This is a genomic window from Amycolatopsis xylanica (genome assembly GCF_900107045.1).
In the GTDB taxonomy this organism is placed as follows: Bacteria; Actinomycetota; Actinomycetes; order Mycobacteriales; family Pseudonocardiaceae; genus Amycolatopsis; species Amycolatopsis xylanica.
The window spans coordinates 745,292-802,277 of sequence record NZ_FNON01000005.1 but is presented as its reverse complement, the minus strand read 5'-3'; the positions used below and the strand labels follow the sequence as shown (position 1 = coordinate 802,277).

54 protein-coding genes (2 of these 54 cut by a window edge) are annotated in these 56,986 nt (G+C 68.7%); 27 read left to right on the top strand and 27 right to left on the bottom strand.

Annotated elements, in window-relative coordinates:
* The 4 genes from BLV57_RS26485 to BLV57_RS26470 all read right to left on the bottom strand — a co-directional run.
* Positions 1-44 carry the beginning of a glycoside hydrolase family 3 N-terminal domain-containing protein gene (locus tag BLV57_RS26485; RefSeq protein WP_091293082.1) on the bottom strand. Its footprint begins 1,114 nt before the window's first position, so the window shows 44 of its 1,158 coding nt (coding positions 1-44); its start codon is at positions 42-44; its stop codon lies off the left edge, out of view.
* A gap of 71 nt (positions 45-115) precedes the next feature.
* Complete coding sequence (locus tag BLV57_RS26480) at positions 116-592, bottom strand: cupin domain-containing protein (protein WP_091293080.1); 477 nt, start codon at positions 590-592, stop codon at positions 116-118.
* On the bottom strand, positions 582-1,097 hold the full coding sequence (locus BLV57_RS26475) for a hypothetical protein (protein WP_091293078.1): 516 nt from the start codon (positions 1,095-1,097) through the stop codon (positions 582-584). The genes BLV57_RS26480 and BLV57_RS26475 overlap by 11 nt, the downstream gene beginning before the upstream one ends.
* Positions 1,069-3,414 (bottom strand): ATP-binding protein, encoded by a 2,346-nt coding sequence (locus BLV57_RS26470; protein WP_091293076.1) that lies wholly within the window; start codon positions 3,412-3,414, stop codon positions 1,069-1,071. The genes BLV57_RS26475 and BLV57_RS26470 overlap by 29 nt, the downstream gene beginning before the upstream one ends.
* Positions 3,415-3,571: 157 nt before the next feature.
* Between BLV57_RS26470 and BLV57_RS26465 the strand changes: the two genes are divergently transcribed.
* The 3 genes from BLV57_RS26465 (at position 3,572) to BLV57_RS26455 (ending at position 6,492) form a co-directional block, all read left to right on the top strand.
* Positions 3,572-4,048: a nitroreductase family deazaflavin-dependent oxidoreductase gene (locus tag BLV57_RS26465; RefSeq protein WP_091293075.1), complete on the top strand. Its 477-nt coding sequence runs from the start codon at positions 3,572-3,574 to the stop codon at positions 4,046-4,048.
* 113 nt (positions 4,049-4,161) lie between these two features.
* The gene (locus BLV57_RS26460) at positions 4,162-5,562 is read left to right on the top strand and encodes an alpha/beta fold hydrolase (RefSeq protein WP_245757523.1); all 1,401 of its coding nucleotides are present in this window, start codon (positions 4,162-4,164) and stop codon (positions 5,560-5,562) included.
* A gap of 462 nt (positions 5,563-6,024) precedes the next feature.
* Positions 6,025-6,492, top strand: coding sequence for a hypothetical protein (locus BLV57_RS26455; RefSeq protein ID WP_143047152.1), 468 nt, complete (start codon positions 6,025-6,027; stop codon positions 6,490-6,492).
* 158 nt (positions 6,493-6,650) lie between these two features.
* Here BLV57_RS26455 and BLV57_RS26450 read toward each other — a convergent pair whose 3' ends face one another.
* Positions 6,651-6,854: a hypothetical protein gene (locus BLV57_RS26450; protein WP_091293071.1), complete on the bottom strand. Its 204-nt coding sequence runs from the start codon at positions 6,852-6,854 to the stop codon at positions 6,651-6,653.
* Positions 6,855-7,060: 206 nt separating this feature from the next.
* Here BLV57_RS26450 and BLV57_RS26445 point away from each other — a divergent pair, with 206 nt between their 5' ends.
* From BLV57_RS26445 to BLV57_RS26380, 15 genes are all read left to right on the top strand, one after another.
* Positions 7,061-7,237: a transcriptional regulator gene (locus BLV57_RS26445; RefSeq protein WP_091293069.1), complete on the top strand. Its 177-nt coding sequence runs from the start codon at positions 7,061-7,063 to the stop codon at positions 7,235-7,237.
* 195 nt (positions 7,238-7,432) lie between these two features.
* Positions 7,433-9,343 (top strand): FAD/NAD(P)-binding protein, encoded by a 1,911-nt coding sequence (locus tag BLV57_RS26440; RefSeq protein ID WP_091293068.1) that lies wholly within the window; start codon positions 7,433-7,435, stop codon positions 9,341-9,343.
* 131 nt (positions 9,344-9,474) lie between these two features.
* On the top strand, positions 9,475-10,776 hold the full coding sequence (locus BLV57_RS26435; protein WP_091293067.1) for a lysine N(6)-hydroxylase/L-ornithine N(5)-oxygenase family protein: 1,302 nt from the start codon (positions 9,475-9,477) through the stop codon (positions 10,774-10,776).
* A 16-nt stretch (positions 10,777-10,792) separates the two neighbouring features.
* Complete coding sequence (locus BLV57_RS26430; RefSeq protein WP_091293066.1) at positions 10,793-11,146, top strand: cupin domain-containing protein; 354 nt, start codon at positions 10,793-10,795, stop codon at positions 11,144-11,146.
* Positions 11,143-12,714 carry a class I tRNA ligase family protein gene (locus BLV57_RS26425; RefSeq protein ID WP_091293064.1) on the top strand — a complete coding sequence of 524 codons (1,572 nt, stop codon included), beginning with the start codon at positions 11,143-11,145 and terminating at the stop codon, positions 12,712-12,714. Before BLV57_RS26430 ends, BLV57_RS26425 begins: the two co-directional genes overlap by 4 nt.
* Before the next feature lie 11 nt (positions 12,715-12,725).
* Positions 12,726-13,691, top strand: coding sequence for a TauD/TfdA family dioxygenase (locus BLV57_RS26420; protein ID WP_091293063.1), 966 nt, complete (start codon positions 12,726-12,728; stop codon positions 13,689-13,691).
* A gap of 76 nt (positions 13,692-13,767) precedes the next feature.
* Entirely contained in the window at positions 13,768-15,054 is a 1,287-nt protein-coding gene (locus tag BLV57_RS26415) for an ATP-grasp domain-containing protein (RefSeq protein WP_091293061.1), read from the top strand.
* Between the two features lie 4 nt (positions 15,055-15,058).
* Complete coding sequence (locus BLV57_RS26410; RefSeq protein WP_091293059.1) at positions 15,059-16,696, top strand: class I adenylate-forming enzyme family protein; 1,638 nt, start codon at positions 15,059-15,061, stop codon at positions 16,694-16,696.
* Positions 16,697-16,707: 11 nt separating this feature from the next.
* Positions 16,708-17,931 carry an ATP-grasp domain-containing protein gene (locus BLV57_RS26405; protein WP_091293058.1) on the top strand — a complete coding sequence of 408 codons (1,224 nt, stop codon included), beginning with the start codon at positions 16,708-16,710 and terminating at the stop codon, positions 17,929-17,931.
* Positions 17,928-19,136, top strand: coding sequence for an MFS transporter (locus BLV57_RS26400; RefSeq protein ID WP_091293056.1), 1,209 nt, complete (start codon positions 17,928-17,930; stop codon positions 19,134-19,136). The genes BLV57_RS26405 and BLV57_RS26400 overlap by 4 nt, the downstream gene beginning before the upstream one ends.
* A 459-nt stretch (positions 19,137-19,595) precedes the next feature.
* Positions 19,596-19,667: a tryptorubin family RiPP precursor gene (locus tag BLV57_RS44430; RefSeq protein ID WP_218134889.1), complete on the top strand. Its 72-nt coding sequence runs from the start codon at positions 19,596-19,598 to the stop codon at positions 19,665-19,667.
* Positions 19,668-19,771: 104 nt separating this feature from the next.
* On the top strand, positions 19,772-20,815 hold the full coding sequence (locus tag BLV57_RS26395; protein WP_091293054.1) for a cytochrome P450: 1,044 nt from the start codon (positions 19,772-19,774) through the stop codon (positions 20,813-20,815).
* A gap of 17 nt (positions 20,816-20,832) precedes the next feature.
* Complete coding sequence (locus BLV57_RS26390) at positions 20,833-21,783, top strand: pirin family protein (RefSeq protein WP_091293053.1); 951 nt, start codon at positions 20,833-20,835, stop codon at positions 21,781-21,783.
* A gap of 185 nt (positions 21,784-21,968) precedes the next feature.
* Positions 21,969-24,266: a cellulose binding domain-containing protein gene (locus BLV57_RS26385; protein ID WP_245757522.1), complete on the top strand. Its 2,298-nt coding sequence runs from the start codon at positions 21,969-21,971 to the stop codon at positions 24,264-24,266.
* Positions 24,263-25,714 (top strand): cellulose binding domain-containing protein, encoded by a 1,452-nt coding sequence (locus BLV57_RS26380; RefSeq protein ID WP_091293049.1) that lies wholly within the window; start codon positions 24,263-24,265, stop codon positions 25,712-25,714. The genes BLV57_RS26385 and BLV57_RS26380 overlap by 4 nt, the downstream gene beginning before the upstream one ends.
* Before the next feature lie 48 nt (positions 25,715-25,762).
* Here BLV57_RS26380 and BLV57_RS26375 read toward each other — a convergent pair whose 3' ends face one another.
* Positions 25,763-26,458, bottom strand: coding sequence for a hypothetical protein (locus BLV57_RS26375; protein ID WP_245757521.1), 696 nt, complete (start codon positions 26,456-26,458; stop codon positions 25,763-25,765).
* 153 nt (positions 26,459-26,611) lie between these two features.
* On the opposite strand from BLV57_RS26375, the gene BLV57_RS26370 reads away from it, so the two are divergent.
* The gene (locus BLV57_RS26370) at positions 26,612-27,490 is read left to right on the top strand and encodes an SPFH domain-containing protein (RefSeq protein ID WP_091293048.1); all 879 of its coding nucleotides are present in this window, start codon (positions 26,612-26,614) and stop codon (positions 27,488-27,490) included.
* Here the strand turns inward: BLV57_RS26370 and BLV57_RS26365 are convergent.
* Entirely contained in the window at positions 27,461-28,903 is a 1,443-nt protein-coding gene (locus tag BLV57_RS26365; protein WP_091293046.1) for a 1-deoxy-D-xylulose-5-phosphate synthase N-terminal domain-containing protein, read from the bottom strand. The genes BLV57_RS26370 and BLV57_RS26365 overlap by 30 nt on opposite strands.
* A 142-nt stretch (positions 28,904-29,045) precedes the next feature.
* Between BLV57_RS26365 and BLV57_RS26360 the strand changes: the two genes are divergently transcribed.
* The gene (locus BLV57_RS26360) at positions 29,046-30,326 is read left to right on the top strand and encodes a tetratricopeptide repeat protein (protein ID WP_091293045.1); all 1,281 of its coding nucleotides are present in this window, start codon (positions 29,046-29,048) and stop codon (positions 30,324-30,326) included.
* Here the strand turns inward: BLV57_RS26360 and BLV57_RS26355 are convergent.
* The 10 genes from BLV57_RS26355 to BLV57_RS26310 all read right to left on the bottom strand — a co-directional run bounded on the left by BLV57_RS26355 (position 30,304) and on the right by BLV57_RS26310 (position 39,483).
* Entirely contained in the window at positions 30,304-31,218 is a 915-nt protein-coding gene (locus tag BLV57_RS26355; protein ID WP_091293043.1) for a hypothetical protein, read from the bottom strand. The two genes, BLV57_RS26360 and BLV57_RS26355, sit on opposite strands and share 23 nt — an antisense overlap.
* Positions 31,219-31,305: 87 nt before the next feature.
* Complete coding sequence (locus tag BLV57_RS26350; protein ID WP_091293041.1) at positions 31,306-32,226, bottom strand: ribonuclease Z; 921 nt, start codon at positions 32,224-32,226, stop codon at positions 31,306-31,308.
* A 34-nt stretch (positions 32,227-32,260) separates the two neighbouring features.
* Positions 32,261-32,812, bottom strand: a complete 552-nt coding sequence (locus BLV57_RS26345) for a DUF7010 family protein (protein WP_091293039.1) — start codon at positions 32,810-32,812, stop codon at positions 32,261-32,263.
* A gap of 45 nt (positions 32,813-32,857) precedes the next feature.
* Positions 32,858-34,309: a metallophosphoesterase family protein gene (locus tag BLV57_RS26340; protein WP_091293038.1), complete on the bottom strand. Its 1,452-nt coding sequence runs from the start codon at positions 34,307-34,309 to the stop codon at positions 32,858-32,860.
* Positions 34,310-34,397: 88 nt separating this feature from the next.
* A complete protein-coding gene (locus BLV57_RS26335) occupies positions 34,398-34,868 on the bottom strand; it encodes a YbaB/EbfC family nucleoid-associated protein (protein WP_091293036.1) in 471 nt (156 codons plus the stop codon).
* The gene (locus BLV57_RS26330; protein ID WP_091293034.1) at positions 34,869-35,930 is read right to left on the bottom strand and encodes a hypothetical protein; all 1,062 of its coding nucleotides are present in this window, start codon (positions 35,928-35,930) and stop codon (positions 34,869-34,871) included.
* A gap of 10 nt (positions 35,931-35,940) precedes the next feature.
* On the bottom strand, positions 35,941-36,306 hold the full coding sequence (locus BLV57_RS26325; RefSeq protein WP_091293033.1) for a hypothetical protein: 366 nt from the start codon (positions 36,304-36,306) through the stop codon (positions 35,941-35,943).
* Between the two features lie 203 nt (positions 36,307-36,509).
* A complete protein-coding gene (locus BLV57_RS26320; RefSeq protein ID WP_091293031.1) occupies positions 36,510-36,926 on the bottom strand; it encodes a VOC family protein in 417 nt (138 codons plus the stop codon).
* Between the two features lie 166 nt (positions 36,927-37,092).
* Positions 37,093-37,659, bottom strand: coding sequence for a dihydrofolate reductase family protein (locus BLV57_RS26315; protein WP_091293029.1), 567 nt, complete (start codon positions 37,657-37,659; stop codon positions 37,093-37,095).
* A gap of 66 nt (positions 37,660-37,725) precedes the next feature.
* On the bottom strand, positions 37,726-39,483 hold the full coding sequence (locus BLV57_RS26310; protein ID WP_091293027.1) for a chitinase: 1,758 nt from the start codon (positions 39,481-39,483) through the stop codon (positions 37,726-37,728).
* Positions 39,484-39,665: 182 nt separating this feature from the next.
* Between BLV57_RS26310 and BLV57_RS26305 the strand changes: the two genes are divergently transcribed.
* Positions 39,666-40,022: a hypothetical protein gene (locus BLV57_RS26305; RefSeq protein WP_091293026.1), complete on the top strand. Its 357-nt coding sequence runs from the start codon at positions 39,666-39,668 to the stop codon at positions 40,020-40,022.
* Between the two features lie 62 nt (positions 40,023-40,084).
* Here the strand turns inward: BLV57_RS26305 and BLV57_RS26300 are convergent, their stop codons facing one another.
* The 5 genes from BLV57_RS26300 to BLV57_RS26280 form a co-directional block, all read right to left on the bottom strand.
* The gene (locus BLV57_RS26300) at positions 40,085-41,155 is read right to left on the bottom strand and encodes a polyprenyl synthetase family protein (RefSeq protein WP_091293024.1); all 1,071 of its coding nucleotides are present in this window, start codon (positions 41,153-41,155) and stop codon (positions 40,085-40,087) included.
* A gap of 204 nt (positions 41,156-41,359) precedes the next feature.
* Positions 41,360-41,584, bottom strand: coding sequence for a tautomerase family protein (locus BLV57_RS26295; protein ID WP_091293022.1), 225 nt, complete (start codon positions 41,582-41,584; stop codon positions 41,360-41,362).
* A gap of 31 nt (positions 41,585-41,615) precedes the next feature.
* Positions 41,616-45,392, bottom strand: a complete 3,777-nt coding sequence (locus BLV57_RS26290) for an amino acid adenylation domain-containing protein (protein WP_245757520.1) — start codon at positions 45,390-45,392, stop codon at positions 41,616-41,618.
* Between the two features lie 90 nt (positions 45,393-45,482).
* Positions 45,483-46,148: a response regulator transcription factor gene (locus tag BLV57_RS26285; RefSeq protein ID WP_091293021.1), complete on the bottom strand. Its 666-nt coding sequence runs from the start codon at positions 46,146-46,148 to the stop codon at positions 45,483-45,485.
* 91 nt (positions 46,149-46,239) lie between these two features.
* Positions 46,240-47,208 carry an ArsR/SmtB family transcription factor gene (locus BLV57_RS26280; RefSeq protein WP_091293019.1) on the bottom strand — a complete coding sequence of 323 codons (969 nt, stop codon included), beginning with the start codon at positions 47,206-47,208 and terminating at the stop codon, positions 46,240-46,242.
* Between the two features lie 143 nt (positions 47,209-47,351).
* Between BLV57_RS26280 and BLV57_RS26275 the strand changes: the two genes are divergently transcribed.
* Positions 47,352-47,849, top strand: coding sequence for an acyl-CoA thioesterase (locus tag BLV57_RS26275; RefSeq protein ID WP_245757519.1), 498 nt, complete (start codon positions 47,352-47,354; stop codon positions 47,847-47,849).
* 44 nt (positions 47,850-47,893) lie between these two features.
* The gene (locus BLV57_RS26270) at positions 47,894-48,841 is read left to right on the top strand and encodes a glycoside hydrolase family 6 protein (protein ID WP_091293017.1); all 948 of its coding nucleotides are present in this window, start codon (positions 47,894-47,896) and stop codon (positions 48,839-48,841) included.
* Positions 48,842-48,883: 42 nt separating this feature from the next.
* On the opposite strand, the gene BLV57_RS26265 is transcribed toward BLV57_RS26270, so the two are convergent.
* A complete protein-coding gene (locus BLV57_RS26265; protein ID WP_091293016.1) occupies positions 48,884-49,321 on the bottom strand; it encodes a YybH family protein in 438 nt (145 codons plus the stop codon).
* Between the two features lie 97 nt (positions 49,322-49,418).
* Between BLV57_RS26265 and BLV57_RS26260 the strand changes: the two genes are divergently transcribed.
* The 4 genes from BLV57_RS26260 to BLV57_RS26245 all read left to right on the top strand — a co-directional run bounded on the left by BLV57_RS26260 (position 49,419) and on the right by BLV57_RS26245 (position 52,796).
* Positions 49,419-49,799 (top strand): YciI family protein, encoded by a 381-nt coding sequence (locus BLV57_RS26260; protein ID WP_091293014.1) that lies wholly within the window; start codon positions 49,419-49,421, stop codon positions 49,797-49,799.
* Entirely contained in the window at positions 49,787-50,998 is a 1,212-nt protein-coding gene (locus tag BLV57_RS26255) for an RNA polymerase sigma factor (protein WP_091293012.1), read from the top strand. The genes BLV57_RS26260 and BLV57_RS26255 overlap by 13 nt, the downstream gene beginning before the upstream one ends.
* Positions 50,999-51,159: 161 nt before the next feature.
* Positions 51,160-52,254 (top strand): PheS-related mystery ligase SrmL, encoded by a 1,095-nt coding sequence (gene srmL / locus BLV57_RS26250; protein WP_091293010.1) that lies wholly within the window; start codon positions 51,160-51,162, stop codon positions 52,252-52,254.
* Positions 52,233-52,796, top strand: coding sequence for a class IV adenylate cyclase (locus BLV57_RS26245; RefSeq protein ID WP_091293008.1), 564 nt, complete (start codon positions 52,233-52,235; stop codon positions 52,794-52,796). The genes srmL and BLV57_RS26245 overlap by 22 nt, the downstream gene beginning before the upstream one ends.
* A 308-nt stretch (positions 52,797-53,104) precedes the next feature.
* Here the strand turns inward: BLV57_RS26245 and BLV57_RS26240 are convergent, their stop codons facing one another.
* From BLV57_RS26240 to BLV57_RS26225, 4 genes are all read right to left on the bottom strand, one after another.
* Positions 53,105-53,776 carry a response regulator gene (locus BLV57_RS26240; protein ID WP_091293006.1) on the bottom strand — a complete coding sequence of 224 codons (672 nt, stop codon included), beginning with the start codon at positions 53,774-53,776 and terminating at the stop codon, positions 53,105-53,107.
* 10 nt (positions 53,777-53,786) lie between these two features.
* Positions 53,787-56,327 (bottom strand): histidine kinase, encoded by a 2,541-nt coding sequence (locus BLV57_RS26235; protein WP_091293004.1) that lies wholly within the window; start codon positions 56,325-56,327, stop codon positions 53,787-53,789.
* Between the two features lie 4 nt (positions 56,328-56,331).
* A complete protein-coding gene (locus tag BLV57_RS26230) occupies positions 56,332-56,562 on the bottom strand; it encodes a hypothetical protein (RefSeq protein ID WP_218134882.1) in 231 nt (76 codons plus the stop codon).
* 358 nt (positions 56,563-56,920) lie between these two features.
* On the bottom strand, positions 56,921-56,986 hold the 3' portion of the coding sequence (locus BLV57_RS26225) for a cytochrome P450 (RefSeq protein ID WP_091293002.1). The gene runs 4,710 nt beyond the window's last position; the window shows 66 of its 4,776 coding nt (coding positions 4,711-4,776); the start codon falls outside the window, past its right edge — the gene reads right to left on this strand; its stop codon occupies positions 56,921-56,923.

The window sequence follows — 56,986 nt, the reverse complement described above, 5'->3', positions numbered from 1 at the left end:
ACCACGGCCAGCGTGACCAGGCCGAGCAGTCCCGTTCGCCTCATCTGAGCTTGGTGTTCCCTCGTCGCTGTCGTCTACGGACGACGCTCAGGGTGTCACACCGAGCCCACCGCGGTCATGCCCCTTCGACACTGCCCGGCGGCAGGAAGTCGACGCCGTGCGCCGCGGAGAGCCGCACGACCTCGTCCGGATCCTCCAGATCGTGCAGTTTCGAGAACAGCTGCGCGAGCTCGCCCGCCGGGCTCACCCAGAACAGCGCGCGGGTCGGCACCTCGCCGCGGTTGTAGTAGGCATGCGGCAGATTCCGGGGCATCAGCACGGTGTCACCCGGCCCCGCGGTCTCCCACTGGCCGTCGAGATACAGCGTGAACACGCCGTCGAGCACGTAGATGTGCTCGTCCTGTTCGGGATGCACATGCGGCGGCACCCCGGTGCCCGGCGGATCGAACGTCTCGAACGCGAAGCTCGACTCGCTGGCCGCCTTCATGTAGTAGGTGTGGCCGAGCACGTTCCACACCGTCTTGCGCATCCCCTCGTTCGCGAGGGTGATCCCCTTCGGCAACGCGCCCAGCACGATCTCATCACCGGTCATGGCACGACTCGATCACGCCTGCCGCGTCCCGCACAAGCGCGCTCGCCCGCGGATCGCCTTGGCGTGCGGCGTCCTCGGCCGCGGCGAGAAGCGTTTCGCGGTACGGAAATCCGCCACGCGCGAGCTGAATCGCCTGGCGGCAGCGGTTGCGCACCGCGTGAACGGCGAGCCCCGCCCGCGCCAGCCCGTCCGCCGCCTTGCCGTAAAGGGCGGCAGCGCGCCCGGCAAGTTCGCCCCTTCGGGCAGCGGCCGCCCCTTCGGCCTGGGTCTCGCATTGACGTGCCTGGCATTCCGCCATCCAGGCGACCGCTTCGGGATTGCTCCGCCACCACGGCGTCCGTTCCAGCTCCGCCATCCTGAGGGCGGCCGTGGTCTCGTCACCGTCGCAGAGGTGCAGACGCGCGATCCAGCCGAGCAGCGGCGCCTCGGCCTCACCGAGATCCAGCGAGCAGACAAGGCTTCGCGCGGCCTCGCCCTCACATCTGGCCCTGGTGACCTGGCCCATGCCCTCGTAGGTACGGCTGAGCCAAAGCCGCGCGCGATGCTCGCCCCAGCCGTCGCCGGACCGCCGGTAGTGGCCGATGCTTGTGGTCAGCGTGTCCACCGCCTGCTCGAACTCGCCCCGCATGGCGTGCCCGAGGCCCTTCACGTTGTGCCCGCAGGCCAGCAGCCACGCGTCGCCCAGGCTCGTGGCGAGTTCGATGGAGTGGGTGGGTGACCCACTTGTCGCCCTCGGTGTGGTCGTTGTCGCGGTAGCAGGCGAAAGCGCCGACGAACAGGCACACCGTGTACTCGGGCCCGTCGGTCAGCCCCAGCCGTTCCAAGATCTCCTTTGCCTGCTCGCCGTGCCCGCGTGCCTCGGGTTCGGTGACGCCGACCGCGCCGAGATGGCAGGTCCAGATGAGCGCGCGGGCCCGCAGCAGCGGCTCCTGCTGATCCGGCGTGATGTCGAGCGCGCGCAGCAGCCCTGGCCAGCCGAACACCCGCTCCCCGCGCATCCACAGGTACCAGCCGAGCGCGTCGACCATGCGCAGCGCGATCTCGTGTCGCCCGTTGCGGCAGGCGAACTCGAAGGCGGCGCGGAGGTTGTCGTCTTCCCGTTCGAGCGTGCTGATGGCCGCGCCCTGCGCGCCGGAATGCAGCGCCGTGCCGAGCCTGCGCGCCAGATCCTGATACAGCTCCGCGTGATGACCCGCGGTTTCGTGGGCCAGGCCGATCTTTTCGAGGCGCACCATGCCGTATTCGCGCAGCGTCTCGAGCATCCGGTAGCGCATCGCGCCCGCCTCGCCGGGAGTGGCCTGCAGCAACGACTTGTCCACCAGGCGCACGACGTGCTCGACCATCGCACCCGGCTCGATCCCCAGCCTGGACCCGAGTTCGGTGGCCTCGTCGAGCCGGAACCCGCCGCGGAACACCGCCAGCGCGACGAACGCGGCCCGCGCGGGCTCGTCCAGCAGGTGAAAGCTCCAGTCGACGACCGCCTCCAGCGTCCGGTGCCTCGGCGTGGTGCGCGAACCGCAAGCCAGCAGCCGGAACCGATCGGCCAGCAGTGCCGAGATCTGGGCGGGCGTGAGCGCGCGCACGCGGGCGGCGGCCAGTTCGATCGGGAGTGGCAACCCGTCGAGCCCACGGCAGATCCCCGCGATCTCGCGGCCGTTCGCGGCGGTCAGGGTGAACCCCGGATCCGCCGCGCGGGCCCGGTCGACGAACAGGCGCACCGCCGGATAGCCGAGCAGGTCGTCCTCGTGGTCGGGCGGGACGTCGAGCGGCCCGACCGGGAACGTCGTCTCGCCGTCAATGCCGAGCGCCTCGCGGCTCGTCGTCACCAGGACGGTGTCCGTGGTCCTGGTCAGCAGCGTCTCGGCGACCTGCGCGACGTCGTCGAGCAGTTGCTCGCAATTGTCGAGCAGCAGCAGGACCCGCTGTTTCACCAGGCTGGCGACCAGCGCGTCGGCCGCGGGTCCCGACGCGGGCGGCCCCGACGAGCTGCGTGTCGCCAGCTGAAGGCCGGTGAGCAACGCCCGGCACAGATCGTCCCCGGCCTGGTAGCCGGCGAGATCGATGAAATGCGCGCCGTCCGCGCACACGGGGTCGCCGCCGTCGATCAAGGCGTGCATCGTCTCGACCGCGAGGCGGGTCTTCCCGGTGCCGCCGGGTCCGATCAGGGTGACCAGCCGGGAACCGCGGACCAGCCCCTGCAGGTGTTCGACCTCGGCCTGCCTGCCGACGAACGAACTCGGCGGCCGCACCCGGCCGGTGCACGCGGGAGGCTGCTCACGCGGCGTCGGTTCACCCGGCAGCCGGATCCAGCCGGTCGTCGAAGTCTCTTTGACCTTGACCGGTATTTGCGCGAATTCGCGGGGATCAACGAGATCGGGAGCGTGTTTGAGCACATCTTGATAAACACGATCAGAGACAATCAACGCGACCAGCGCATCGGAATTGTCGAGCGCGGCGCGCAAAGGCGACGCCTCCAGCAACCGGAAGACATGATTGACCGCCGCGCCGACAATGCCGTGCTCGTCGCTGTGCACCTCACCCGAATGCAGCCCCACCCGCAGCCGGATACTCGCCACCTCACTGGACAGCTCGTTGTGCTTGCGCAGCCCCGCTCTCAGCCAGTCCACCAGCGAAGACGCCAGCAGGGACTCGGGCGTCCCGGCCGGTACCACCACGATGGCGCCGTCGCCGCGATCTTCGACATAACACTTTTCCAGCGGTATGCCACACCGCTGGAAACAATCCGAAAGCAAGCCGTAAAGCGCCTTGCGGACATACCGCAGAACATGGTCGCCGCGGCCGCCGAATGACGCGATGTCCACCGCCACCAGCGCGCAATGCCCAGCTGGCTCTGATCTTGACACAGAGCGACCGCCCTCCCGTTCGGTCCACACTCGGTAACAGTGTAACGACCCACTAGGCCGAACGCGCGCATACGGACACAAAGAGTCACTCATCGATCTTCGCTAGGGTCACGGCATGACAGGTTTGCGTGGTGTGTTCGCCGGTTTCGGCAAGAGCAAGGCGTTCGCCGTGCTCGGCAAGGCCCTGGTTCCCGCCGACCGGGTGCTGCTCCGGATCAGCGGCGGCCGGTTCGGCGTCGGCAGCGCGGTCGGCCTGCGCACCCTGCTGCTCACCACGATCGGCCGCAAGAGCGGCGAGCCACGCCAGGTCCCCCTGCTTTACGTCGAGCGCGACGGCGGCTATGTCGTGATCGGCTCCAACTGGGGTGGCGAGAACCACCCGGCCTGGTCGGCGAACCTGCTGGCCGAGCCGCGCGCGACCGCCTCGATCGCGGGCCGCGCCATCCCGGTCACCGGCCGCCTCCTCGAAGGCGACGAACGCGAACGCATGTGGAACGCGGTCGCCGAGTACTGGCCCGCGTACGACCGCTACGCCGACCGGGCCGCGCACCGCGAGATCCGGGTTTTCCTGCTCAGCGAACAGCCCGGCTGATCCGCCCGGGATTGCACGAATCCCCGCAATCCCAACGAAAATCGGCCGATCGGCATGCCACCCGGCCGATCGGCCGACTCTTCGCCGCGTGCTCCGCTGCCACAGTGACGATCATGATGATCAAGAAGTTCCTGGGCCTGGCGCTGTCCGGCCTGGTCCTCCTCCCGTTCGCGCCGGGCGTGGCGTCAGCGGAAACGTTGCGGTGGCGGCCATGCCGCGAAATCGCTCCCCAGTGGGCCTCCGACGACGACCTCAGCGAGTGCGTCATGGTGACCGTCCCGGTCGACTACGCCGAACCCGATGGCCGCACCTTCGAACTCGCGGTCAGCCGCATCAAGGCCACCGGCCGCCGCGACGGCGTCATCCTGCTCAACCCCGGCGGCCCCGGCGCGTCCGGATTGGACATGCCGCGGTCGATGCTGCGATCGAAAGCGGCCGGACTCGGCGTCCACCATGACCTGATCGGCTTCTCTCCGCGCGGCGTCGGCCACGGCGAATGCCCCGGTGACTACACGCCGCCGGATCCGGCGCTCAGCGAGAAGGAGAAGGCCCGCTTCGAAGCCGAGCGCGACGGCAGGAAGCAGGCCGAATGCGCCGCCGCCGACCCCGAGTTCGTCCGCAATCTCACCACCTCGAACATCGCCCGTGACATGGACCGGATCCGGCAGGCGCTGGGCGAGAAGAAGATCGGCTACTACGGCACTTCCTGGGGCACCGCGCTCGGCGCGCACTACCGCACGCTCTTCGACGGGAACGTCGACAAGATGCTGCTCGACTCCGTGATGGCGCCCGCCTTCGACCTCATGGCGATCGACCGCGGCCAGATGACCGCGAACGAGACCCACTTCCACGAGTTCTCGGCCTGGCTCGCCCGCAACGACGACGTCTACCACTTCGGCACGACCGCGCCGGACGTCACCAAGGCACTGCTCGACCTGCGCGCCAAGCAGACCATCGACCGCACCAGGCTCGACTACATACTCATTTCCTTGCGTGCCGACTGGCCCAAGGCGGCCGCCAAGCTCGTCAAGCTGCGTGACGGCATCCCACTCGAGCCGGATGACGACGACGGAGGCGTTCCGCTGAAAGACTGGGAATTCACCCGGTTCCAGGCAACGGCGGTGCAGTGCAACGAATCCACCGGCTCCCGCGACTTCGACACCATCTGGCGCGACCGGCTCGACCTGATCGCGAAACTGCCCGTCTCGGGGAGCCACGGGAAGTACGATCGCCGGTGCGTCGGCTGGCCGTTCCCCGCGACGCCGTGGCGGCTCACCGGCGGCGCCAGTCCCTTGCAACTGGTCGGGCACACCTACGAGGCCGTCACCCCGATCGGCTGGGCGCGGGACATGCGCAAGCAGATCGGCGGTGCTCTCCTGACGGTCGAGGACGACCAGCACCTCTCCCTGTCGAGAATCCCTTGCGCGGAGAAGGCCTTAGAGTTCTTCGACACCGGCAAGACCTCGAACGACTCCTGCCCGGGCATTCCCACTCCCCCGGCGCTCGCTACCTGAGCCCGCTCGTGGGGGTCGTGAGTGGTACGGCCGGTTCTAACCGGTCTAAACACTCACGACCCCCTTGCGCGGGGCGGGATAAAGCGGGCTTTATCCCGGATGCGGGCCGCGCGTGACGCTTGCTCGGCCACGGTTCGCAGGCCCTTGGGCGAAGTCAGGTCTTGATCGCACGAAAGTGGCGTATGTAACGGTCAGCGTCACAGACGCCACGTTCATGTGGCTTGGTCAAGTCGCTTGACTGAGTGGGAATCAGGTCGTTCAACGCCGCAAACCGCACTCACCGACCGCGCAGGCCTGACACGCGCGGGGGTCGTGAGTGGTATGGCCGGTTCTAACCGGTCTAAACACTCACGACCCAGAGTCGCGCGTGCAGGTCACGGCGGGGGTGTGGGCGCGGTAGGCGAGGTATCGGCGAGCGCGCGAGGCGGGACCGGTCCCGGGTGATCGACCTACGCTCGACGCATGAAACCGCCCCGTTTCCTGGTCGGACTTTTCGTGCTCGCGCTGGCGGGGTGCGGCTCCGTGCCGAAGCAGGCCAGCCCGGTACCGCTCACTACCGCCCCGACGCAGTCATCGAGTGCGGCAACTCAGCCGACCACGGTGGCTGAGCCGAGCAGGGCGCTGCCGACCATCGCGGACATGCCGGACGAAGGCCGGAACTTCGCCTCGTGCAAGGACGGGAAGTGCCGGGTGCACGTCAAGCCCGGTGACCGCGTCACGACCCCGGCCGAGGTGGGCGGCACGACACTGCGGATCAAGGCGATCGAGCCGGGTTCGGTCACTTTCGAGCAAACGGGTTTCGGTGGCGGGACATTCACCGCGACGGTTTACGACACCGGCTCCGGAACGGGGCTGGGCAGCGGCGAACGCTATACGATCGGGTTCTTCGAAATCGGCAAGGATCAGGCGATTCTGCAGATCGACGTCTGATTTCCGTACCGCGACTCGTGGCGGTAACGGCCCCAGTGGAAGGCAAGTGTTTCATTCGTCCGCGGCGGGCTGGGAATTCACCGCTCGGATCGGGGTGAACCGGCTCGTCGCCGCGGCGGGCGGACCTGAGAGCTTGGGGCTGGCAGGGGGGTGCGGGTTCACCAGTGGGTGTCGTCGGAGCCCCAGTGGGTGTCGGCGACGCACTCGGTGCCGTTCCAGTGGGTGTCGGCGGCGCAGACCGGGTCGCCGGCGGTGTTCCAGTGGGTGTCGGCCGAGGCGCTGGGGGCGAAGGCCGAGAAGAAGGCGAGGCCGGCGATGGCGGTGGCGGCTGCGGTGGCGGCGAGCTTGCGGGTGATGGTCATGATGTTCTCCCTGGTGTCTTGCCTGGTCCGGGGTGTTCCGGCCGGGCTGAAACCAGTTGACGCCCGCGCGGTATCGACGGGCTTCCGGTGCGCTTTCCCCGGACCGATAGACGGCCGATAGCGGGCCCAAAGCCGCGCTGGGGACAGTGGTCACATCGCGGAGGACGAAGCACTGGGGCCGCGAACGCCGTAACGAGGGAGACGTCATGAACACACGGAGGCGCACCGTCCCGACGGACCTGGCCGCACTGGCCGCGGGGGTCACCGAGAACACCATCCGGAAGTGGGCGAGCCGGGGGAAGCTCACCCGCTACGGCACCCCCGGCAGGGCCGAATACGACCTCGACGAACTGTTCGCGATCGTGGCGGCCAAAGCCGCCTAGAAAACCACCCGCAGCACCACACCAAAACGGCATGGGGACAGCGATTCTTTGCTGCCCTCATGCCTTTTTTCGCGCCCGCAGAACGGCGAAACAATCTTGACCGAAATGGTTGACAACTCCATTCACGTGGTGTCACGCTTTTCCCACGGCACAGCTGTGCTCAAATCCCGACGAAAACCAGACTGGGGAGAAGTCATGCCATCTGCAGATCCGCTGACGGTCGTCATCGTCGGCGCCGGGCCGCGTGGCACCGGCGTGCTCGAGCGGCTGCTGGTCAATGTCGGCGAGCTCTTGCCCGACCGAGAACTGCACATCCACCTGGTCGACCCGTACCCGCCCGGCGCGGGCCGGGTGTGGCGCGAGGACCAGTCGTCGCTGATGTGGATGAACGCCACCGCCGAGAACGTCACCATGTTCCCCGACGACACCTGCCTGCTCGACGGCCCGCTGCGGACCGGGCCGTCGCTCGCCGAGTGGGCGGCCGCGCACGACGGCGGCTGCGAGCCGTCGGCCTTCGCGAGCCGGAACACGCAGGGCCGGTATCTGGCCTGGGTGCTGGAAAAGATCGTCGCCGAGGCACCGGAGCGGGTCACGATCACCGTGCACCCGACGACCGCCGTCCGGCTCGAGCGGCTCGAGAACGGGCGTGAGCGGCTGCGGCTGGCCAAGGGCGGTGTCCTCTACCCGGACGCGGTCGTGCTGGCGCTCGGGCACCTCGAGGTCGAGCCGGACAAGCAGGAGCGCGCACTGTCCGATTTCGCCGCGCGGCACGGGTTGCACTACGTGCCGCCCGCGTACACGGTCGACGTCGACTGGTCGGCTCTCGCGCCGGGCGAGCCCGTGCTCGTGCGGGGGCTCGGGCTCGCGTTCATCGACCTGATGGCGTTGCTGACCGAAGGCCGCGGCGGCCGGTACGAATCCACCGAGGACGGTCTGCGGTATGTGAAATCCGGACAGGAGCCGGTGCTCTACGTCGGTTCGCGCCGCGGCGTGCCCTACCGCGCCAAGATGAGCTACCGGCTCAGCGGCGCGCCCGCTCCGCTGCCCTGGTTCTTCGACGGGAACACCGTCGACAACCGGTTCACCTTCCAGAAGGACCTCGACTTCTACGCCCACCTCTGGCCGTCGATGGCGAAGGAGGTCGGCTGGGGGCACTACCACGAGCTGTTCCGGTCGCACCCGGATCGCGTCACGGTCTCGTGGGCCGACTTCGCGGAGGTCTACACCGCACTCGACTGGGGCGGCCCCGAGATGCGGCGGCTGATCGAGACGAGCGTGCCCGACCCCGAGGACCGGCTCGACTTCGAGGGGCTCGACGGGCCGTTGAGCGGCCTGGAGTTCGAAGGTTTCGAGCAGCTGCAACAACACCTGGCCGAGCACATCGAAGCCGACGTCACGCGGCGCGGCGACTCCACGCACAGCGCGGATCTCGGCGCGTTCCAAGCACTGTGGTCGGTTCACGGTGAAATGTCCAGTGTGCTCGCCGGCGGCAAGCTCACCGCGCGCAGTCAGGTGGAGGACCTGAGCGGCTGGTGGTCCGGTTTCTTCGACTACGTCGGCAGCGGACCGCCCGGTGAACGACTGGAACAGTTGCTGGCACTCGCGAACGCCGGGATCGTCCGGTTCCTCGGCGCGGGCACCTGGGTGACGGCGGACGAGCGGCGCGGCGTTTTCCGTGGCGGCGGCTACAACTCCGAGCACACGGTCGAGGCGAAGACACTGGTCGAGGCCAGGCTGCCACGCTCGACACTGCGCGATTGCTCGGATCCGTTGCTGCGCGGGCTGTACGAGGACGGCGCCGCGATGGAGCACCAGGTGTCCGACGAGGACGGATTCGAGCACAGTTCGGGCGTGCTGCACGTTTCGCCCCACGACTTCCGGATTCTCGACCGGGCGGGCGAACCACAGGACGGGCGGTACGCGCTGGGCCCGTACACGAACGTCAGTCACTTCGCGACGTTCGCGCGGCCGAGGGTGAACGCGCTCTCGTTCCGGCAGAACGACACGCTCGCCCGCGGCCTGCTTCGCCACCTGCTGGGAATCGATCATGGAAAACAACAAGATCAAGAGAGAACTGAAACAATTCAGCCGCGCCTTGCGGCCTAACGAATTGGTGCGTTCGGCCCATTCTGCCCGCCCCAGAGATCAAGATGTACGCAGCCGCCGATTTCCTTGCTATCGTTCCTGCCCACTGGGACGAACACCGATTCGCGGAGCCATTTGAAACTGGGGAGCGGATGACTCATCGTGCACTCGAACTGCTCGCCATCGGCGGAGGGCCTGCCAACCTGGCCCTCGCCATAGCCATTGAGGAATTAGCACCGGATGACCTCTCCGAACGATCGCTGGTGATCGAGCGGAACGAGACGGTCGCCTGGCAGCGGGGAATGCTGCTGCCGGAGGCGCAGAGCCAGGTTTCCTTCCTGAAAGACCTGGTCACCCTGCGCAACCCGCGCAGCAAATTCTCGTTCGTCAACTATCTTCACTCGATCGGCAGACTCAACGAGTTCATCAACATGGGCAATTTCTGGCCCTATCGCGTGGAGATGTCCGATTATCACCAGTGGGTGGCGAATTCGCTGGAAAAAGTCCGGCTGGAATGTGCGCGGGAGTGTCAGGAGATCGAGCCTCGGCGCGACTCCGATGGCACGCTGACCGGCTGGGTCACCCACCTCGCGGACGGTTCGACGATCGGCAGCCGCTATTTGGTCGTCGGCGCCGGGCGGGACCCGTATATCCCGCCCGTCTTCGCCGGTCTGCCCGATGATCGGATCATTCACAGCACGCAGTACCTGCCGAGGATCGCCGGACTGCCCGGCGACGTGCCGTACCGGGTGGTGGTCATCGGCGGCGCGCAGAGCGCGGCGGAGATGTTCGACGCGGTCGGCAACGACCTGCCCGGCTGTCACCGGACGCTGGTGATGCGCTCGATCGGGTTGAAGACCTACGAGAACAGCAAGTTCACGAACGAGCTGTACTTCCCCTCCGCGGTCGACGACTTCTTCGACGCGCCACCGGACGCCCGCGAGCAGATCCTGCGCGAGATGCACATCAGCAACTACTCCGGCCTGGCCGCGTCCACCTTGGACGATCTGTACAAGCAGGTGTACCTCGACCGCATGACCGGCAAGGGCAAGCTGCGCATCGAGACGATGACCGACATCGCCTCGGCGCGCGAAGAGGGCGGCGAGGTCGTGCTCGAGCTGGCCGACCGCCGGACCGGCACGGTCGAGGAGCTCCGCTGTGACCTGGTGCTGCTCGGCACCGGGTTCGTCAGGGAGATGCCGACGATGGTGCGTGACCTGGCCGCCTCGCTGGGCCTGGAGAAGATCGAGGTCACCAGGGACTACCGGCTCAAGATCCCCGGTCAGGCGGACGCGGCCTGCTACCTGCAGGGCGTGAACGAGGCCACGCACGGCATCGGCGACTCGCTGCTGAGCATGCTCGCCGCGCGCGGATCCGATATCGCGCACGACATCCTCGCCGATCGCGCCGGCCGCGCGGTCACGCTGACTTCCACCTCGGTAACGGCCAACTAGAGGGAGAAAACGGACAGTGGAGATTCGCAAGCTCGACCGGGAACGGCTGGGGCCGGACAACAACCATTCCCAGCGCCTGGTCCCGTGGGACGCCCTCAACGCGCCGTTCGAAGGCGCCTGGAACGTGATCCGCCCCGGCACCTCGTCGGTCAAGCACGCCCACCACGAGTACGAGATCTTCATCGCGATCTCGGGCAAGGCGATCCTCGAATCGCAGGGTGAGCGCACCGAGTTCGTGCCGGGCGACGTGGTGCACTTCCCGCCGCACACCGATCACCAGGTGATCAACGACGGCGACGAGGACTTCCAGATGTACTCGGTCTGGTGGGACAAAGACATGACCGAGCGGTTCGCCGAGCGTGACAAGTGAGCCAGCGCACAGCGATCGTCATCGACACCCCGCCGACGTCGAACGGCGATCTGCACGTCGGGCACCTGGCTGGCCCGTTCATGGCGGCCGACGTGCACGCGCGCTATCTGCGGGCGCTGGGCCGTCCGGTGGTGTTCTCGAGTGGAACCGATGACAGCCAAACGTACGTACTGGCGAGTGCTCGGCGCAAAGGCCGTACCCCCGAAGACCTTTGTGGACAGTCCTGGCACGACATCAAGCAGACCCTCGTCGACATGGGGATCTCGCTCGACGGGTTCGCGCCGTACGACGACCGCTACCGCGCCTCGTCGCTGGACTTCGTCACCGCGCTGCACGCGGCAGGGAAGTTCCGGCTCAAGAAGGTGCTGCTGCCCTACTCGGAGCGCGACGGCGAGTTCCTCGTCGAGGGCCTGGTCTGCGGATATTGCCCGGTCTGCCTGGTGGAGAGCCGGGGCGGGCTGTGCGAGAGCTGCGGGCACCCGAACAACTTCGACGAGCTGCTGCAGCCTCGGTCCACTGTGGACCCCGAGGACGTGGTCACGCACCGGGAAGCCGAGATACTGGTGCTGCCGATGGAGGAGTACCGCGAGCGGCTGATCGCGTACTACGCCGAGAAGCGCGAGCGGCTGCGCCCGCACACCATCGGGCTCGTCGACGAGCTGCTCGCGAAGCCGTTGCCGGACTTCCCGATCACGTACCCGATCTCGTGGGGCATCCCGGCGCCGTTCCCGGAGACCGAAGGCCAGGTGCTCAACGCCTGGGTCGAGGGGATCCCGGCGGTGATGTACTGCACCGCGTACGCCGCCGAGCAGCTCGGCGAGAAGCACGAAGACGATCACGAGCTGTGGCGCGCGGAGCACGACGCCGAGGTCATCTACTTCATCGGCTTCGACAACGTGTACTTCTGGGGCCTCACGCACCTGGCGCTGATCCTGGCGCACGAGGGCAAGTACGTGGTGCCGGACACGATCATCTCCAACGAGTTCTACGAGCTGGAGAACGACAAGTTCTCGACCAGCCTCGGGCACGTGCTGTACACGAAGGACCTGCTCCGAGAGGTGCCGAGGGACCTGATCCGGTTCTATCTCGCGGTCAGCTGCCCGGAGCACCAGCGCACCAACTTCAGCCGCGAGGGCCTCGACAAGGTCGCCGGGCGGCGGCTCGCCGAGCCGTGGAACCGGCTGGCGAACCAGCTCGCCAAGGCGGTCGCTGATTTAGGCATACAGTCGGGTGTCGAGGGACGTGAACTGCCGGTCTCCGCCGACGCCCGGCAACGCGCGGAAGCGGTGCTCTCGCGATTCCGGATCTGCTACGAGCTTTCCGGCTACAGCCTGACCAGGGCGGCGGACCTGATCGTCGCGCAGCTCGACCGGCTCAACCGCGAGGCACTGCGGCCGGACCAGCTCGGTGACCTGTTCTACGAGGTCCGCGCGCTGATCAGCGGCGCATCGCCGATCCTGATCGACCTCGCCGCCGCCGTGGCCGAGGCGGGTGGCTTCGCTCTCCAGATGGAAGCGCCCGTGCTGTACGCGGTGGCCCCGTTCGACGTTCCACTCATAGGTGACTAGGGGATTCACAGATGTCAGTGGTCACACACGCGCCCACGTCCGAGGTCATCCTCAGACCGGGCGACACGGCCGAGTTCGAGCAGGTGACCCGCGCGCTGAGTTCGGGCGAGGTCGACGACCCCGGCTGGGTCGCGCAGGCCAGGAGCGGCTGGGATCTGCTGCCGCTGGCGCTGCGCCGGTCGCTGCGGGAGTTCCGCAGGCATTCCGGGCCGCGCGGCGCGCTGCTCGTGCGCGGGGTGCCGATCGGTGAGCCTGGCGTGACGCCGTCGGTGCTCGGCTCGGTCGAGCGCTCGGCGACGGTCTCGGCGGCTTCGCTGGTGCTGGTCGCCTGCGGGCTCGGCGACCCGGCCGCGTTCAAGGCCGAGAAGTCGGGCGCGCTGGTGCAGAACGTGGTGCCGGTGCCAGGGCAGGAGGAGATGCAGGGCAACTCGGGCTCGGTGCTGCTCTCGTTCCACAACGAGAACGCGTTCCACGAGCACCGGCCGGACTTCGTGATGCTGCTGTGCCTGCGCGCCGACCCCGACCGGGTCGCCGGGCTGCGCACAGCGTGCATCCGCGAGGTCCTGCCGCTGCTCAGCACGGAAACGCGGGAAGCCTTGTTCCACGAGGAGTTCGTGACGGAGCCACCGCCGTCGTTCGGGGGAAGTGACGGCGCGACCGCGCCGCACGCGGTGCTCTTCGGCGCGGAGGACGACCCGGACATGCGGGTCGACCTCGCGGCGACGACCCCGCTGACCCCGCGCGCCGCCGCGGCGCTCGCCGAGCTCGGCGAGGCGTTCGCGTCCGGCGCCTCGGTCACCAAGCTGGAGCCGGGTGATCTGGCCATTGTGGACAACCGGGTGACGGTGCACGGGCGCACCGCCTTCCGGCCACGCTACGACGGCACGGATCGCTGGCTGCAACGCACGTTCGTGGCCGCCGACGTCCGGCGGTCGCGGGATCACCGGCCCGGTGACGGGTACGTCCTCATTCGCTGACACAACCGCATACAACCAAGAACGCCCCATCCGGGAATCCCGGGTGGGGCGTTCGTCGTTTCTGGAGGGATTTCCCATGCGCGCACCCGCTTTCCTGTTCCTCGGCGACCTCGTGATCGTCGCGCGGCAGGCCAGGCTCATCACCGAGGCACGGCGCCGTGGCTACGCGCCGCTGCTCGTGGTCACCCCGCACACCGACCCCGCGCGGCTCGCCGAGTTACGCGCGGATCCGAGCCATCCACTGTCCCAGCTGGCCGACGTCGTCGAGGTCCCGGACGCGACCGTCGACGCGGTCATGCCGGGTATCCAGCCGCTGCTGCGGCGCTACGACGTCCAGGGCACCATGTGCATCGGCGACCTGTTCGTCGAGCCGACCGGGGTGGTCGCGGACGTGCTCGGGCTGCCGGGCGCGGGCTCGGGCGCGAGCCGGATCTCGCGGAACAAGCTGTTGCAGCGCACGGCTTTACCCGAGTACTCGCCGGACTGGCGGGTGGTCACGCCCGCCGAGCGCGCGGACGTCGACCCGGCGGAGATCAGCTTCCCGGTGGTGGTCAAGCCGATCGGCCGGTTCTCCAGCCTGGGCGTCTACCAGGTCGACGACGGCGAGCGGCTCGCCGAGGTTCTCGCAGGCTATCCGGCCGACGAGATCGTGCTGATCGAGAGCCGGGTCGTCGGCCCGGAGTTCTCGGTCGAATCGCTGGTGCAGCACGGCAAGGTGTTCTGGAACGCGGTCACGGCCAAGGAGACCAACGAGTCCTCGGGGTCGTTCTTCACCGAGATGGGCCACACCTGCCCGGCCGAGCTGGCCGTGAGCGACGAGGACCTGCTGTTCGCCGCGAACGCGGAAGTGTTGCGGCGCTTGGACTTCCGCGACGGGATCGCGCACGCGGAGTTCCGCATCTCCGAGGGCCGCGCGGTGCTGATGGAGGTCGCGGTCCGGGTGCCCGGCGGCGGGATCACGTTCCTGTGGCACCTGGCGACGGGCGAGCCGCTGGAGCCGGTGATGCTGGACCTCGCGCTCGGCCAGCCCGCCGACTACCCCGCGCCGCGCCGTCGCGCCCGGCAGGTCTATCTGGATCACCCGCACGGTGTGCTGGTCGACGTGACCAGCACCAGCGCCCCGGTTTCCTGGGTGGAGCGGGACGACCGGTACCCCGCGATGGCGCCCGTGGCCGCGAACGCACCCGCCGGAGCCCGTGCCGTGTTCGTCACCCAGCAGCCCGGAGCCGTGCTGGGGGCGCAGACCGACGGCGAGCAGCGCTCCGGTTCGGTGCTGTTCGACGTCCCGTTCGGCAGCCCGGCCGAGCCGCTCGCCGAGTGGTTCGCCGGTGAGGTCACCGTCCACGTCGTGTCGGAAAGGTAGTCCGATGGCACTCTCGAGTGAGACCACCCTGTCGCCGCGGCGGCGGGCCGAACTCGCCGCCGACCCGGCCGTCGGCGGCGGCAACCTGCTGCGGTCGGCGATCGCCTACAGCCCGCATCCGGAGCTGCCGTTCCTGCGCACGGAACGCCCGATCCCGCTCAGCCCCGGCTGGGAGACCTGCGAGTTCAGCCTGCTCAAGCTCGACTGGCTGGTGCAGAACTGGTCGGCCTGGTACCTCGCACAGGGCGTGGTGCCGCGCGATCGCGTCGCCGTCTACCTCGACGACTCGTTCGCGTACTCGGTGCACTTCTACGCGCTCGCGCAGATCGGCGCGATCGCGGTGCTGATCAACAGCAACGCGCCGGCGGACATCGCGCGGTCGCTGATCGAGCAGACCACGCCGGTCGGGCTGTACACGACCGAGTCGCGGCTCGTCGATCTGCCGGAGCTGAACTGGATCGTCACGGCCGAGGCGCTGCCCGCTCCCCCGGCCGCCGATCTGCCGTCCGAGGCCAGGTTCCAACACAAGAACGAGGATCCGGTGGTCATCCTGCACTCGTCGGGCACGACCGGCGAGCCGAAGCCGACCGTCCACACGCATCAGTCCATTGTGGCTGGTCCGAAGTTCCGGCTGGTCGACCACAAGGAGTTCCCGGGTGCGGTCACCATGACCTCGCTCCCCCAGTCACATCTCGGCTGTATCGCGTACACGGCGTACGCGGTGCTGGCGGGCGCCAACACGGTGGCCGCGTTCGACCGCTGCGCCGCGGAACTCGTCGACTGCGTCGTCCAGCAGAAGCCGAGCGCGGTGATGTCGTTCGCGCACGCCTACGCCGAGATTCCCGGGCTGGAGATCAAACCGGGTTCGGTCGACTCAGTGAACGTCTGGGTGTCCATTGGGGACGCCGTGCACGAGACGCATATCAAGCACATCCTCGGTTTGCGCAGTCCACACAAGCCGCCGTCGGTGTTTCTCGACCGGCTGGGCACCACCGAGCTCGGCTGGGGCGTACTGCTCAAGATCCGCAACCTGAGCACCGCACGCAACGACCGCTGCGCGGGCAAACCGGTCGGTGTCGCCGAGGTGGTCGTGCTGCGCGCCGACGGCACGATCGCGGCCGACAACGAGATCGGCCTGCTCGGCGCACGCGGCCCGGCGATCACCCCGGGCTACTGGGCCAACGCCGACATCACCTACAGCAGCCGCCTCGCCGGGTACTGGCTCACCGGCGACAACGCCTACCGCGACGAGAACGGCGACCACTTCCTGGTCGACCGCTCCGCCGACGTGATCGAGACGCCACACGGTGTCGGCTACTCGGTGTCGATGGAGGAGGCCATCCTCTCCGGCGTGCCCGAGGTCGTGGACGCCTCGGTCGTGGCGGGCAAGCACGACGGCGCCGTCACCCCGGTGGCGCTGGTGAGCATCGGCGATGACGTGGTCGTCGAAGCCGAGAAGCTGCTCCTGCTCGCGAACGAGGCACTCGACGCCGCGGGGCATCCGCGGCTCGGCGTGCTGGAGATCAGCGACGCAGGCGTGCCGGTCGGTGTCACCGGGAAAGTCCTCAAGCGACAGCTCCGCCAGAAGTACGACGCACTCGAAACCTATTCCGCCGACCCACGCCGCTTCGCTACCGTCTAAAGGAGACGATCATGGTCACCCCACTTGTGATGGTGATGCCCTACAAGGCTTTCGTGAAGAAGGCCACGCAAGAGGGGTTCGCCGTCAGTGCCATCTGGGACCCCTCGCTGGCCTCGGTCATGCCGACCGGGCCTGCCGGTTTCCCCGCCTACCTCAAAGAAGTCGAAGGCCTCGCCGAAGACTTCATCCTCGCCGACTTCACGGACGCGGAGGAGTTCGCCGAGACCATCGAGAAGGCCGCGGCGAACTCCGGCGCCCAGCAGATCTACCACGTCGGCCAGGAGACCAGCATGCTCGCCGCGTACGAGATCGCGGACGAGCTGGGCAAGGCGGTCAACCCGCCGCGCTCGATCCGCCTGCTCAACGACAAGGCCGAGATGCGGAAACTCCTTACCGCGCATGGACTTTCCAGCGTCCAGTACGCCTACGCCCAGCGCTGGCAGGACGTCGAGTCGATGATCGGCGACTTCCGCCTGCCCGCCATCGTCAAGCCGACGGACCTGGCGGGCAGCCGGGGCGTGCTCAAGCTGACCGACCGCGCGCAGCTCGCGGACTGGGGCAGGCTGCTGGAGTCCTACGACTACACCGGCCCGGTGCTGATCGAGGAGTTCCTCGACGGACCCGAGTTCAGCGTCGAGAGCATCTCGGTGCGCGGTGAGCACCACATCATCGGCATCACCCGCAAGATACTCGGCCCGCCGCCGTCGGTGGTCGAGGCTGGTCACGTCCACCCGGTCGCCGAGTCGTCCCAGACCAAGGCGATCGCCACGCTGACCAGGCACCTGCTGCGCGTCACCGGCTACCAGAACGGCCCCGCCCACACCGAGGTCATCTGGACCAAGCGCGGCCCGAAAATCGTCGAATCGCAGGCGCGGCTCGGCGGTGACCGCATTCCCCAGCTCGTGGAGATGGCCACCGGCTTCGACATCGAGCGCGCCATCTTCAGGGCGTTGAAGGGCGAGGCACTGGACCCGAAGACCCGGTCGGACGTGGCCCGCGTGCACTACTTCTCCTTCAAGCCCGGCGTTCTGCGGTCGGTCGACGGTCTCGACGCGGTCCGCGACCTGGATTTCGTGGCCGAACTGAGCTTCCCGTTCTCGCCGGGCGACGTCATCCCGGAGACGGTCGACTCGAAGACGCGCCACGGCTACGTCACGTTGTCCGGAAAGGACGAAGCCGAGACCGAGACGCGACTCGAACTGATCAAGTCACTCGTGACGGTGGTGACGGAATGAACTTCCTGAGCCTGCATCCGACGTTGCGGATCCGCATCGGCGTCGGGTTCGTCAACCGGCTGCTCGACTCGATGATCACCTCGTTCATGGCGATCTATCTGGCGTTCCGCTTCGGCATCGCGGTGGCGGGCGTGCTGATGTTCGCGGTCGTCTCGCTCGGCGTGATCGGCATGCTCGTCGGCGGCCACATCTCCGACACCCGTGGCCGCCGCAACACCTTGCTGCTGGCCGAATTCGGCGGCTTCGCCAGCTTCGCGGTGATGGCCGTCGCCGACGCGTCGAACGTGACCCTGCTGGTGTACGCGGGCTATTTGGTCAACAAGTTCGCGGCCAGCCTCGCGCTGCCCGCGAACGACGCGATGATCGTCGACGTCACCACGCCGGAGGACCGCAAGCAGGTCTACACGATGAACTACTGGGCGACGAACCTCGCGCTCGCCATCGGCGGCCTGCTCGGCGGATTCCTCTACAATGGACACTTCACGCTGCTGCTCGGCGGCGCGGCCGCGTGCACGGCGGGCGTGTTCGCGGTGACGTACTTCCTCATCGCGGAGTCCAAACCGGACGGTGACCCGGCCGCGCCGCGCGCTTCGGTCCTGCGTGAGTTCTCGGCAGGCTATCGGCTCGTGCTGCGTGACGGGATGTTCATCCGGTTCATGGTCGCGGCGACGCTGATCATGGCGATCGAGTTCCAGCTGGTCAACTACGTCGGTGTCCGGCTGGCGCACGACATGCCCAATGGCGTCGAGATCTTGGGCGTCCTGCGCGCGGAGAACACGGCCTTGGTCGTGGTGCTCGCGCTGTTCTCGCACCTGCTGTTCCGGCGGCTCTCGGACAGGTTCCGGCTGTTCGCGGGCGTCGGGCTGTTCACGGCCGGGTACATGGTGCTGGCGGTGTCGAACACGGGCTGGGTGCTGCTGATCGCGGGCGCGGTGTTCACGGTCGGCGAGCTGATGAACGTCCCGGTCAAGCAGGCGATGCTGGCGAACATGGTCCCGGACCAGGCCCGTACCCGCTATATGGCGGTGTACAACCTGAACATCCGGGTCGCCCAGATGCTCGCGGCCGGCTGCATCACCCTGGGCGCCCTGGTCCCGCCGTGGGGCATCGCGCTCCTGTACGGCGTGGCCGGGCTCGTGGTGATCGCCCAGTTCCGGGTGCTGCTCAACCGGACCCCGGTCACCCCCGAGCCCGTACCCGCCTAGCCGTTGGGGTCGTGAGTGTTTAGGCCGGTTAGAACCGGCCGGAACACTCACGACCACCCGTAACGGACGTCGGAGCGCGACGGGCAGGTCGAATAACGCAGCTCGAATCAGGAGACCGTGCCCGCGCGAGTGGGAACTCCGCTGCATCTAACGGAGCAGAGGTACCACTCGCGCAAGCATCTTGACAAATCATCACCCGGTGGAAATTCAGTAAGGAATATGTCAGGAAGTTGTCAGCAATCTCTTTCAGCGGAACATCGGGTGAGTTCGCCAAATACATGGAATCTATTTTATTGATAAGTGAGCTACGTCACATTGACGTTCAACTCGGGCTGGGATTGACTTTTTTCAAGGCGCAAATTCGGGGGGAATGCAATTGCTTCACTCGCATTGGTGTGATCCACCGTCCCGGAGTCGCCTGACCTTGAAAAACATCCAGATACACCCGGAGGTATTGCTATGAAGGCACTCATGCGGAAGTTCAAGCCCGAGAAGAGCCTCAAGGCCTACGCTTGGTACATCTGGTGGTGAACAGGCGCTGACCTGGTAATTCCTTAAGAAACCCCAGGTCGGCGGCGACCTCCCGCGAGGCCGCCGCCGACCTGGGGTCCGGTCACGGCTGGGAGTGCCCTGAAATGCAGGTTTCCACCACGGGCGGCATCGCCCGCACCATCGTCTTCGCACCGAGAATTGACGAATTGCTGCGAAAACATCGCGGCGATGGTCTTTTCCGGCTGGATCACGACACGGTGGGGATCGGCGATCCGCACCTGATCGACGCGATCATGGCCAGCAGGCCTGCCAATGATTTCGAGCGGCCGACGTTCAAGCCGCTGCAGGGCAAATCGATCAGCCGGCCGGAATCGACCGGGCTCATGCGGGCGGTCGGGCAGGATGTGCGGATCGCCTTGAAGAAAACCGACGAACGGCCGGTCGACCTGTCCGGGGAATGGCCGCATGTCGGACATGTCTATTTACGTGATCTCATCTTTCCCGGCGATCCGATGCGACTGCTCGCGCTGATGGATCGGCGGCTGGAATGGACCACCGCGCTGACCAGGGCCGTCGTGACCGCGGGCTCGGCACTGCCCGGATGGCCCTCGCCGGACGCGCCGATCTCGAACCTGGGGAAGATCGCCGCCGAGGCGCGGGGCTACCACGCCAAGTTTCGCGCCATGGGGCTCTATCGGCGCGCTTCCGCTCCCGTGTGCTTCACGGTTTCGCAGCTGGTCGCGAGCGCGATCTGGCTCGGCGCCCCCTTCGACGACCAGTGGTCGAACCGCGACATCATCCACGAGACGCTGCGGCTGCTGCCCGTCTCGTGGAACCTGCTGCGGGTCGCGTCACCGGAATTCCCCGCGCTCGACGCCCGGATCGGGCCGAAGGACGACGTCCTGATGTTCCCGTTGCTCAGCCACCGCGACCCCGCGCTCTGGGACGACCCCGACGAGTTCCGGCCGGAGCGCTGGGCCACGCTCGACCCCGACCACCAGCTCGGCTACTTGCCGTTCGGCCACCTCAGCGAACGCTGCTGGGGCCGCCACATGGTGCTGCCGCTGGCCGAGCGCCTGCTCGACCTGGTCCGCGAGGGCGGCTACCGCGTCGACCCGGCGCAAGCCGAAGCGAAGGTCCCGCTCGCGGGGCTGTTCGGTGTCACCAAAGTGAAAGTGACCAGGTAGGGCCTTATGATCGGCGGGTGAGCAACGTCGAAACCAGCCCCGCCGAGTTGACCTGCCGCAGCGAGCCGGGGCGGGCCGTCGAGGTGCTCACCCCGCGCGACGTGCCGCTCGGGGGCCCGCGGGCGATGCAGGTCCGGCGGACGCTGCCGCAGCGCGACCGGTCGCTCATCGGCGCGTGGTGCTTCGCCGACCATTACGGGCCCGAGGACGCGCGGATGGATGTCGCGCCGCATCCGCATACCGGGTTGCAGACGGTGAGCTGGCTGTTCACCGGCGAGATCGAGCATCGCGACAGCCTGGGTGTGCACGCGATGGTGCGGCCGGGTGAGCTGAACCTGATGACCGGCGGGCACGGGATCTGCCACTCCGAGGTGTCGACCGACGCGAGCACGACGTTGCACGGCGTGCAACTGTGGGTCGCGCTGCCGGACGCGCACCGGGACGCGCCTCGCGACTTTCAGCATTTCGTCCCTGAACCGGTCGAGTTGGCGGGGGCGACCGCGCGCGTTTTTCTCGGATCGCTTGCCGGGGCCACTTCTCCCGTGCCGACCTTCACGCCGTTGCTGGGCGCGGAACTCGTGCTGGAGCCAGGCGCGAAGCTGGCGCTCGAGGTCGACCCGGCGTTCGAACACGGTGTTCTCGTTGACGCCGGCGCCGTCGAACTCGAAGGCACACCGCTCGCGCACGCCGAACTCGGCTACGCGGGCATCGGGGCGAATTCCCTTTACCTTGCCAATCCTGGCGACGAAACGAGCCGGGTGATCGTGCTCGGCGGTGAGCCGTTCGCCGAAGAGCTGGTCATGTGGTGGAACTTCGTCGGCCGCGATCATGACGAGATCGCGCGGTTCCGCGAGGAATGGGAAGCCGGGTCAGCTCGTTTCGGCCGTGTCGACGGCTATCCGGGTGATCGTTTGCCCGCCCCGAAGTTGCCGGGCGGACGGCTCAAACCGAGGCGTAATCCCGCCTAGGTTTGTTCACATATATGGACGCCATTCACATTCGTTGACGCACGCCAGCATGGTGACCTATAAAGACAGGGTCCAGGTGTACACGCCGCAACACCTTTCCGCCATTGCTGTACCGGAGGTTTCGGGTGTCCCGGAAAACCCCTCGTCATGCCCTTTTGTTGGTATCGCTCACGATTCTGGCCGCGGTGGCCGCCGTCGAAGTGGTCAAGGAACCAGCCGAGGCGGCGCCAGGACCAGGCGCGCTCACCGGCCTGGACCTCGGTTCCGCCAATCGCCGCGCGCCGGTCGCCGGGCTCTACGACTGGAGTAAAGCCGGTTTCCGCGGGGGTTCCGCGCTACCCGGCGCCAACGAGGTCAACCCCAGCGCTGCCTGTCAGATCACCCCGGCCGAGCTGGCGGGCCAGTACAACGTCAGACCAGATGACGGTGTCGACGACACCAACGGCATCCAGGCCGCGATCGACGCGATCAAGTCGGCCTGCTCCCCCAGCGCGAGCTACTCGAAGCTCAGCCTGATCAACTTCCCGGCCGGCAGGCTGGACGTGTCCCACGAGTTGCATGTGGACGCCGACTATCTGATCCTGCGCGGCGCGGGCAAGGACGCGACCAAGTTCGTCTACAAGCCCGACGCGAACACGCTCTACGACGCGCTCACCCCCGACGGGTCCGACTGGGACGAGGACGGGATGACCTCGGGCGCCGGCAAGGGCGGCTGGCTGTGGCCGGGCCGCGGCCTGTTCCGGGTGCAGTCACGGGGCGTCGACCCGTCCTACGCGAGCGACTACGCCGCGGCGCCCGCCAACCGCAAGGACATCTTCGAGGGCACGGTCAACGTGCACTGGAAGGCGGGCCTCAAGCTGCGCGGCAAGCCGGGTGACACCGCCTACGCCGCCAAGACCGGCGACAAGGTCGTCTATCTGGCGAGCAGCGGCGCGCTGACCAACCTCGCCGCGGGCAACCTGGTGAACATCCGCGCGGCCAACAGCACCAAGTTCTACCAGCAGCAGAACGCGACCGGAACGGCGTATCCGCTGCTGAACATGCACATGCGCCAGCAGATCTTCACCATCGCCGCGCTCGACACCTCGGCGCGCACGATCACCTTGGACAAGCCGCTGGAGTACGACGTCCCCGTGACGTCCATTTCGGACGGTTCGGCCCCGATCGACGGCGCTGCCTACGACTCCAAGGCCGCCCCGCTGGTCGACCCGGTGCTCGGCGTCGGCTTCGAGGATCTCGGCTTCACCCAGGAGATGCCGGGCCTGGACCCCGCCGAGGCCACGCACAACTACGGCAACATGGCGCCCGCCGCCGAGATGCACGGCATCGTGTTCAAGTGGGCGGCCAATTCCTGGGTCCGCGGCGTACGCACGGACATGACCGGCTCGCACCCGATCGTCACCGAAGAGGCCAAGAACCTGCAGATCGTGAACAACGAGCTCAACGGTTCGTGGAACAAGGGCAAGGGCGGCAACGGCTACTTCCGCGGCTCGCGGGTGTGGGACTCGCTCTACGCGGGCAACACCTCGACCCTGTTGCGGCACTTCACCTTCCAGTGGGGCGCCTCGGGCAACGTGGTGATCGGCAACTCCTTCGACTCCGACCTCAACCTGCACGGCGGCTACGAACGCAACAACCTGTTCGAGCTCAACACCGTCAAGGTCCCCTACGCGCACCGGTCCGGCAACTGCCGGGCGAACTGCGGTGAAGAGGGCGGCGGCGGGCCCGACGACTCCAACTGGTTCCCGATCTGGTGGGCCGCCGGGCAGAAGGCGATCAAGTGGTCGGGGTCGTCCGGCCCGCGCAACGTCTTCTTCAACAACACCATGACCAAGCAGCTCGCCGAGGGCGGCGCGTTCGGCGACTTCTACGCCGATCACCACCGCGTGTACCAGTTCGGCTGGGACGGCGCCGCGTTCAAGCACCTCGACATCGGCGGCACCCCGATCGCCGACTGGGCGAAGAACGAGCAGAAGGACTACACCGGCGGCCACGGCGTCGACGCCACCAAGACCGACGCGGCGGCCTCGCTGTTCCTGAAGTCTGTCGACGGCACCCAGCCACCGACCAGCACGACCCCGACCAGCACCACGACAACCCCGACGAGCACCACCACGACACCCACGACCCCGACGAGTCCGACCACGACGACCAGCCAGCCGCCATCGGGCTGTGTGAAGGCGACGTTCACCCAGAAGTCGGTGTGGGACAGCGGGTACGGCGGCTCCTTCACCATCGCCAACACCTGCGCCACCGCGACCACGTCCTGGGCGGTCGAGTTCGACCTGCCTTCGGGCACCACGGTCAGCAACTCGTGGAGCTCGGTGCTGACCAAGACCGGGCAGCACTACAAGTTCACGAACACCTCGACCAACGGCAAGATCAAACCCGGTGGCACCACCACGTTCGGCTTCAACGCCGCCGGGCGCGGCCTGCCGTCCAACTGCGCGCTCGCCGGAACCCCCTGCGGAGGCACCTCATGAGGAAGCGGCTATGGGCGGTGAGCGCGGCCGCGGTCACCGCGGCGGGCCTCGGCGTCGTGGTGACGGCCGAAGCGGCGCCGAGCGTGTCGGCGACGTTCACCCAGAGTTCGGTGTGGGACAGCGGATACGGCGGCCGGTTCGCGCTGGCCAACACCGGTGACACGGCGAGCACCTCGTGGACGGTCGAGTTCGACCTGCCGTCCGGCACCACGGTCAGCAACTCGTGGAGCTCGGTCATGACCAAGACCGGGCAGCACTACAAGTTCACGAACACCTCGACCAACGGGAAGATCAAACCCGGTGGCACCACCGGGTTCGGCTTCAACGCCGCCGGGCTCGGCCTGCCGAGCGGCTGCTCGGTCAACGGCGCGCCGTGCGGCGGCGGCACGCCGACGACGACACCCACCACCCCGACCAGCACGACGACAACGAGCACGACGACGACCACCCCGACGACCACCAGCAGCCCCAGTCCCGGCGACACGATCAACGTCTCCACGACGGCGCAGCTGCAAGCGGCGCTCGCGGCGGTGAACCCGGGGCAGACGATCAAGCTCGCGGCGGGCACCTATCACGGTTCCTTCCAGACCAGCCGGGCTGGCACCGCGGCGAAGCCGATCTCCCTGACCGGCTCCGGCGCGATCCTGATCAACGACGGCCCGGCTGGCGACCCACCCGAGTGCCCGGCGCCGACGGCGGGCTGGGACTCCGGGTACGGGCTCTGGCTGTACAACGCCCCGTACTGGAACCTCAGCGGCTTCACCGTGCGAGAGTCCAAAAAGGGCATCGTCGCCGACAACTCGCCGCACACCGTGATCGACGGCGTGACGGTCGACCACGTCGACGAGGAGGCCGTGCACTTCCGCAAGTCCTCTTCGGACAGCCTGATCCGCAACTCCAAGATCAGCTACACCGGTCTGGTGCAGCCGGGCTACGGCGAGGGTGTGTACCTCGGCTCGGCGGGCTCGAACTGGGGCTGCCACGGCAACTCCGGCGGCGTCGACAAGGGCGACCGGATCCAGGTGATCGGCAACCACTTCGGCCCGTACATCGCGGCCGAGGCGATCGACGTCAAGGAAGGCACATTCAACGGCCTCATCCGGGGCAACACCTTCGACGGCCAGGGCGTCACCGGCGAGAACTCGGCCGATTCCTGGGTCGACGTCAAGGGCATCGGGTACACGATCGAAGGCAACACCGGCACGTTCACCACGCCGGGCAAGTTCGCCAACGGCTACGAGACGCACAACCCGGGCACCACTCCCGCCTACCCCAACGGCTGCGGGAACGTCTGGCGCGACAACAAGTCCGACCTCGGCGGCGTCGGCGAGTACGCCATCAAGATCACTTCGGTGTCACAGTGCAAGGAGCAGCCGAACGTCGTGTACGCGTCGAACACCGTCACCCGTGCGGTGAAAGGCCTGACCAACGCGCCGGTCACGCCGTAGCCGTCCGTCCTTTGAGGTCACTCCGGCCGGGGTGACCTCAAAGGACGGTCACTTCTTCCAGGTGACGGCCTTCGTGGCGCCCGTGTCGTACGGCGCCTTGGTGTAGGCGACCGAGGCGATCGGGTCGGACGACACTCCGAAGTAGAGCTTGCAGGCCTCGAACTTCGCGCCCTTGGCGGTGAAGTCCTTCGGCAGCGACGTGACGTCCTCGCAGCCGGTGACGCTCGTGTTCCCCATCCCGAACAGCTGGCCTGGCCAGCCGCCGCTCCTGGTCGTCGGGGTGAACGTGGGCACGTAGAGCTCCGAGAGGTTCGCACCGTCCACATTGACCAGTGTCTGCTTCACGAAGAAGAAGAACTTCCCGCGCAGCTTGGTCTTGTCCTCGTCCTTGAGCGGCAGGCCTTCGACGTCCTCATCGGACGCCTTGACCGTCTCGACGGTGAGCGTGACGCCGAGCTGGCCCTTGGCGTAGTAGCTGTAGACCGGCAGCACAGCCTGCTCGCCGAACTTCACCTTGGTGCCGGGCTTCGCCGCCTCACCGGTGATCTCCAGCGTCGGCGTGACCGTCATGTACGGCCGCTCGGTGGTCGTCGGCGCGGTGCTGGTGGCCGAGGCGGCGTTCGGCCCGGTGGTCGTGACGCCGCCTTCCCTGCTCCCGTGGCCGGTGACGGCCGTGCAGCCCGCGACGGCGAAGGCGAGCACGGCCAGCACGAGGACGTGCGGTCTCTTCAGGTGTGCAGGCATGACGAATCCCCCTGGAAATGATGTGAAACCCCTGGCCATGACTTTAAGGCACGAGGTGCTGACCTTCGGCGGTACCCCTGCTCACCTGGTGTGCTGCAATCGTGGCAGTGGGGCGCGACGGTGCCGCCTCCGCGTCATCCAGGGGGAACAACGATGAAGATCCGCCAGCTCGTCCTGCCGTTCTTCGCGCTTTCGCTCGCCGGGTGCTCGATCGGGAATCCCAATTCGAGCGAGGTCTCGCTGCAGTACGGCGGCGGGCCGTTCGACTCGCGCAATTTCGTCGAATGCGAGACCGACCGCGACGTGAGCGACGTCAACGACGACCACTACTACTACCCGACCGGCCAGCGTGACTTCTCGTTCGGCGACGGTGACGGAATGGACTCGGCCGCGCTGACCTCCACCACCCAGGACTCCCAGGAGGTGAAGGTGACCGGCACGGTGAAGTTCACCCTCAACACCGACTGCCACGAGTTCACCGACCCGAGCGGCAAGAAATGGCCAGGCGGCAAGCTGCAGATGTTCCACGAGCTCATCGCCTACAAGTACGACGCGGCGCCGACCGACGGCGGCCAGCCCATGAAGGAGGGCTGGAAATCGCTGCTGCGCAATTACGTCGGTGCGGCGCTGGACCGGGCGACCGACAACGAGGCGCTCAAGTACCCCTGGCAGAAGCTGTACACCGACGCCGCCGCGAAAGCCCAGTGGGAACACGACGTCCTCGAGCAGCTGCCCGCCGTGCTCAAGTCGCTGACCCAGGGTGTCGACCTGATCACCATCAACTCGGTTCTGCTGCAGAAGCCCGGCATCCAGCCCGCACTGGTGCAGGGCCTCACCGACAAGCAGGCCGCCGAACTGCGGCAGCAGGCGGCCGAGGTCGACAAGCAGGCGGCGGCGAGCTTCCCGGGCGGCATTCCCGGCTACCAGTCCTACCAGCAGCAGCAGGCGGTCAACGAAGCGATCAAGGCGGGCAAGGTGCAGGTGCTCCCGGTGCCGCAGGGCTCACCCGTGATCGTCTCCCCCGGCAAGTGAGCCGAGCACGGCGGCGGTGATCCCGGCGGCGCCGGTGACGACGGCGTTCGGATGCGCGAGCGACGCCGCCAGCGAACCGGCCTCCACCGGCTGGCCCGTCACGACCACGAGGTCGTGCGCGCCCGCCAGCGTGAGCAGCGCCGGATCGGGCGGGGAGACCCAGCGCGGATCGGCGACGGTGACCCGCACGCCGCGCCCGGCGAGGTCGTCGGCGGCGGCGAGGCAGGCCGGGGCGGCGGTGCCGATCGGCAGCAGGAGCACGCGCGCACCGAGGTCCGAGCGGAGGAGGTCGCAGCGGCCGAGCGAACGCACCGCGGGCACGTCGGCGGTCGTGTCGGGGCAGCGGAGTACCGTCGGCCCGCTGCTGACCGCGATGGCCTCGCGCAGCAGGGACCGCAGGCGGGCGCGGTCGCGCGGCACGGCGAGGCCGAGTGAGGGCACCATCGGCAGTATCGCCGTGTCGGCCGCGCCGTCGAGCACGAAGGTCACGGCGAGCCCGCGCTGCGCGACGTCGGTGACGACCTGGTCGAACGCCCGGCCGAGCAGGGACGCGGGCACGGTCACCACCGGCCGCAGGCCACCGAGCGCGAGCCCGGCGGCGGAGGTGACGGCGTGCTGCTCGGCCATCCCGGCGCCGAAGACCCGGGCCGGGAAGCGATGCGTGAAGCGGGTGAGTGAGTCGACCGGGCCGGTGGTCACGCAGACGACCTCGCGGCGCTCGGCGCCGATCTCGGTCAGCTCCTCGTCGAACGCCGACGCCCACGGGCGTACGGGCCGCTCGGCGCCGTCGGGGGTCTTGAAGTGCACGACCACCGGGCGGCACGAGCGTTTCGCGCGCTCGAGGCAGTGTTCGACCGCGCCGAGGTCGTGGCCGTCGACCGGGCCGATGTAGGCGAGCCCGAGCTGGGCGAAGACGTTGCGCCCGCGCAGCCGCCGCAGCCGGGCGAGGTGGTGCACGATGCCGCCGTCGGTCGGGTCGTAGCTCGTGCCGCTGTCGTTGAGCACGATGATCACGCGGCGGTCAGGGGCACCGCCGATGTTGTTGAGCGCCTCCCAGCACATGCCGCCGGTCAGCGAGGCGTCGCTGACGACCGCGACCACGCGCCGGTCGCGGTGGCCGCGCAGTGCGAACGCCTTGGCGAGGCCGTCCGCGTACGAGAGCGCGGTGGAATGCCCCGGCAGGCCGTCGCGCGAGTCGATGAGCATCCGGTGGACGGACGCCTGCTCGGCCGTGTCGAAGAGCAGTACGTCACGGCTGGAGTCGAAAACCCGGTGCAGCGCGAGGGTGAGCTCGACCATCGTCGAATCCACCCGTTCGCCACGCAAGTCCGCGGCGAGGCGTCTCAAGGCCGATCTGGACAGTCCTCGCAGGCCGGTCGCGTGCCGTTCGTCGAGTACTTCGCTGAGTGCCATTTTCTACCACCCGATCGGGTAATGCTCGTCGCACCAACGGTCCGTCATCCTTCTAGTTAGCCCGCCGGAACCCGCCGGTGGTCTGGTCCATCGGCCCGGATGTGTTGAACATCGGCACACTGTTGAATCCGAAAGGGAATGGATGACGGGGCGCCGGCCCAATGACCCGCTGCGCACATTGCTCACCGAGGCGGGGTGGACCGGTGGGGCGCTGGCGGCCGCGGTCAACGCGATCGGCGGCGAAGCGGGCCTGCGCCTGAGTTACGACCGCACCTCGGTCGCGCACTGGCTCTCGGGGTCACGGCCGCGCTCCCCCGTGCCGGACCTGGTCGCGGAGGCGTTCACCCGCAGGCTGGGGCGCGAGATCCCGGTCGCGCTGACCGGGATGACCGGCAACGGAGCGGCCGCCACCCCGTCGCTGCTGGTCGAACCGGACCGGATCTACCGCCTGGCCGAGCTCGACGTGCCCTCGCTGGCCGAGCTCGCGGTCCCCGCTCAGCGGGACGGGATCGGGCGCGTCGGCCGGACCGAGGCGGCCTCCGCCGCGTCGATGATCGAGGTGTTCTCCGACGCCGATGTCACCTTCGGCGGCGGCCGCGGCCGGACCGCGCTGGCCGGCTATCTCGCGTACACGATCGCGCCGTGGCTGCGCGCCGACGCCGCACCGGCCGTCCGGCACGAACTGCTGCGTTCCGCGTCCCTGCTCACGTATCTCAACGGCTTCATGTGTTTCGACGACGAGCTGCACGGCGCGGCTCAGAGCTATTACCTGGCCAGCGCCCGGCTCGCCGCACAGGCCGCCGACGCCACGGGGTACGCCGTCGCGTTGCGCGCGCTGAGCGTGCAGGCCCGGGCGCTCGGGCACCACCGGAACGCCGTGCACCTCGCCGAAGCGGCCGTGGCGGCGGCCGCGCCGACGGCGTCTCCGCGCACCCGCGCGTTCCTGCACGGGCAGCTCGCGGTCGCCTGCGCCGCCGCAGGCGACCGGCAGGCCGCCATCACCCAGCTCGGCGTCGCCGAAAACCGGCTCGCCGCGGCGCAGTCCGCCGACCTCGCGATCGGCGGCTACCACGAGGCTTCGCTGGCGCACCAGCACGCGGCGGTGGCCGCGTCGCTCGGCGACCGGCAGGCCGCGATCAGGGCGTTGAAGTCGTCGATCTTCCACCGCCCGGCCGCTGAGCGGCGCTCGCGCGCGATCACCCTCGCCAGGCTGGCCGAACTCCAGCTCGCCGCCGGTCAGCTCGACCAGGCCTGCGACACCTGGCACCGGTTCCTCGACGATTACCCGCACCTGCGCTCACGCCGCGCCGACACCGCGCTCGCCACGCTGCGCGCCCAGGTCCGCCCGCACCAGAAGAACCCGTCCGCGCGGCTGCTCGGCCAGCGCGCGGCGCTCGTGCTCAACGCACGGCGAACGCCCTGATCTCCGTGGTCACCTTGCGCCGGGCGACGCTGAGCGGCCCGAGCCCGGACAACGCCCGGAGCACCGCGTCCACCAGCGCGGACGGCCCGCCCGCGATCCCGACGGTCGCGGCGCGCGCGAGCCAGTCCGGCCGGATCTCCCCGACCTCGGTGAGGATCCGCCCCCGCACGTCGTGCACGGGCCCGCAGAGCAGCAGCAGGTCACTCGCCGCCGCGACCGAGCGCACGGTTTCGCGTTGATCGGACGCGGCGTAACACCATTCGTCCGGGTGATGCCCGCGCAGCCGGGGGAACCGGGCCCGCAGCGCGGCGAGCACCCGCGCGGCGTCTTCGATCGGCATCCCGGGCGCGACCAGGAACGAGACCCGCTCGGGATCGAACGCGGGCAGCGTCCTCACGTCTTCAGGTCTTTCGACGAGGTGCGTCCCGGCGGCGAGCGTGGCGGCGACGGCGTGCCCGCGTCTCGCGATCAGCACCACGTCGTCGCCCCGGTCGATGAACTCGCGCAGGCGCGACCGCATCCGGTCGACCAGCGGGCACTCGGCGCCGCACCCTGGCTGGTAGTCGGCCAGCAGCACGCGGCGGGTCCGCAGCACGGCGGCCCAGCGGGACACGACCTCGTCCGCGATGATCCCCGCGGCCGGATCCCTGGTGGCTATCCCGAATCCGGTCGCGCCTTCAGCGTCCACATAGGACACCGCGGTCAAGGTCGCGTCGCCGGGCGTGTCCGGGACCGTGCCGACGCGTGCTCCGTCCACTCCGGACGCGAGCAGCGGCGCGGCGGGACAGCGGACGCGTCCCCTGACGGGATGGGTGAACTCCGTGACGACGACCAGCTCGCCGGGCGCGACCCCGGATGTGCTCAGCCTGATCCGCTCGACCGACCGTTTCATGACCGCCTCCGGCTCCGATTGTCGCCAAGAGCCGATCAAGCCGCCGCGCGGTGCCACGTTCGTGTGATCAGTACACCGTGGGGTCGTTCATGCGGACGGGCGCTTCGGGACGGCGATGCGCATCAGGTCTTCGGCGACCACGATCTCGCCGTCGAATTCCGCCCGAGCCTCCTCGTAGAACCGCGAAGCGTCCGGGTATCGCTGCGAGAAGTGCGTGAGCACCAGCAGCCGGACCCCGCTCTCGGCCGCGACCCGGCCCGCCTGCGCCGCGGTGAGATGCCCGACCTGCTCGGCCAGCGCGGTGTCCTCGCTGAGAAAGGTCGACTCGATCACGAGCATGTCGGCGCCCTCGGCGAGCGCGAAGACGCCGTCGCACAGGCGGGTGTCCATCACGAACGCGAACCGCTGTCCCTTGCGCGGCAGGCTGACTTCCTCCAGCCGGACGGTGCGCCCGCCGGTCGTGATCGCGCCGGTCCGCTGCAGCTCGCCGACGGCGGGCCCGGCCACGCCCAGCTCGCGGAGCCGTTCCGGCAGCATCTGCCTGCCGTCGGGTTCGACCAGCCGGTACCCGAACGCCTCCACGCCATGGCTGAGCGAGCGCGCCTCGAGCACCCCGAAAGCACCGTTCGCGATCGGCCCGTCCCCGGTCACCGGTTCCTCGCGCAGCTCCGCGACCTCGTAGAACGTGGTCGCGTGCCGCAGCCGCTCGAAGAAGTGCCGTCCCGAAGCCGGGAAGTGCGCGTGCACCGGATGGCGGACCCCGTCGAGCGAGAGGCGCTGGATGATGCCCGGCACGCCCAGGCAATGGTCGCCGTGGAAGTGCGTCAGGCAGATCCGGGTGAGGTCGGTCGCGGCGACGCCCGCCAGCAGCATCTGCCGCTGTGTGCCCTCGCCGGGGTCGAAGAGGATGCCTTCGGCGCCCCAGCGCAGGAGGTAGCCGTTGTGGTTGCGCCGCCTCGTCGGCACCTGACTCGCGGTTCCCAGCACCACCAGCTCGCGAATGGACACCCCGAAACCGTACCGGCGCGCGGCAAGCGGGTTTTCAGCGCGAGCGCAGCCCCGCGACGGCCGTCCCCCACAGCACGACCGCGCCCCCGAAGCCCGGCACCGTCCGCCAAGCCCATTCCTGACCGGCGGCACCCAGCACGGCGGCGGCCACCGCGACCACGCACAGCAGGATCGCGAGCACGAGGAACCGGCGGGTGCCGAAGAGCCGCGAGAACGGCAGGAAGTGCAGGCCGACGAGCAGCAGCACCCAGGCGGGGACGGCTTGCGGCAGGTCGAACACCCCGCTGAGCACCCGCGCGCCCGCGAAGATCCCGACGACCATCAGCAGCACCGAGATGCCGTACTGCTTGCCGAACGGGCTGTCACCGCGCCCGCCGCCGGCGGGCAGATCGGCGCCCCGGCGGCCCAAGGCCACGATCCACGCCACCAGTGCCACGACGACCACGATGCCGAGCACCACGAGGACGGTCTTCGGGCCGTTCACGGCGGCGGTGCCGGAAAACCACCAGCCCGCACCGAAACCGGTGGCGATCAGCGAGCTGATCATCAGCGTGACCAAGTGCCCCTTGGTGAACTGCTCTTCCATGCGAGCAGTCTTCCCTACGCCGATCCGGGCAACGTGGCCGCGTTGTCAGCCGCGCCAAGCGACATACGGAACTTCGATCTTGTCTTCGACGCTCGGCGTGCCCTCGGTGTCGGCGCTGCCGGTCACGCCGACGCAGGTCATGGTCAGGCCGTCCGCGCGGATGTCCAGCCTCAGGAAGTGCTTGAACATCGGCGGGTCGTTGAAGTCGAAAAGCTCGGAACCGTAGCGATGGAACAGGTGCCCGAACCGGATCCGGCCGAGCGCCTGTGCCTTCAGCCGCTGCGAACGGCGGAGTTTGGCGTCGCTTTTCCGGTTCGACTGGGCGTTGATGCCACGGTGGCGCTCGAAGTACGCGGCCGCCTGGCCTGGCTTGACGACCGCGAGGCCGAGCCCGAACAGCAGCTTGCTGTCGATGATCTGCGAGAACCGGGCGAGCGAGTCGCGGCGCAGCGGGTAGCACTTGAACTGCTCCTCGGTCACGCCCGCGACGTCCACCTCGGGGATCCAGTGGGTGGCGTGCAGGTACGCGCCCCCGCCGCCGCTGACCACGTACTGGATCACGCGGTCGCCGACCCGCACCGGATACCGCTGGTAGTTGTGGGTGTCACCGCCGATGGCGAGCACGTAGTTCGCCTTCGGGTTCCGCACGATGTCGTCGACGCCGCCGGGCCGGTACCGGCCGTTGACGTAGATCGGCTTGCCGGTGAGCAGGATCTTCGGGCGGTCGTTCTCCAGCGAGACCCGCTCCAGCCAGGCGCGCTGCTCGTCGTCGACCAGGCCGCCGATGCCGGTGTCGATGCAGACGAACCGGACCGGGCCCTTGTCGATCGCGAAGTACGGCGCGGGCTGCCTGCTCGTCTGGCTCGGCTTCGACCGCAGTCGCTTGGCCTCGTCGAGCTGCTCGGCGGTCACCTTGCCGTTGCGCCGCCACAGCTTCCTGGCGAACCACGCGCGCGGGCCCGAGCCGAAGTCGAGCCGCTGGCCGTCGTCTTCGAGCCCGCAGAAGATCCGCATGAACCCGCGCAGCCCGTCGTACCAGTCGTGGTTGCCGGGAATGGCGTAAAACGGCCAGTCCAGCTCACGGTACGGGTGGAAGAACTTGTAGTGGTAGTCACCGAGGTCGCCGGTCGGATAGATGACATCGCTGCAGATCACGGCGAAGTCGACACCGGTCTGGGCACGCAGCGCTGGCACGACCGCGTACTGCGAATCGTCGCCCTCGCCGGTGTCGCCGACGACCAGCATCGAGTACTCGGCGTCCGTGCCGCGGTCGACGACGAAGTCACCGCCGGTCGGCTTGGCGAGCTCGACCCAGCGCTTGCGCGCCGCGTCGACCGGGTCGATCCACTTGGCGATGATGTCGTTGCGGGACTGCCACAACGTCTTGGGCCGCAGCCACGAATTCGGCCGCGCGCCGGGCGGGACGTCGAGCTTCCACTTGCCCGGCGCCGTGCTGTACCACCCGGCGCCCTCGTCCGAATCCCGTGAAGAGTTCATCGGCTCCACCCTTTCACACCCACCTGTGAAGGAGTCGCGGGAACGCCTCGGGTGGTTACCCTCGGATATCGAATCGGCACCAACCGCCTCACCACGCCGGGTCGAACCGCACGCCCTTGTCGTACCACTCGTCGTCCGTCTCGGGCGCCTTGTTCGACGGCCGCGGCGGGCCGTCCGCCGACCGGTCCCGGAGTATCGCCTTCTCAGCGGGCGCAGGGCGCTCGACGGCCTGCGTGGACGGCTCGAACTGCAGACGCCAGCGCAGGCGGTCGGCCAGGTAGCCCGCGTTGCCGAGCGGGCGCATCAGCTCGGCGCTGCGTTCGGCCGACTTCCGTTGCGCGTCAACGTAGGTGCGCACCACGAGGTCCGCGATCTCGTCGGGCGACATGCGCCGGATGGCGTCCGAAAGCCGCAGGCTGGTCATCACCCCGTCGGTGTTGACCGAGACGGCGACCGCGCCGTCCGGGGACGCCGAGTCCACCGAAAGCGCGGAAAGCGCGGCCACCATGGCCGCGCGATCCGGCTTCGCCGACGGCGCGGGGTTCCGCTTCTCCGTCATCTAGTCCAGCGTCCCCAGTTCCATCGGGCCGCTGTGGGTCCTGCCGTCCGGCGAGATGTCGGTGTTGGAGTCGCGGACCCGCTTCTCGGTCTCCTTGGACGTGCGGTCGGTCTCGAACTTCGACGGGTCGAAGGTGTCGCCGGGGCTGACGTCCGGCGGCGGCGGGATCCTCGGCAGGTCCTTCATGTCGTTGCCGATGCGGTCGGCGAGGGTGCTCGCCGCCTCGGCCGCGGCCTCGCGGATCTTGCCGACGCTCTTCATGAAGTTCGAATGCAGCTCCATGCCGCTCTTGCCGCTCGGCTCGCCGATGAGCCCGACGGCCGCGCCGATCGCCGACCCGGCGGCGTTGCCCGCGACCAGCGCGCCGTTGGCCGCGGTGAAGATCGCGGCGCCCGCGGGCGCCGCGACGCCCGCGGTGGCGACGGTGAGCAGACCCGCGATGGCGCCGGCGAACGCACCCGCGAACACCTTGTACAGCTTGGCGTCATGGGCCTCTTCGGCGTCCTTGACGAACTGCTCGGCCTGCTCGTCGTAAGCCTTGGCAAGCGTGCAGAGGTCTTCACGCGCGGACGCGATGGCCTCGCGTGCGGCGACCACGTCGGCCTCGAGCACGGTGATCTTCGATTCGACCCGCGTGTACGCGTCGGCGAGGCCCTTGATGTAGGCCTTCACCGTGTTGGCCGCCTCGCCGCGCCAGTACTCCATGCGCTTCTCGGCCTGGTCGAGCTCGGCCCTGGAGTCGTCCTGCAGCGTGCGCCAGACCTTGTCGAGGTCGTTGATCATGCCCTGCAGGCTGTCCTTGGCGTCGTTCTCGATCTCGGCGTCGTCGAACTCGTGGAAGACATTCGCGATGTCCTTCTGCGCCTTGTCGTACCACTCGTCGACGCCGAACATGATGTCGGAGAACCGCAGGCGCTCCAACGCGTTGAGCGCCGTTTCGCAGCCCTCGCGCATGTCGCCTTCGAGGCCTTCCATGAGCTTGACCCGGTCCTTGCGGGAGTCCGCGCCCCAGCCCTTGGTCTCGACGTCTTCGTCGAGCGCGCCGAAATAGTCGTCGTCCATGATCGTCCCCCTAGCCCTGCGCGGCCCGGTGCAGGCTCGCCTGCGCGTCGGCCTCGGCCTTCGCGTACATGTCGGCGACCGTGAGCAGCGCGTGGCTGGTGTCGCGGGTGCTCCGCTGCAGCTGCCCGATCAGGTCGAGGATCTGCTCGCGGTGCTTCTCGAAGGCCTGGGAAACCGCGGGCATGCCCAGCGTGCGCCCGAAGACGTTGTACACCGGCATCATGGCGCCGATGTCGAAGATCCCGCCGCCCTCCGGCGCGGTCGGGACGTCGAGCTTGCGCACCCCGGCGTGGGCCTGCTCGGCGGCGTCGGCCGCGGCCCCGAGATGCCCGCTGGCGTCCCTGAGGTCCTGCAGGTCTGTTTCGAATCCGATCATGTGTCACCTTCGTCGTCCGGCGGGGGTGGTCATGTAAACACCGCCGAACGAGTGACACGGGTGCTTCGCACACATGTCCGCGCCACTGTGGCCAGGTTCACCTGGTGCGCCTACACCAAAGGTGGAGCGGCTCCTTCTATCGCTGAAAAAAGGCCTGATCCCGTTGGCGTCCAACGAGATCAGGCCTCCGGGCGGTCAGCGGGTCACGCCTGCTGCGCGGCCACGATGTTGACCATCCAGGTGATCCCGAACCTGTCGGCGCACATGCCGAACTCGTCGCCCCACATCTGCTTCTCCAGCGGCACGGCGACCGTTCCGCCCGAGGAGAGCTTTTCCCAATACCCACGCAGCTCGTCCGCGTCGTCGCCGCTGAGGCTGACCGAGATCGTGTCGCTCGGCTTGTACTCTTCGGCGGGCCCGGAGTCCGCGCCCATGATCGTGTAGCCGCTGTCGGTCTCGAGCTGGCCGTGCATGATGTTGTTCGCGTTCGGCGCCTCCTTGTCACCGAAGTCGCCGAAGGTGTTCAGCACCAGGGTGCCGCCGAAGACCTCCTTGTAGAACTCCATCGCCTCCCGCGCGTTTCCGCCGAAGCCGATGTACGGGTTGAGCCGTGAAGCCATGACAGTGCTCCTTAGTCGCGACAGGGGAAGCATCGTCGCAGAGCCGCATGGCCTCGACAACCCGAGTCAGGTGACGTCGCGGCGAATCGTGACCGGTCGGGTGACACCTGCTGTGACCAGCGCATAGGCCAGAAATAACGCCCCGCCGGGCCGGGCCGGGAGCGGTTCACGCGGGCCGCTTCTCATACCTGGTCATGACGACCCCGCCCGGAAAACCCCGCGTCTCGACCAGGTCCAGGTTCACCCAGCCGTCCAGCGTGGTGAAGAACGGTTTGCCCCCGCCCACGAGCACCGGGTGGGTGACGATCTCGTACTCGTCGACCAGCCCGGCCCGCATGGCCGCCGCGCCCAGCGCCGCACCGCCGACCCGCAGCGGGCCGCCGTCCCCGGCCTTGAGGCGGGTGATCTCGGCGACCGCGTCGCCGGTCACCACCCGGGTGTTCCAGTCGACCTCGCTCGCGGTGGACGAGAACACCACCTTCGGCGTGTCCCGCCAGTTCCGCGCGAACGCGATCTCGGCCTCGGTGGCGCCCGGCTGCTCATCGCCGGTCGGCCAGTAGGAGCTCATCGTCTCCCACAGCCCGCGCCCGTACAGGAACGTGCCGATCGCCTGCTCCCGCTCGAGCCACCACTCGAACAGCTCGTCGCTCGGCTCGCTCCAGCCGATGTCGTCGCCGGGCGCGGCGATGTAGCCGTCCAGGCTCAGGTTCATGCCGTAGATCAGTTTTCGCATGACGCCATCTTCCCTGTCGTGAGTGTTCCGGCCGGTTCTAACCGGTCGGAACACTCACGACCCGGCTTACGGGAGCCCGTTCAGGAACGGCTCGTGCGAGTTCTGGAACTCCCAGTTGTAGTAGCGGTCCCAGTTGATCGACCACGTCATCAGCCCGCGCAGCGCCGGGGAAGCGCCGCCGCGCAGCGTGTACGACCCACAGCCCGAGTTCTTGACGAGGCAGGTCAGCGCCGACTGCACCGCGGCGGGCGCCGTGTAGCCGTTGCCAGCGCTGACCGCGGCCGGGAGGCCGATCGCGATCTGGTCGGGGCGCAGGCCGGGGAAGAAGTTGCCCGTGGTCGACACGCTGAAACCGGCCTTGAGCATGTCGGTCATCGCGATGTGGAAGTCCGCGCCGCCCATGAAGTGGTACTGCTGGTCCAGGCCCATCACCGGACCGGAGTTGTAGTCCTGGACGTGCAGCACGGTCAGCGCGTCACGCAGCGCGTGGATGACCGGCAGGTACGCGCCGGTGCGGGTGTCGCCGCCGCCGACCCCGCCGTAGAACTGGTAGCCGACCTGGACGAAGAACGTCTCCGGCGCCATCGTCAGCACGAAACCGCTGCCGTACTTGGCTTTCAGCGACTTCAGCGCCGAGATCAGGTTGACGATCACCGGGGTGGTGGGGTTGCGGAAGTCGGTGTCGCCGGAGTTCAGCGCGAGAGAGTGGCCCTCGAAGTCGACGTCGAGGCCGTTGAGACCGTACTTGTCGATGATCGCCGAGACCGAGCTGACGAACTTGTCCCGCGCGGCCGTCGACGAGAGCTGGACCTGGCCGTTCTGGCCGCCGATCGAGATCAGCACCTTCTTGCCCTGCGCCTGTTTGGCGCGGATGGCGGCGATGAAGTCGGCGTCGCTCTCCACGGCCGGGCATTCCGCGACCGGGCAGCGGGTGAACCGGATGTCGCCCGAGGTCACCGAGGTCGGCTCGCCGAACGCGAGGTTGATGATGTCCCACGCGGCCGGGACGTCCGCCATCTTCGTGTAGCCGGAGCCGTTGGCGAAGCTGGCGTGCAGGTAGCCGATCAGCGCGTGTTTCGGCAGGCCGGTGTCCGTGCAGCCGGAGGTGGTCGCGCTCGCTTCGGCGCTGCGTGGCGACTCCCCCGCCGCGTTGTAGGCGGAGACCGAGTAACTGTGCGACGAGCACACGGCGAGCCCGGACAGGGTGGCCGAGGTGCCGGTGACGGTCGACTTCACCGCGCCGTTCTCGTACACCCGGTACCCGGTGGCGCCGGTGACCGCCGGCCAGCTCAGCGCGATCGAGTCCGCGGTGACCGTGCCGACCGAGGGCGTGCCGGGTGCGCTGGGCGCGCCCGGGGTGCCGCCGCCCGGGCCGTCGAGCGTGACGTCGTCGGCGTTGTACGTGCCCGCGCCGTACCAGCCGTGCAGGTAGAGCTGGGCCGAGGTCTGGTTCGCGGTCGTGGTGAACGACAGCGAGAGCTTCGTGTAGCCGGTCGCGGCCGTCCACGTCGACGGGCCGCCGGTGATGCCGAGGTAGACCGGGTTTCCCCGTACCCAGGCGGAAACCGTGTACGCGGTGTTCGGCACGACGGACACCGTCTGCGCGCACTGCGCGTAGTCCGAGCCGGCGGCGGTGGCGGCGAGCGCGTAGCTGCCGGAGTTCACCGGGCTGCTCACCACCGTTCCGGCCGGACAAGTCCACCCCGCGGTCGAGCCGCTTTCGAAACCGGGATTGGTCAACAGGTTGGCGGCGCTCGCGGCCGGGGCCCCGAAGGCGGCCAGCATGAGCACGGCAAGGGTCACGAGCAGTCTGGAACGCCTCATCGCGGTCCTCCAGTGTGATGTGACCCTTATTGTCTAGACCAATCTGGCCGCTGTCCAGAAGGACCACGCGCGCCACAGGTCCGCACCCGAGGTGACACTTTTCGCGAAGATCTTGGTCGGCCGTGTCGATCCCGGGGCAGCTGATTCGACGAAGGGACAAGAGGCCACGGAAGGGGAGCACAATGACCGCCACGACCACGAACCCATGGACCCTTTCCGGCAGGCTGGCCTGGGAGGACCGCGCCGAGGACGCCGGGCGGCTCGCGCCGGACGACCGGCTCACCTGCCACGTGCACGGCCGCTGGATCCACGAATGCGTGGCGTCACCACTGCACGTCAGCCAGGTGACCAGGCATCGATGGTGCCGTGCCTGCTCGGCCGGGCTGACCGTGGCGATCGACCAGCTCGGCCGCACGGTCACCATGGCCTGCCCCCGCTGCGGTGACGGCCACAGCCCGGCGACCGACCGCCTGATCACCGCCTGCCAGAGCAGCCTCACCCTGGCGCTGCGGCGCCCGCGCCGGCTCGTGGCCGCCTGACACCCGGGATAAAGCGGGCTTAACTCCGCGGGATAAAGCGGGCTTTATCCCGGGCGCCGGACTCACGAGATGCGGACCGCCGCCCGCCGCGCGAACTCACGCAACGCGGCGGTCACCGCGGGCGGCAGGTCCAGTCCGGTGAGCGCGCGTTCGCCGCGGCGGCACCGGGTGGCGATCATCCGCTCGACCGAGGACCGGGCGCCGGTCGCGTCGAGCACCGCACGAACCCGCGCCGCGTCCACTTCGGTCAGCTCGGGATCACCGACCAGGAACCGCAAAAGCCTTTTGTCGGCCGGTTCCGCGCGCGCGAGCGCGAGTGCCATCAGCACCGTGTGCTTGCCGGACCGCAGATCATCCACTGTGGACTTCCCGGTCTCGCCGGGGTCGCCGTAGACGCCCAGCAGGTCGTCGCGCAGCTGGAACGCCTCGCCGACCGGGATCGCGAACGCGGTGAGCCCGCGCAGCAGCGCCTTGTCCCCGCCTGCCAGCGCGGCGCCGAGGTGCAGCGGCCGCTCGATCGTGTACTTGGCGGTCTTCAGGCGCGCGATCAGCATCGCGTGCCCGAGATCGGTCGTCGGGCGCCCGGTCGCGAGCAGGTCGAGATACTGCCCGTACATCACCTCGGTGCGCATCGCGAACAGGATCGGCGCGACGGCCCGCCGTTGCTCGGGGGTGAGCGACGCGCCGTACAGGATCTCGTCGGTCCAGCTCAGCGCGAGATCGCCGAACAGGATCCCGGCGTTGGCGCCCAGCCGGTCGGGGTCCGGCCGGTCCGCGTGCCGCCCGGCGAGGATCCGGTGCAGTGTCGGCTGCCCACGGCGGATGTCACTTTCATCCATGACATCGTCGTGGATGAGCGCGAAGGCGTGGAACAGCTCGAGCGAGGCCGCGGTCGCGATCACCGCGTCGAACCCGCCGGAGCCACCGGCCGACTGCCAGCCGAGCACGCACAGCGCGGGCCGCAGGCGCTTGCCACCCGCGAACACGAACTCACCGAGCGTCTGCGGGATCCTCAGGTCGGTCAGGTGGGCGTCGGCGGGTTCGCGGGCCTTGGCGTTGAAGAACCGCGCCAGGTGCTTTTCGACCGCTTGGTGGATGACTTCCAGCTCCAGCGAAGCGACCGGGGTGTCCATGGGCGTCCTTCCCCTAGTGTGCGACGTGAGGGACCGGAACGCACCCCAGATACTGGGCCAGATTCGACCGGTCGGCATCCTCGTCCACACGACGGGGTGATTCCCGTGGAAAGATCTCTACTCACACGCGCACCGCGAGCCCTCCTCCCGGGTGTACTAGTCGTGAGTGGTATGGCCGGTTAGAACCGGCCATACCACTCACGACTAGTAATTCGGGGTCTTGCGGAGAAGCTCTTTGCGGGCAACGATCTCCGGCAGGTAGACGCGGTCGTTCCACGACTCCGGCGAGACCGCCTCGACGGCGATCGAGACGACGCCTTCGTCGCAGCCGAAGGCGTCGGTGACCGCCTTGGTGACCGCCGAGACCAGCGCCGCTTCGCGGTCGTTGGTGAGCGGGGCCGGGAAGTGCTTGATGCTGACGTGCGGCATGACTTTCTCCTTCAGTGGGTTTCAGTGGGTTTCACGGGGTGAGGCGGCCTGCGATGGCCTTGACGAGCGCGTCGATGCCGGGGTCCTTGAGCATGCTGTAGTGATCGGCGTCGACGTCGATCACCGTGGGCGCGACCGCGGAGTAACCCGAGCTGTTCTCGATGAACGAGTAGTCGTCGCCGCGCGCCTTGAAGATCGTGACCGGGGCGGAGATCCGGCGTTCGGCGAGTTCGCTGAAGACGTACTTGAACTGGTACGTCTGCCGCACCACCCGGACGATCCGGCGGACCAGGTCCGGGTCGAGGCCGTCGAAGCGGGCGCTGATGAACGCGACGAACGACTCGTCGTCGTCGACCGTGCGGAGGCATTCGTCCAGCAGCGGCCCGGTGATGCTCCCCGCGAAGACCGAGTACAGGATCGTCAGGTACGCCTCCGAACCGGCGCGCACGCGCGGCGCGCCCGGGGCGAGCAGGAAGAGATGGTCGACCTGCTCGCCCGCAAGCTCCAGCTGGTAAGCGGATTCGAACGCGACGCGCGCGCCGAACGAGTAGCCCCACAGCGTGTACGGACCGGACGGCTGGAGACGCCTGATGACCTCGACGTCGGCCGCGGCCATCTCCCGGATCGTGCGGTACGGGGTCTCCCCCGCGTTGATCCCGTACGCCTGCACGCCCAGGAACGGGCGGTCGATCTTGCCGGCCAGCGTGCGCAGATTCATCGCGTAGCCACCCAGTCCTGGCCAGCAGAAGATCGGCGAGCCCGACCCCTCCGAGCGCAGCCGGACCAGGCGTGAGCAGGTCCGGCCGTCGCCGCAGTCGACCAGCGTGGCGAGCTTCTCCACCGTGGGCGCCTCGAAGACCACCTGCAGCGGCAGCATGGTCCTGAACTCCTTGTTGATCTTGTTCACCAGCGCGACCGCGATCAGCGAGTTGCCACCGGACTCGAAGAAGTCGTCCAGCACCGAGACGGTGTCGCGGCGCATGACCTTCGTCCAGATACCCGCGATCCTGGCCTCGGTCAGCGAGCGGGGCGCCACGAACGGACGGTCCGCGACGTCGGCGATGTCCCAGTTGGACAGTGCGATCGAGTCGATCTTCCCGTTGACCGTCAAGGGGAGCCGATCCAGCACGACGACCCGGTTCGGCATCATGTAGTCGGGCAGGCAGGTGAGGAGATCGTCGCGGATCAGCTCGGTCGGGCCCTTCATGTGGACCACGTCCTCTTTCATCCCCATCGCGCGGACCTGCTCGTCGCTGACCTTCCCGCCGACGGAGAAGTACGACGGGTTGCGGGTGCCGAGAATGCCGTCCAGCCGTCGTGCCGACGGGAGGTCGTTGCCGGTCTTCGAGCTGTAGCCCGCGGACATGAAGCCGAAGTTGAGCTCGTTCATCTGCAGGTGGTGCAGCTTCCGGCCGAGGTCGACGTAGCTGCGCCACGACTCGCCCCTGGCCACCAGCGAGATCCCGATGCTCGCCCGCTCGTAGACCTGCTGGTTGATCGCGATCACGTGCTTCTTCAGCACGAGTTCGCCCGACACCCGATGCAGGTCGCCGTCGGCGTACCGGTACTGCCCGGCGGGCAGGTCGGCGACACGTCCCGGATGCGACTGGACGTAGACGTCGAGCGCGTCGTCCGGGCGCGGCCCGGAATACGGGATCACCTCGAAGGCGCCGAGGTAGTAGTCCTCCTCCGGGCATTCCACAATGGACTTGACCTCGGGCGCGAGCGGTGCCGCGCGCATGTCGAAGCCGTGCTCGGGCAAGATTTCCTCGAACAGCCCGACCATGTGACCGGCCTCGATCTCGAGCACCTCTTGGATGTTGTTCTTGTACACCGGCTCGATGGCCTGCTTCTTGCCGATGAAGTGGACCTTCACCGTGGCCGCCGGGACGGTCGCCGACTCGATCAGGATCAGCTGGTGCAGCACCGGCTGGTAGTAGTAGAACCCGGGCCGCAGGCCGAAAGCGTTCAGCTCGAAGTACATCTGCGTCGCGTACAGCGAGCCCGGCGACGCGTAACCGTACTTCGGCAGCAGCCGCTCGTTGCTCTGGAACTGGCCGAAATACCGCAGTATTTCCCCGAATTCGGCGAAATCGAGATCCCCGACCGCACGCGGGTCGACGCCGCCGACCTGTGAGTCCAACAACTTCAGGATGTCCGCTTTGAGGAACGTGCCGCCCTCGAAGAAGCGGTACGTCTTGCGCGCGAACACACGGCGGCGCTGTTCCGGCGTGGGCATCCAGCCGCGCAGGTCGACCACCGGCTTGCCGCTCAGCGAAGCCGCGTCGCGGCAACCACTGTTCGCCAGCTGCGCCTTGATCTGCAGCTTGCTCTGCTTGGACTGGTGATGGGCGCCGTGGTTGCCCTGGTCCATCAGCGCGGCCTCCTTGGGATTCAGCTCGATGAACGCGATGAGCTCTTGGAAGCGGCCACCGTCCTTCACCACGACCGCGGCGTTCTTGACCCACTCGTGGTTCTCGATCGCGAGCCGGATCTCGTCCAGCTCGACCCGGAACCCGCGCAGTTTCACCTGGTTGTCGGTCCGGCCGACGAACTGCACGGTGCCGTCCGCGTTCCAGTACCCCAGATCGCCGGTGCGATAGAGCCGGGAATACCCGAAATCCGCCTGGAACGGGTTGTCGATGAACCGTTCCCCGGTCAGGTCGGGCCGGCGCAGATACCCGCGCGCGAGCTGGATCCCGCCGACGTACAGCTCCCCGACCTCGCCGACGGCGACCGGCTCCCGGCGCTCGTCCAAGATGTAGTACTGCGTGTTGTCCACGGGCGCGCCGATCGAGATCGTCGGCGGCCCCTCGGCCAGCGCGTCGCGATCGACCGTGTGCGCGGACGAGTTGATCGTGCATTCGGTGGGGCCGTACAGGTTGACCAGCGCGCAGTCCGGCAACGCCGTCACGCATTCGAGCGCCAGCGCCTTCGACAATGCCTCGCCACCACTGAAAACCTGCCGCAGTGAGTCGCAAGTGGACAGTTCCTCGGTGTCCACTAAGGCCTGCAACAGCGTCGGTACACATTGGATGGTCGTCACGTCGTAACGCCGGATCAGCGCGAGCAGCCTGTCCGGGTCGCGATAGGCGCCGGGTCCGCCGACGACGACCTGGGCGCCGACGCAGGGCGCGAGGATCTCCCACTGCGCGGCGTCGAAGCTCATCGGCGTCTTCTGCAGCACGACACGGCTTTCGTCCAGGCACTGGACGCGCTGCAGCCAGCGCATCTGGTTGACGATGGCGCGGTGGTCGACCATCACGCCCTTCGGCTTGCCCGTGCTGCCGGAGGTGTAGATGACGTACGCCAGGTCGTCGGCCGACACCGGAACCCGCCGCTCCCCCGAGCCCTCGAACGTGACCACGCGCGCGCCCGGCGCGAGTTCCGTCGCGCGCGCGACCAGCCCAGGCTGCGTGAGGATCACGCCGACGCCATGGTCCTCGATCATGTACCGCAGGCGTTCTTCGGGATATTCCGGCGAAAGCGGCAGATACGCGGCTCCGGCGAACAGGATCCCCCACGCGCCCACCGGCAGCTCGAGCGACGGCTCGGCGAACAGGCCCGCACTGCCGTCCACACCGGACTCCAGCAGGGCGCCTGCCAGCGCCTCCGCACGCGCCACCAGCTCGCGGAAGGTCAGCGACTCGTCCTCGTACCGGATCGCGACCGCGTCCGGCCGTATTCGGGCCTGCTCCCGGAGCAGATCCGGCAGACATCGCGTGTCGACCGGCACCTCGGTCGCGTTGAACTTCCGGGTGACCAGTGCCACCTCATCCGGCGCGAGGACCTGCTTCGCCTGGTTCACGTTCGGCTCCCTCGGTCAAGGCCGCTGAGACAAGTTGCGGCAAACCTAAGGAGCGCGACTTCCGATCGACTATCGATCGGCTATCCGCGTTTACACGGCAGGACGGCGTGCGGGAACGAACGAGTCCCTGATCATGAGCACGGCTTCGAGCCGGTTGCGCGCGCCGAGTTTCGTGAGCGCGTGCGAGACATGGCTTTTGATGGTCGCGTTCGAGACGCCGCACAGCTTCGCGGCCTCGGCCGTCGACATGCCTTGGCCGAGCAACGTCAAGACTTCGCGCTCGCGGTCGCTGAGCTTCAGCACGACCTCCGCGCGCGGCGATGACTCCGCGCGCGGAACGTACAGCTCGAGCAGTTCCGGCGACAGCACCCGGTTCCCGGCCGCGACGGCGTGCACCCCGCTGACCACGCCGTCGAGTTCGGTGTTCTTCACCAGGCAGCCGGACGCGCCCGCGGCGAGCGCGTTGTCGAGCCCGCGCCGGGTCCAGTCCATCCCGAGCACCAGCACCGGGATGCCGCGCCCGGCGAGCTCACGGACCACGCCGAGCAGGAAGTCACCGTGCCCGAGCCCGAGCACGACCACGTCGGCCTGCCCGAGCGGCCAGTCGGCGATCGGGCGGTGACTGTCCACCACCGCGACGACCGAGAGGCCCTGACCGGCGCTGAGCACGCCCTCGACGAAGTGCCCGGAGATCGGGTCGTGCTCGGCGAGCAGGGTACGGACGCGTGGCCCGGAATCCTCGGAAGGATTCGTCATCGCTGGGTACTTCCTCTCCGCGGTGGTGACTATGCGTCACCTTCCAGCGGAATTGCCAGGCCGTCAACAACGTTCGGCCGGGGCCGAATGGTCACCGGGCCATGGGCCCCAGCAGCAGCTGCAGCCCCAGCGGTGAGGCACGATGCATGGTCGACCGGCCGCGGTGCCTGCTCTCGATCAGCCCGGCCTGGCGGAGCACGGACGCGTGCTCACTCGCCGTCGCCGGGGCGATCTTGAGCCGCCGCGCCAGGTCGGTGGTGTTGAGGTCCTCCTCGGCGAGCGTGCGCAGGATCCGGGCCCTGGTCTCCCCGATCAGCGCCTGCACCGCGGCGCCCGTGTCCTCCGCGCGCTTGGCGCCGAGCGCCGTCCAGTGGCCGACCGAGTAGACCAGCACCGGCGGCAGCTTCGGGTTCTTGTACGTGGTCGGCATGCCCATGCAGAAGAACGCCGGGATCAGCCGCAGCCCCCGGCCGTTCAGGTGCAGGTCCTGGTCGACCGGGAACTCGACCTCCAGCACCGGCGCACGCCAGCGCGCCGCCGGGTGCAGCGTCGAGAGCAGCCTGCCCGGCCCGGCGACCTGCAGCGTCTCATTCCGCCGCGACAGATCGCGGCCGACAACCTTGGTGATGTGCTTCCAGTGCGGCGCGATCCCGCGCTGGAAGTAGTCACGCACGGCCGTGCCGAGCACGCGGACGTCGCCGTCGCTCACCCGATCGGCCCACTGCGGCAGCCGGTGGTCCTTCGCGAGCTCCGCCAGGTCCTCACGGACGTCCTCGGCGGGCGTGGCGGCGAGCGCGTCGATGCCCTCGTCGATCGTGGCGACCGTGGCGGGCGGGGTGAGGAAGTCCGGGCAGTACCCGTGCGAGGGGATCAGGTCCAGCAGCGCGCGGCCGTTCGGCGGCAGCACCGCGCGGGTGCTGTCACGCCAGCGCCCGAACACCGGCGCGCCTTCGGGCCTGCGCAGCCGGTACGAGCTCAGCAGCAGTTCCCACATCGGGTCCGCGGACGGCGCGAGCTCGATCCGGGACAGGTCCGCTTCGGTGAAGTGGATACGCAGCACTGCTTCTCCCCGGCGGTCGGCGGCCAGTACGGGCGGATGCTAACCCATGTATGCAGCTGTTGACACCGAGTGCCCACTGGGAGTGACACAGTCCGCATTTGCCCCGTATCAGCGTAAAACACGCCTCGGCTACCGTCAGCCTCGTGAACCACTCCGGGCTACCCACCGACGCCGCCAGGCTGACCCTGTCGCACATCATGGCCAACACCGACACCAACCTGCTGGGCACCGTGCACGGCGGGGTGATGATGAAGCTCGTCGACGACGCGGCCGGTGTCGTCGCCGCGCGGCATTCCGGCGGTGCGGCGGTGACCGCGTCCATGGACGAGATGCTCTTCCTCACCCCGGTCCGGGTCGGCGACGTGGTCCACCTGCGCGCCCAGGTCAACTGGGCGGGCGCCACCTCGATGGAGGTCGGCGTGCGCGTCGAGGCCGACCGCTGGGACGCGACCGTGCCCGCCGTGCACGTCGCGACCGCGTACCTGGTGATGGTCGCCATCGACAGCGACGGCAAGCCCCGTTCCGTCCCGCCGGTGCTGCCCGAGACGCCCGAGGAGAAGCGCCGGTTCGCCGAGGCGGAGATCCGCAGGCGCCACCGGCTCGCCCGGCGCGCGGCGATCCTCGAGTCCCGCAGCCGCTGACGCTTTTGTACGGTTCGTGTACGCCGGGCCCGCACCCTCGGCGCATGCGAACGCTGACCCGACTGGCCGTCGCGGCCGTCCTGATCACCGGCCTGCAAGCACCGGGGACCGCCTTCGCGGCGGGCAACCCGCTGGAGAAGACCAACGGTTTCTACGTCGACCCCGGCTCGAACCCGGCCGTCTGGGTCCGTGACCACGCGGGCGACCCGCGTGCGGCCTCGATCAAGTCGGCGATCGCGTCGAAGCCGGGCGCGCGGTGGTTCGGCAACTGGAGCGGCGACATCCGCACGTCGGTCGACGCGTTCACCTACGCCGCCGACGTCGCGGACAAGCTGCCGATCCTGGTCGCGTACAACGTCCCCGGCCGCGACTGCGGCGGCCACTCCGGCGGCGGCGCGGGCAGTCCCGAGGCCTACCGGACGTGGATCTCGAACTTCGCCGCGGGCATCGGCGGCAAGCCGGCGGTCGTGATCATCGAGCCCGACGCGCTCGCCCAGCTCGACTGCCTCCCCGCCGCCGACCGCCAGACGCGTCTCGACCTGCTGCGGTACGCCGCCACCCAGTTCGCCGAGAAGGCGCCGAACACCTGGGCGTACATGGACGGCGGCAACGCGACCTGGATCCCGGCCGCGACGATGGCGCAGCGGCTCGACGCGGTCGGCGTGCGCTCGATCCGTGGCTTCACGATCAACGTGTCGAACTTCCACACCACCGCGGACTCGGCCGCGTACGGCCGGTCGGTGACGGCCGCGCTCGGCCATCCGGCCCAGTTCGTGATCGACACCAGCCGCAACGGCAAGGGCTCCAACGGCGAGTGGTGCAACCCGGCCGGCCGCAAGCTGGGCACGCCGACACAGGTCGGCGGCGGGGCGGACCTGCTGGTCTGGGCCAAGGTGCCCGGCGATTCCGACGGCGACTGCGGCATCGGCAAGGGCATCCCGGCCGGGACCTTCAGCCCCGACCTCGCCACCCGCCTCATCACCGGCTCGTGAGTGTTCCGGCCGGTTCTAACCGGCCGGAACACTCACGACCCCTCAGGGCTTGAGGTCGACGGCGGCCCGGAACGACCCGTCCATGTAGAACGGCGTCGACTGGTGCTCGTGCGTGACCAGCCACTCGCCGTCGATCTTGCGCAGGCCGACCGTCACGCGGAACCACAGGTCGAACTGCTCGGTGTCCCCCTGCGGCGTCGCCGAAAGCCGGGTGAGGCCGTGGGCGAACGCGACGTCCTCCCCGATCGCCAGCTCCAGGTCACGGAACTCGTAGTCCATCTCGCCGGTGAAGCCCGCGAGCCACGCCCCCACCCCCGCGGGGTCCGTGACCGCCTCGCCGGAGTTGCTCAGCGGCGGGGCCAGCGTGAAGGTCACGGCGTCCGGCGCGAAGCGGGCGACGAGCGCGTCGGCGTCCTTGGCGCGCATCGCGGCGACGTGGGCGGCGAAGATCTCGCGGATGCGGGTCTCGTCCTGGGTCATGATGATCTCCTAAGCTTCGGTACCTCTTTCGTAAGCGGTGTAGAAGCCATCGATCCGGTTTCGACATCCGGGTGAAAGATTCTTTTGGGAGGCGCCCGTGAAGTACCTGATCCTGGTCTTGAGCAACGAGAAGTCCCGCGCGGCCTGGGAAACCCTGAGCGAACAGCAGCAGCTGGAGTTCGGCATGGCGCACCGGGCGCTGTCCGAGCAGCTCGCCGCGTCCGGTGAGCTCGTCTACTCCGAAGGCCTCGTGCCGCAGGAGCACGCGAAGCGCGTCTCCGTGCGCGACGGGCAGATCATGAGCACCGACGGCCCGTTCGCCGAGGTCAAGGAGTGCTTGGCCGGGTACTACCTGGTCGACGTGCCGACGATCGAGCGCGCGGTCGAGCTGGCCGCGCTGGTCCCGGACGCCGCGCTCAGCGAGGTCGAGGTCCGGCCCGTGTTCGAAATGAGCATGCTGGACGAATGGGCGAAGTGAGCCGGGCGATCGAGGACCTGCTGCGCGAACTCGCGCCGCAGGTGCTCGGCGTGCTCGCCCGCCGCTTCGGCGAGTTCGGCACCTGCGAGGACGCGGTGCAGGAGGCCTTGCTCGCGGCTTCGATCCAATGGGCCGACGAAGGACTGCCCGGTAACCCGAAAGGGTGGCTGATCACGGTCGCTACCCGGCGCCGGACCGAGATCCACCGCAACGAGACCGCCCGCCGCCGTCGCGAAGAGACCGTCGCCGCCGAGCCGCCGCCCGAGCCCGGATCGTCGGTCGACGACACCCTCACCCTGCTGTTGCTGTGCTGCCACCCCTCGCTCACCCCCGCGTCCCAGATCGCGCTGACGCTGCGCGCGGTCGGCGGCCTCACCACCGGCGAGATCGCGCGGGCGTACCTGGTCCCGGAATCGACGATCGGGCAGCGCATCAGCCGCGCGAAGCAGCGGATCAAGGCCACCGGCACCGAGTTCCGCCTGCCACCGGCCGACGAGGTCGCCGAACGGCTGAAGCAGGTGCTGCACGTGCTGTACCTGATCTTCAACGAGGGCTACACCGCCAGCTCCGGCGAGGACCTGCACCGCGTCGAGCTGACCGCCGAGGCGATCCGGCTGACCCGCCAGCTGCGCGAGCGGCTGCCCCAGGACGGTGAGGTCGCCGGGCTGCTCGCGCTCATGCTGCTCACCGACGCCCGCCGCCCCGCCCGCACCCGCGCCGACGGCGCGCTCGTGCCGCTCGCCGAGCAGGACAGGACGCTGTGGGACGGCGAGGCCATCGTCGAAGGCGTCGAGCTGATCACCCGCACGCTGCAGGACGCGCCGATCGGCCCGTACCAGCTGCAGGCGGCGATCGCGGCCGTGCATGACGAGGCCCCGCGCGCCGAAGACACCGACTGGCCCCAGATCCTCGGCCTCTACGACCTGCTGACCGCGCTGACCCCGGGTCCCATGGTCACGCTCAACCGGATCGTCGCGTTCGCCATGGTCCACGGGCCGGGCGACGGGCTGCTGGAGCTGTCCGTCGCCGAGGCCGATTCCGCGCTCGCCGGCCATCACCGCGTGTCGGCGGTCCGCGCGCATCTGCTCGACCTCGCGGGCGACCACGAAGAAGCCCGCAAGTACTACCGGCTCGCCGCGAGCCAGACGCTCAGCCTGCCGGAACAGCGCTACCTGGAATCGCGCGCGGAACTCGCTTGATCGAGCACCGCGGACACGGCTACCGTTTCCACCATGACTGACACGCGCCGATTTAGCGGCCCCTGGTCCCGTACGGGCACCAGCGGGTCTTCGACGCGCCGCTGACTCCCGATGGTGGCCAGGGGATTTTTCCTTCCCTCAGCCATAACAAGGAGCCAGCCATGCCACAAAGCCTTACCCCGGAACAACTTTCCCGCGACCTCGCCGTGCGTGATCTCACCGATCCCGCCGAGGGACCGCACGCCGTACAGCTCGTCCTCGAACGCGCCGTTACCGCTTTGAGTACGTTGTGGGACTGCGAAGTCCGTTGGTGCCGCGGCCCGAGAGTCGTGACGATCGAAGACAACTACGACAATCTCGGCTACGCGGGCGCGGACGTCACGCGCGATGCGCGCTATACCCGCTATGTCGACGAGCATCGGATGCTGCGCAGTCACTCGAGCGCACTCGTCCCCGCCGCGCTGCGGGAACTCGCCGCCCATCCGGTCGATGACGTGCTGCTCGTGTGCCCCGGGATCGTGTACCGGCGAGACTCGGTCGACCGGCTGCACACCGGGACCCCGCACCAGCTCGACCTGTGGCGCCTGCGGCGCGGCACACTGACCGAGCCCGACCTCGCCGCCATGATCACCGCGTTGCTGGAAGCGTTGGTACCCGGCGCTTCCGACCTCCGGTCACCGCGCGCCCACCCGTACACGACCTCCGGCCTCCAGGTCGACGCCAACGGCATCGAGATCCTCGAATGCGGTCTCGCGCACCCGGCGGTGCTCGCGCGCGCCGGCCTCGACGGATCGTGGAGCGGCCTCGCGATGGGCATGGGACTTGACCGGATTCTCATGCTGCTCAAGGAGATCCCCGACATCCGGCTGTTGCGCACGGACGGCCAGATGACCGACCTCGCGCCCTATCGCCCGGTCTCCCCCATGCCCGCGATCCGGCGCGACGTGTCCATCGCGGTCGACGCCGGCGACCTCGCCGAGGACCTCGGCGACCGCGTCCGCACCGCGCTCGGCGACGACGCCGACTGCGTCGAGTCGGTCGAGATCCTCAGCGAGACACCGTGCTCTGCCTTGCCCCCGCAAGCACTCGACCGGCTCGGCGCTCGACCTGAGCAGAAGAACATGCTGGTCAAGATCGTTCTCCGGCACCTGGAGCGCACGCTTTCGGATCCGGAGGCGAACTCGTTGCGCGACCGCGTTTATGCTGCGCTGCACCAAGGTCCGAGGGAGCACCCATGCCGATCGAAGCCGAACTGACCGCGGTACTGCGGAACCCGGACGAGGTCCGCGCCGCGTTGAGTGCCCGCGCGGAGGTCGAGCGCTGCACCTACTCCGACACGTACTACGACTGGCCGGACCACCGGCTCACGGAAGGCGACTACAACCTCCGCGTCCGCACGGTCACCACCGGCGAGTCGACGCGAACCCTGCTCACCTTCAAGGAGCCGAGGACCGGTCCTTCACGGCACGCGAAGCCCGAGCACGAGACCGAAGCGGGCGACGCCGGGGTGTTGCGCACGATCTTCCACGGACTCGGCCTCGTGGAACGGATCGCCTTCCGGAAGCACTGCGAGAACTTTCACTTCACCGACCGTGGCCACGACCTGCTCGCGACCGTGGCCGAGATCCCGGACCTGGCCGGGCAGACGTTCCTCGAACTGGAGACGCTCGTCGAACCCGAGCACGTCGACACGGCACTCAAGGTGATCCGCGCCGTCCTGCACGACCTCGGCGTCACCGACGACGACCTCTCGACCCAGTCCTACACCCGCCGAGTCGCCGCCCTGCGACGGTCGTGAGTGTTTAGGCCGTTTAGAACCGGCCTAAACACTCACGACCCCGGTCTCCCCTGGCCGGGGCCGTGAACACGGGGTTCCCCTGCTGCACCCAACGAAGTTGATCTTCGCGAAACCCGAGTTTGGGCCAGTGGATGGCCCAAACTCGGGTTTCGCGTGGCCATACCCGACAGCTTGGGCACGAGTGGTAACTCAGCTGCATCTAGCGGAGCAGAGGTACCACTCGTGCAACACACCAACCCGGACGGCACGAACGGGGCGCATGTCACGCTCAGCGTCACGGAAGTGGCGTTTGTTCCGTCCAGCCCGGCTTAGGGACCGGCGACCAGGCCTTCTCGGACCGCCCACAAAGCCGCTTGGGTCCGCGAGGCCAGGTCCAGCTTCGAGAGCACATTGCTCACGTGGGTCCGGGCCGTCCGCTCACTGATCACCAGCGCGTCCGCGATGTCCCGGTTCGACTTCCCCTGCGCCACCAGCACCAGGATCTCGCGTTCGCGCGGGGTGAGGACGGTCGCCGTCCGCTGCGGCGCGACCAGCGAGCGCGTCAGTTTCCGGGCCACGGCCGGATCCAGGTGCACCTGGCCGCGGTTCGCGGCGCGGACGGCGGCGACCACCTGGTCGGCTTCGGCGTCCTTGAGGAGGTACCCGGCCGCGCCGGCCTCGAGTGCCGAGTGGACGCGCTCGGCCTCGGAGAAACTGGTCAGCGCCACGACTTCGACGTGCGGGTAGAGCTTCTTGATCGCGCGGGTGGCGGCGATGCCGTCGAGGCGGGGCATGAGCAGGTCCATCAGGACGACGTCGGGCAGCTTGTCGTCGTGGGCGGAGACGGCGAGCTGGTCGAGTGCCGACTGGCCGTCCGGGGCCTCGCCGAGCACCTCGATGTCGTCGAGCATGTCGAAGAATGCGCGCATACCGCGCCGGACGACCACGTGGTCGTCGACGAGGAACACCCGGATCGGCGGCGAGCCGCCCGTCTGGGTCATGGTGGTTCTCCTACGTTTCGTACTCGTTCTGGATGACCCCCGGCAGGACCGCCCGCACGGTCGAGCCGGTGGGTGAGCTGGCGATCGTCAGCCTGCCGCCGAGCCGTCTCGTGCGCTCGCGCATACCGTCGAGGCCGAGGTGCCCCGGATGCTGCTCCTCGGGGTCGAACCCCGTGCCGTCGTCGGTGACCTCGACGACCAGTGTGCCGCCATCCGCGATCAGCGTGACATCGACCCGGCTCGGGCCCGCGTGCTTCACGCTGTTGTGGACGGCCTCCTGCACGACCCGGAACAGTTCCTCCTCGGCCCGTTCGGACAGCGGCACGCGGTCTTCCGGCGCGTGCACCTCGATCCGGATGTTCTCGCGGACGGCGATCGCGGCTGCCCGTTTGCGGATCGCCTCGGCGAGCCCGTCCTCGTGCAGCGCGTCGGGCCGGAGCTGGAACAGGGCCGCGCGCATCTCGGCGAGCGCGCCCTGGGTGAGGCCGCGCAGCTCGGTCAGGCCGCGCGCGACCGGGCCGCCCGGATCACCGCCTTCCTTCTGCACCGCGAGCTCGACCGCGCGGGTGTGCAGCGTCATCGAGAACAGCGCCTGTGAAACGGAATCGTGCAGCTCGCGGGCCAGCCGGTGGCGCTCCTCGAGCGCGGCGACCTGGGACGCCTCGTCGAGCAGTTCCATGACCTCTTCGACGCGCAGCTGCTCCTCGCCGACGACCGAGGCGATCATGATGCGCGCCGAGGCCGCGCCGACGGACCCGGCGAGCAGGGTCTCGGCGTGCTGCACCAGTTCGGGGGCCGCCTCCGCCTCGGGGGCGACGGCCAGGCCACGGTCACGCGCATACTTGTCCAACGCGCCGTCGGCGCCGACGAAACGCTCGGTCAGCGTCCGCAGCTCCCCCACGGTCACCCGGCCGCGCCAGATCCGCGGCCGCTCCGGGTCGGCGAGCGCGTCAACGAACAGCACCGCCTGCGCCCGCTCGGCCGCGGTGGGCGGGCGGCCCGCGAGCGAGACCGCGAAATAGCCGCCGATGTTGACCAGCATGCTCCAGAACATCGCGTGCCCGACCGGGTCCATCCCGGTGAGCCCGAACAACGCCTGCGGGCGCAGCGCGGCGATCCCGAACGGCCCGTGCGCCAGGAACGAGCGCGGCAGCAGCCCGGCGTCGGCGAAGGTCGGCAGCGCCAAGGTATACGCCCATACGGCGAAACCGGCCGACATCCCGGCGAGCGCGCCGTTGCGGGTGCCGCCCTTCCAGAACAGTCCACCGAGGATCGCGGGCGCGAACTGCGCGACCCCGGCGAACGAGACGAGCCCGATCGACACCAGTTCCGTGCCCTGGCCCGCGAACCGGAAGTAGGCGTAGCCGAGCAGCATCACCAGCACGATCGCGATGCGGCGCACGGCGAGCGTGACGCCCGCGAGGTCACCACGCCGGGTCAGCCTCGGATACCGGCGCAGCAGGATGGGCACCACCAGCGAGTTCGACACCATGGTGCTCAACGCCACCGTCTCCACGATGATCATGCCGGTGGCCGCGCTCAGGCCGCCGACGAAGACCAGGAGTGTAAGCGCTTCCTGCGCCGACGCCATCGGCAACGCCAGCACGAACGTGTCCGGATTGACCGAACCGCCGAACTTGAGCAGGCCGGCGGCCGCGATCGGCAGCACGAAGATGTTGATCACCAGCAGGTACAGCGGGAACATCCAGATCGCGCGCTTGAGATGCCCCTCGTCGACGTTCTCGACCACGCCGACCTGCCATTGCCTCGGCAGGAGCAGCACCGCGAGCCCGGAGAGCACGATCATCCACGTCCACGTCGCCGTGGTGCCGCCCAGCGAGAACAGCGTGGTGAGCTTCGCGTGCGCGGCCTGGGTGAAAAGGTCGCCGAAACCGCCGTACAGCCCGAAAGTCACGAAGACTCCCGCCGCGACGAACGCGACCAGTTTCACGACCGACTCGAACGCGATCGCCGCGACCATGCCCTCGTGCCGCTCGGTCGCGTCGAGATGCCGGGTGCCGAAGAGGATGGCGAACCCGGCCAGCAGCAGTGCCACGTAGAGCGCGGTGTCCTGGAAGAACGGGACGGCCGGGGTGGTATCCGGCTGGCGGCGGATGACCTCGAAGGTGGTCGACACCGCCTTGAGCTGCAGCGCGATGTACGGCACGACCCCGAGCACCGCGATCACCGTGACCAGCCCGCCGAGCCAGGTGCTCTTGCCGTAGCGCGCGGAGATGAAGTCCGCGAGCGAGGTGATCCGGTTGCGCCTGCTGATCCGGATGATCCGGCGCAGCACCAGCCAGCCGAGGCCGAACATCAGCGTCGGGCCGAGATAGGTCGTCAGGAAGCCGACGCCGCTGGTGGCCGCGCGGCCGACGCTGCCGTAGTACGTCCACGAGGTCGCGTACACGGTGAGCGAGAGCGCGTAGATGGTGCCGCGGCTGATCAGGCTCCGGCCCGCGTCGGCGCGGCGGTCGCCGTAGAACGCGACCGCGAAGAGCACGGCGAGGTAGGCGACGGACACCGTGACCACGACCCAGGTCTGCAGCACCGCGCTATCCCGAGCGTCCGGCGAGCGCGGCGGCCAGTCCGATGAGGACGGCCCAGACCACGAACAGGTAGGCCCAGATGACCGGCACCCCGAAGACCTGGGCGCCGGTGTTGAACACCGACAGCAGCGGCGGCACGAGCAGCACGAATCCAAACACCGTTATCAAAATCAGGCGGCCGTTGAACGACTGGTCCTCCTCCGGCCCGTTCACCTCGCCGCGCCCCGTCTCCGCCACCCGCGCCCCCACTACACCCTTGCCGCGATTCCGCCCGCGAAATACCGACGATCTCCGTCAAGTTCGGTCAGCGTAGAACGCGCGGCGCGGCGGTGCATCCCGGAAGCCGCTGATCGGGACACCGAATCCGATAATCGCGGATGCGAAGGCGGCAAAACCGCGCACCCGGCCTTTGTGCGGCGCGCACAAAGAAATCGTTGTGCGCACCGCACAGTCGATACGGAAACCGCAGTTGGGCAAGTGCTCGACCCGGCGCCCGCCTGGCGCGCTTTGGTACGCGGGCCAGGCGGGCGGCCGGGTGAAAAGTCCGATTTGGACGTGGCGGAAAATTCTTGGCGGGTACGGGCGTGTCGCGGCGTCAGTCGACGCGGACGTGGAGCGTTTCGAGCCCTCGCAGCAGCGGGTCGTCGCGGAACACCGGCGC

Bases quoted from the DNA above. Each gene is read 5' to 3' on its own strand.
- BLV57_RS26480 (WP_091293080.1), bottom strand. From the start codon at position 592: ATGACCGGTGATGAGATCGTGCTGGGCGCGTTGCCGAAGGGGATCACC.
- BLV57_RS26440 (WP_091293068.1), top strand. From the start codon at position 7,433: ATGCCATCTGCAGATCCGCTGACGGTCGTCATCGTCGGCGCCGGGCCG.
- BLV57_RS26245 (WP_091293008.1), top strand. From the start codon at position 52,233: ATGCCGATCGAAGCCGAACTGACCGCGGTACTGCGGAACCCGGACGAG.
- BLV57_RS26395 (WP_091293054.1), top strand. From the start codon at position 19,772: ATGCAGGTTTCCACCACGGGCGGCATCGCCCGCACCATCGTCTTCGCA.
- BLV57_RS26305 (WP_091293026.1), top strand. From the start codon at position 39,666: ATGACCGCCACGACCACGAACCCATGGACCCTTTCCGGCAGGCTGGCC.
- BLV57_RS26335 (WP_091293036.1), bottom strand. From the start codon at position 34,868: ATGACGGAGAAGCGGAACCCCGCGCCGTCGGCGAAGCCGGATCGCGCG.
- BLV57_RS26330 (WP_091293034.1), bottom strand. From the start codon at position 35,930: ATGGACGACGACTATTTCGGCGCGCTCGACGAAGACGTCGAGACCAAG.
- BLV57_RS26255 (WP_091293012.1), top strand. From the start codon at position 49,787: ATGGGCGAAGTGAGCCGGGCGATCGAGGACCTGCTGCGCGAACTCGCG.
- BLV57_RS26400 (WP_091293056.1), top strand. From the start codon at position 17,928: ATGAACTTCCTGAGCCTGCATCCGACGTTGCGGATCCGCATCGGCGTC.
- BLV57_RS26460 (WP_245757523.1), top strand. From the start codon at position 4,162: ATGATGATCAAGAAGTTCCTGGGCCTGGCGCTGTCCGGCCTGGTCCTC.
- BLV57_RS26240 (WP_091293006.1), bottom strand. From the start codon at position 53,776: ATGACCCAGACGGGCGGCTCGCCGCCGATCCGGGTGTTCCTCGTCGAC.
- BLV57_RS26310 (WP_091293027.1), bottom strand. From the start codon at position 39,483: ATGAGGCGTTCCAGACTGCTCGTGACCCTTGCCGTGCTCATGCTGGCC.
- BLV57_RS26410 (WP_091293059.1), top strand. From the start codon at position 15,059: ATGGCACTCTCGAGTGAGACCACCCTGTCGCCGCGGCGGCGGGCCGAA.
- BLV57_RS26450 (WP_091293071.1), bottom strand. From the start codon at position 6,854: ATGACCATCACCCGCAAGCTCGCCGCCACCGCAGCCGCCACCGCCATC.
- BLV57_RS26270 (WP_091293017.1), top strand. From the start codon at position 47,894: ATGCGAACGCTGACCCGACTGGCCGTCGCGGCCGTCCTGATCACCGGC.
- BLV57_RS26465 (WP_091293075.1), top strand. From the start codon at position 3,572: ATGACAGGTTTGCGTGGTGTGTTCGCCGGTTTCGGCAAGAGCAAGGCG.
- BLV57_RS26475 (WP_091293078.1), bottom strand. From the start codon at position 1,097: ATGGGCCAGGTCACCAGGGCCAGATGTGAGGGCGAGGCCGCGCGAAGC.
- BLV57_RS26455 (WP_143047152.1), top strand. From the start codon at position 6,025: ATGAAACCGCCCCGTTTCCTGGTCGGACTTTTCGTGCTCGCGCTGGCG.
- BLV57_RS26360 (WP_091293045.1), top strand. From the start codon at position 29,046: ATGACGGGGCGCCGGCCCAATGACCCGCTGCGCACATTGCTCACCGAG.
- BLV57_RS26380 (WP_091293049.1), top strand. From the start codon at position 24,263: ATGAGGAAGCGGCTATGGGCGGTGAGCGCGGCCGCGGTCACCGCGGCG.
- BLV57_RS26300 (WP_091293024.1), bottom strand. From the start codon at position 41,155: ATGGACACCCCGGTCGCTTCGCTGGAGCTGGAAGTCATCCACCAAGCG.
- BLV57_RS26315 (WP_091293029.1), bottom strand. From the start codon at position 37,659: ATGCGAAAACTGATCTACGGCATGAACCTGAGCCTGGACGGCTACATC.
- BLV57_RS26415 (WP_091293061.1), top strand. From the start codon at position 13,768: ATGCGCGCACCCGCTTTCCTGTTCCTCGGCGACCTCGTGATCGTCGCG.
- BLV57_RS26320 (WP_091293031.1), bottom strand. From the start codon at position 36,926: ATGGCTTCACGGCTCAACCCGTACATCGGCTTCGGCGGAAACGCGCGG.
- BLV57_RS26285 (WP_091293021.1), bottom strand. From the start codon at position 46,148: ATGACGAATCCTTCCGAGGATTCCGGGCCACGCGTCCGTACCCTGCTC.
- BLV57_RS26345 (WP_091293039.1), bottom strand. From the start codon at position 32,812: ATGGAAGAGCAGTTCACCAAGGGGCACTTGGTCACGCTGATGATCAGC.
- BLV57_RS26365 (WP_091293046.1), bottom strand. From the start codon at position 28,903: ATGGCACTCAGCGAAGTACTCGACGAACGGCACGCGACCGGCCTGCGA.
- BLV57_RS26355 (WP_091293043.1), bottom strand. From the start codon at position 31,218: ATGAAACGGTCGGTCGAGCGGATCAGGCTGAGCACATCCGGGGTCGCG.
- BLV57_RS26375 (WP_245757521.1), bottom strand. From the start codon at position 26,458: ATGCCTGCACACCTGAAGAGACCGCACGTCCTCGTGCTGGCCGTGCTC.
- BLV57_RS26445 (WP_091293069.1), top strand. From the start codon at position 7,061: ATGAACACACGGAGGCGCACCGTCCCGACGGACCTGGCCGCACTGGCC.
- BLV57_RS26370 (WP_091293048.1), top strand. From the start codon at position 26,612: ATGAAGATCCGCCAGCTCGTCCTGCCGTTCTTCGCGCTTTCGCTCGCC.
- BLV57_RS26295 (WP_091293022.1), bottom strand. From the start codon at position 41,584: ATGCCGCACGTCAGCATCAAGCACTTCCCGGCCCCGCTCACCAACGAC.
- BLV57_RS26435 (WP_091293067.1), top strand. From the start codon at position 9,475: ATGACTCATCGTGCACTCGAACTGCTCGCCATCGGCGGAGGGCCTGCC.
- BLV57_RS26405 (WP_091293058.1), top strand. From the start codon at position 16,708: ATGGTCACCCCACTTGTGATGGTGATGCCCTACAAGGCTTTCGTGAAG.
- BLV57_RS26340 (WP_091293038.1), bottom strand. From the start codon at position 34,309: ATGAACTCTTCACGGGATTCGGACGAGGGCGCCGGGTGGTACAGCACG.
- srmL (WP_091293010.1), top strand. From the start codon at position 51,160: ATGCCACAAAGCCTTACCCCGGAACAACTTTCCCGCGACCTCGCCGTG.
- BLV57_RS26325 (WP_091293033.1), bottom strand. From the start codon at position 36,306: ATGATCGGATTCGAAACAGACCTGCAGGACCTCAGGGACGCCAGCGGG.
- BLV57_RS26420 (WP_091293063.1), top strand. From the start codon at position 12,726: ATGTCAGTGGTCACACACGCGCCCACGTCCGAGGTCATCCTCAGACCG.
- BLV57_RS26265 (WP_091293016.1), bottom strand. From the start codon at position 49,321: ATGACCCAGGACGAGACCCGCATCCGCGAGATCTTCGCCGCCCACGTC.